The 56387-nt window shown below is 72.3% G+C and carries 51 protein-coding genes (2 of these 51 cut by a window edge); 26 read left to right on the top strand and 25 right to left on the bottom strand.

What is annotated here, in order from left to right:
• The 5 genes from J5Y05_RS20655 to J5Y05_RS20635 all read left to right on the top strand — a co-directional run.
• Positions 1-806 carry the 3' portion of a Zn-dependent alcohol dehydrogenase gene (locus tag J5Y05_RS20655; RefSeq protein ID WP_210874501.1) on the top strand. Its footprint begins 316 nt before the window's first position, so the window shows 806 of its 1122 coding nt (coding positions 317-1122); its start codon lies beyond the left edge, outside the window; it ends in the stop codon at positions 804-806.
• A 53-nt stretch (positions 807-859) separates the two neighbouring features.
• On the top strand, positions 860-2389 hold the full coding sequence (locus tag J5Y05_RS20650; RefSeq protein WP_210874500.1) for an aldehyde dehydrogenase: 1530 nt from the start codon (positions 860-862) through the stop codon (positions 2387-2389).
• A 107-nt stretch (positions 2390-2496) separates the two neighbouring features.
• Positions 2497-3495 (top strand): porphobilinogen synthase, encoded by a 999-nt coding sequence (gene hemB, locus J5Y05_RS20645; protein ID WP_210874499.1) that lies wholly within the window; start codon positions 2497-2499, stop codon positions 3493-3495.
• 158 nt (positions 3496-3653) lie between these two features.
• Positions 3654-4556 (top strand): SAM-dependent methyltransferase, encoded by a 903-nt coding sequence (locus tag J5Y05_RS20640; RefSeq protein ID WP_210874498.1) that lies wholly within the window; start codon positions 3654-3656, stop codon positions 4554-4556.
• 66 nt (positions 4557-4622) lie between these two features.
• On the top strand, positions 4623-5468 hold the full coding sequence (locus J5Y05_RS20635) for an arylamine N-acetyltransferase family protein (protein WP_210874497.1): 846 nt from the start codon (positions 4623-4625) through the stop codon (positions 5466-5468).
• A 54-nt stretch (positions 5469-5522) separates the two neighbouring features.
• Here J5Y05_RS20635 and argS read toward each other — a convergent pair whose 3' ends face one another.
• Positions 5523-7289 carry an arginine--tRNA ligase gene (gene argS, locus J5Y05_RS20630; protein WP_210874496.1) on the bottom strand — a complete coding sequence of 589 codons (1767 nt, stop codon included), beginning with the start codon at positions 7287-7289 and terminating at the stop codon, positions 5523-5525.
• Between the two features lie 168 nt (positions 7290-7457).
• On the opposite strand from argS, the gene lysS reads away from it, so the two are divergent.
• Positions 7458-9203 (top strand): lysine--tRNA ligase, encoded by a 1746-nt coding sequence (gene lysS, locus J5Y05_RS20625; RefSeq protein ID WP_210874495.1) that lies wholly within the window; start codon positions 7458-7460, stop codon positions 9201-9203.
• 72 nt (positions 9204-9275) lie between these two features.
• On the opposite strand, the gene J5Y05_RS20620 is transcribed toward lysS, so the two are convergent.
• From J5Y05_RS20620 to J5Y05_RS20610, 3 genes are all read right to left on the bottom strand, one after another.
• Positions 9276-10814 (bottom strand): DUF2637 domain-containing protein, encoded by a 1539-nt coding sequence (locus J5Y05_RS20620; RefSeq protein WP_210874564.1) that lies wholly within the window; start codon positions 10812-10814, stop codon positions 9276-9278.
• Between the two features lie 130 nt (positions 10815-10944).
• On the bottom strand, positions 10945-11862 hold the full coding sequence (locus tag J5Y05_RS20615; protein ID WP_372450507.1) for a DUF3558 family protein: 918 nt from the start codon (positions 11860-11862) through the stop codon (positions 10945-10947).
• A 186-nt stretch (positions 11863-12048) separates the two neighbouring features.
• Positions 12049-12912, bottom strand: a complete 864-nt coding sequence (locus J5Y05_RS20610; protein WP_210874493.1) for a DUF3558 domain-containing protein — start codon at positions 12910-12912, stop codon at positions 12049-12051.
• 216 nt (positions 12913-13128) lie between these two features.
• Here J5Y05_RS20610 and J5Y05_RS20605 point away from each other — a divergent pair, with 216 nt between their 5' ends.
• Entirely contained in the window at positions 13129-14322 is a 1194-nt protein-coding gene (locus J5Y05_RS20605; RefSeq protein ID WP_210874492.1) for an RtcB family protein, read from the top strand.
• A 134-nt stretch (positions 14323-14456) separates the two neighbouring features.
• On the opposite strand, the gene J5Y05_RS20600 is transcribed toward J5Y05_RS20605, so the two are convergent.
• On the bottom strand, positions 14457-14603 hold the full coding sequence (locus tag J5Y05_RS20600) for a hypothetical protein (RefSeq protein ID WP_199809390.1): 147 nt from the start codon (positions 14601-14603) through the stop codon (positions 14457-14459).
• Positions 14603-15379, bottom strand: coding sequence for an SDR family NAD(P)-dependent oxidoreductase (locus tag J5Y05_RS20595; protein ID WP_210874491.1), 777 nt, complete (start codon positions 15377-15379; stop codon positions 14603-14605). The genes J5Y05_RS20600 and J5Y05_RS20595 overlap by 1 nt, the downstream gene beginning before the upstream one ends.
• A gap of 174 nt (positions 15380-15553) precedes the next feature.
• Between J5Y05_RS20595 and J5Y05_RS20590 the strand changes: the two genes are divergently transcribed.
• Both J5Y05_RS20590 and J5Y05_RS20585 read left to right on the top strand, forming a co-directional pair.
• Positions 15554-16651 carry an LLM class flavin-dependent oxidoreductase gene (locus J5Y05_RS20590; protein ID WP_210874490.1) on the top strand — a complete coding sequence of 366 codons (1098 nt, stop codon included), beginning with the start codon at positions 15554-15556 and terminating at the stop codon, positions 16649-16651.
• On the top strand, positions 16648-17250 hold the full coding sequence (locus tag J5Y05_RS20585; protein WP_210874489.1) for a CE1759 family FMN reductase: 603 nt from the start codon (positions 16648-16650) through the stop codon (positions 17248-17250). The genes J5Y05_RS20590 and J5Y05_RS20585 overlap by 4 nt, the downstream gene beginning before the upstream one ends.
• A gap of 146 nt (positions 17251-17396) precedes the next feature.
• On the opposite strand, the gene J5Y05_RS20580 is transcribed toward J5Y05_RS20585, so the two are convergent.
• Positions 17397-18704, bottom strand: coding sequence for an AfsR/SARP family transcriptional regulator (locus tag J5Y05_RS20580; RefSeq protein WP_247614964.1), 1308 nt, complete (start codon positions 18702-18704; stop codon positions 17397-17399).
• 341 nt (positions 18705-19045) lie between these two features.
• Here J5Y05_RS20580 and J5Y05_RS20575 point away from each other — a divergent pair, with 341 nt between their 5' ends.
• Complete coding sequence (locus tag J5Y05_RS20575) at positions 19046-19873, top strand: macro domain-containing protein (RefSeq protein ID WP_210874487.1); 828 nt, start codon at positions 19046-19048, stop codon at positions 19871-19873.
• 207 nt (positions 19874-20080) lie between these two features.
• On the opposite strand, the gene J5Y05_RS20570 is transcribed toward J5Y05_RS20575, so the two are convergent.
• Positions 20081-21214 (bottom strand): glutathione-independent formaldehyde dehydrogenase, encoded by a 1134-nt coding sequence (locus J5Y05_RS20570; RefSeq protein ID WP_210874486.1) that lies wholly within the window; start codon positions 21212-21214, stop codon positions 20081-20083.
• 324 nt (positions 21215-21538) lie between these two features.
• Between J5Y05_RS20570 and J5Y05_RS20565 the strand changes: the two genes are divergently transcribed.
• Positions 21539-21730: a hypothetical protein gene (locus J5Y05_RS20565; protein ID WP_030420604.1), complete on the top strand. Its 192-nt coding sequence runs from the start codon at positions 21539-21541 to the stop codon at positions 21728-21730.
• A gap of 22 nt (positions 21731-21752) precedes the next feature.
• Here the strand turns inward: J5Y05_RS20565 and glpK are convergent, their stop codons facing one another.
• From glpK to J5Y05_RS20535, 6 genes are all read right to left on the bottom strand, one after another.
• Positions 21753-23270, bottom strand: a complete 1518-nt coding sequence (gene glpK / locus J5Y05_RS20560) for a glycerol kinase GlpK (protein WP_210874485.1) — start codon at positions 23268-23270, stop codon at positions 21753-21755.
• A gap of 81 nt (positions 23271-23351) precedes the next feature.
• Positions 23352-24188, bottom strand: coding sequence for an MIP/aquaporin family protein (locus J5Y05_RS20555; protein ID WP_210874484.1), 837 nt, complete (start codon positions 24186-24188; stop codon positions 23352-23354).
• A 318-nt stretch (positions 24189-24506) separates the two neighbouring features.
• Positions 24507-25247, bottom strand: a complete 741-nt coding sequence (locus tag J5Y05_RS20550) for a TIR domain-containing protein (protein WP_210874483.1) — start codon at positions 25245-25247, stop codon at positions 24507-24509.
• On the bottom strand, positions 25244-26800 hold the full coding sequence (locus tag J5Y05_RS20545) for an AbeC-like domain-containing protein (RefSeq protein WP_210874482.1): 1557 nt from the start codon (positions 26798-26800) through the stop codon (positions 25244-25246). The genes J5Y05_RS20550 and J5Y05_RS20545 overlap by 4 nt, the downstream gene beginning before the upstream one ends.
• 9 nt (positions 26801-26809) lie before the next feature.
• Positions 26810-27484 carry a nuclear transport factor 2-like protein gene (locus tag J5Y05_RS20540; RefSeq protein WP_210874481.1) on the bottom strand — a complete coding sequence of 225 codons (675 nt, stop codon included), beginning with the start codon at positions 27482-27484 and terminating at the stop codon, positions 26810-26812.
• Positions 27485-27815: 331 nt separating this feature from the next.
• On the bottom strand, positions 27816-28577 hold the full coding sequence (locus J5Y05_RS20535) for a DeoR/GlpR family DNA-binding transcription regulator (protein ID WP_210874480.1): 762 nt from the start codon (positions 28575-28577) through the stop codon (positions 27816-27818).
• Positions 28578-29090: 513 nt separating this feature from the next.
• Here J5Y05_RS20535 and J5Y05_RS20530 point away from each other — a divergent pair.
• The 4 genes from J5Y05_RS20530 to J5Y05_RS20515 are packed head-to-tail and all read left to right on the top strand — an operon-like array spanning position 29091 to position 34841.
• A complete protein-coding gene (locus tag J5Y05_RS20530; RefSeq protein WP_210874479.1) occupies positions 29091-30659 on the top strand; it encodes an APC family permease in 1569 nt (522 codons plus the stop codon).
• The gene (locus tag J5Y05_RS20525) at positions 30656-32089 is read left to right on the top strand and encodes an FGGY family carbohydrate kinase (RefSeq protein ID WP_210874478.1); all 1434 of its coding nucleotides are present in this window, start codon (positions 30656-30658) and stop codon (positions 32087-32089) included. The genes J5Y05_RS20530 and J5Y05_RS20525 overlap by 4 nt, the downstream gene beginning before the upstream one ends.
• Positions 32086-33594, top strand: a complete 1509-nt coding sequence (locus tag J5Y05_RS20520; protein ID WP_210874477.1) for an NAD(P)/FAD-dependent oxidoreductase — start codon at positions 32086-32088, stop codon at positions 33592-33594. Before J5Y05_RS20525 ends, J5Y05_RS20520 begins: the two co-directional genes overlap by 4 nt.
• Positions 33591-34841, top strand: coding sequence for an NAD(P)/FAD-dependent oxidoreductase (locus tag J5Y05_RS20515; RefSeq protein WP_210874476.1), 1251 nt, complete (start codon positions 33591-33593; stop codon positions 34839-34841). The genes J5Y05_RS20520 and J5Y05_RS20515 overlap by 4 nt, the downstream gene beginning before the upstream one ends.
• A gap of 107 nt (positions 34842-34948) precedes the next feature.
• On the opposite strand, the gene J5Y05_RS20510 is transcribed toward J5Y05_RS20515, so the two are convergent.
• From J5Y05_RS20510 to J5Y05_RS20500, 3 genes are all read right to left on the bottom strand, one after another.
• Complete coding sequence (locus J5Y05_RS20510) at positions 34949-36109, bottom strand: FAD-dependent oxidoreductase (protein WP_210874475.1); 1161 nt, start codon at positions 36107-36109, stop codon at positions 34949-34951.
• 126 nt (positions 36110-36235) lie between these two features.
• Positions 36236-36931: a TetR/AcrR family transcriptional regulator gene (locus tag J5Y05_RS20505; protein WP_210874474.1), complete on the bottom strand. Its 696-nt coding sequence runs from the start codon at positions 36929-36931 to the stop codon at positions 36236-36238.
• Positions 36932-37039: 108 nt separating this feature from the next.
• Complete coding sequence (locus J5Y05_RS20500) at positions 37040-37804, bottom strand: leucine-rich repeat domain-containing protein (protein ID WP_210874473.1); 765 nt, start codon at positions 37802-37804, stop codon at positions 37040-37042.
• Between the two features lie 738 nt (positions 37805-38542).
• Here J5Y05_RS20500 and J5Y05_RS20495 point away from each other — a divergent pair.
• Positions 38543-39535: an ATP-binding protein gene (locus J5Y05_RS20495; protein WP_247614962.1), complete on the top strand. Its 993-nt coding sequence runs from the start codon at positions 38543-38545 to the stop codon at positions 39533-39535.
• A 16-nt stretch (positions 39536-39551) separates the two neighbouring features.
• Here J5Y05_RS20495 and J5Y05_RS20490 read toward each other — a convergent pair whose 3' ends face one another.
• The 7 genes from J5Y05_RS20490 to J5Y05_RS20460 form a co-directional block, all read right to left on the bottom strand.
• Complete coding sequence (locus J5Y05_RS20490) at positions 39552-40595, bottom strand: serine hydrolase domain-containing protein (protein ID WP_210874472.1); 1044 nt, start codon at positions 40593-40595, stop codon at positions 39552-39554.
• 94 nt (positions 40596-40689) lie between these two features.
• Positions 40690-41805 (bottom strand): glycosyltransferase family 4 protein, encoded by a 1116-nt coding sequence (locus J5Y05_RS20485; RefSeq protein ID WP_210874471.1) that lies wholly within the window; start codon positions 41803-41805, stop codon positions 40690-40692.
• A complete protein-coding gene (locus tag J5Y05_RS20480; RefSeq protein ID WP_210874470.1) occupies positions 41802-42338 on the bottom strand; it encodes a dCTP deaminase in 537 nt (178 codons plus the stop codon). Before J5Y05_RS20480 ends, J5Y05_RS20485 begins: the two co-directional genes overlap by 4 nt.
• Positions 42335-42874 carry a dCTP deaminase gene (gene dcd / locus J5Y05_RS20475; protein ID WP_210874469.1) on the bottom strand — a complete coding sequence of 180 codons (540 nt, stop codon included), beginning with the start codon at positions 42872-42874 and terminating at the stop codon, positions 42335-42337. The genes J5Y05_RS20480 and dcd overlap by 4 nt, the downstream gene beginning before the upstream one ends.
• A complete protein-coding gene (locus tag J5Y05_RS20470) occupies positions 42871-44106 on the bottom strand; it encodes a bifunctional UDP-sugar hydrolase/5'-nucleotidase (RefSeq protein ID WP_210874468.1) in 1236 nt (411 codons plus the stop codon). The genes dcd and J5Y05_RS20470 overlap by 4 nt, the downstream gene beginning before the upstream one ends.
• A complete protein-coding gene (locus J5Y05_RS20465; RefSeq protein ID WP_210874467.1) occupies positions 44103-45419 on the bottom strand; it encodes a carboxyvinyltransferase in 1317 nt (438 codons plus the stop codon). Before J5Y05_RS20465 ends, J5Y05_RS20470 begins: the two co-directional genes overlap by 4 nt.
• Before the next feature lie 2 nt (positions 45420-45421).
• Positions 45422-45859, bottom strand: coding sequence for an ATP-binding protein (locus tag J5Y05_RS20460; protein WP_210874466.1), 438 nt, complete (start codon positions 45857-45859; stop codon positions 45422-45424).
• Between the two features lie 176 nt (positions 45860-46035).
• Between J5Y05_RS20460 and J5Y05_RS20455 the strand changes: the two genes are divergently transcribed.
• The 3 genes from J5Y05_RS20455 to J5Y05_RS20445 are packed head-to-tail and all read left to right on the top strand — an operon-like array spanning position 46036 to position 48247.
• On the top strand, positions 46036-47307 hold the full coding sequence (locus tag J5Y05_RS20455; RefSeq protein WP_210874465.1) for a helix-turn-helix domain-containing protein: 1272 nt from the start codon (positions 46036-46038) through the stop codon (positions 47305-47307).
• Positions 47304-47846, top strand: coding sequence for a flavoprotein (locus tag J5Y05_RS20450; RefSeq protein WP_210874464.1), 543 nt, complete (start codon positions 47304-47306; stop codon positions 47844-47846). Before J5Y05_RS20455 ends, J5Y05_RS20450 begins: the two co-directional genes overlap by 4 nt.
• On the top strand, positions 47843-48247 hold the full coding sequence (locus J5Y05_RS20445) for an NUDIX hydrolase (RefSeq protein ID WP_210874463.1): 405 nt from the start codon (positions 47843-47845) through the stop codon (positions 48245-48247). Before J5Y05_RS20450 ends, J5Y05_RS20445 begins: the two co-directional genes overlap by 4 nt.
• Before the next feature lie 71 nt (positions 48248-48318).
• Here J5Y05_RS20445 and J5Y05_RS20440 read toward each other — a convergent pair whose 3' ends face one another.
• Positions 48319-48945 carry a hypothetical protein gene (locus tag J5Y05_RS20440; protein WP_210874462.1) on the bottom strand — a complete coding sequence of 209 codons (627 nt, stop codon included), beginning with the start codon at positions 48943-48945 and terminating at the stop codon, positions 48319-48321.
• Between the two features lie 348 nt (positions 48946-49293).
• On the opposite strand from J5Y05_RS20440, the gene hemL reads away from it, so the two are divergent.
• From hemL to ccsB, 7 genes are all read left to right on the top strand, one after another.
• Entirely contained in the window at positions 49294-50610 is a 1317-nt protein-coding gene (gene hemL, locus J5Y05_RS20435) for a glutamate-1-semialdehyde 2,1-aminomutase (RefSeq protein ID WP_210874461.1), read from the top strand.
• The gene (locus J5Y05_RS20430; protein WP_210874460.1) at positions 50607-51296 is read left to right on the top strand and encodes a histidine phosphatase family protein; all 690 of its coding nucleotides are present in this window, start codon (positions 50607-50609) and stop codon (positions 51294-51296) included. Before hemL ends, J5Y05_RS20430 begins: the two co-directional genes overlap by 4 nt.
• Before the next feature lie 215 nt (positions 51297-51511).
• Positions 51512-52870: a polysaccharide deacetylase family protein gene (locus J5Y05_RS20425; RefSeq protein ID WP_210874459.1), complete on the top strand. Its 1359-nt coding sequence runs from the start codon at positions 51512-51514 to the stop codon at positions 52868-52870.
• Positions 52871-52997: 127 nt separating this feature from the next.
• A complete protein-coding gene (locus J5Y05_RS20420) occupies positions 52998-53624 on the top strand; it encodes a TlpA family protein disulfide reductase (protein ID WP_210874458.1) in 627 nt (208 codons plus the stop codon).
• Position 53625: 1 nt separating this feature from the next.
• The gene (locus J5Y05_RS20415) at positions 53626-54396 is read left to right on the top strand and encodes a cytochrome c biogenesis CcdA family protein (RefSeq protein ID WP_210874457.1); all 771 of its coding nucleotides are present in this window, start codon (positions 53626-53628) and stop codon (positions 54394-54396) included.
• Positions 54397-54400: 4 nt separating this feature from the next.
• Positions 54401-56137, top strand: a complete 1737-nt coding sequence (resB, locus tag J5Y05_RS20410; protein ID WP_210874456.1) for a cytochrome c biogenesis protein ResB — start codon at positions 54401-54403, stop codon at positions 56135-56137.
• A protein-coding gene (gene ccsB, locus J5Y05_RS20405) for a c-type cytochrome biogenesis protein CcsB (protein WP_210874455.1) crosses the window boundary here: on the top strand, positions 56134-56387 show its beginning. It continues 877 nt past the right edge of the window; only the first 254 of its 1131 coding nucleotides appear in the window; the start codon lies at positions 56134-56136; its stop codon lies beyond the right edge, outside the window. The genes resB and ccsB overlap by 4 nt, the downstream gene beginning before the upstream one ends.

The following is a 56387-nucleotide window of genomic DNA, read 5'->3' as shown; positions in this document are numbered from 1 at the left end:
CCGCCGCCTACGGTCCCGAGGGCAAACTCCCCGACGGCACCTACCGGTTCACCGGCCCGGACGGGCCCATCGGCGCCAACTGCGCCCTGGGCACCTTCGCCGAGCACTCCGTCGTCTCCCAGGACTCCCTGGTCCGCGTCGACCCCGACGTGCCGCTCTCCGTCGTCGCGCTGGTGAGCTGCGGCGTCCTCACCGGCTGGGGCGCCGCCGTCTACGCCGCCGAACCCCGGCCCGGCGACACGGTCATCGTCGTCGGCGCGGGCGGCGTCGGCATCAACGCCGTCCAGGGCGCCCGCCTCGCCGGCGCCGGAGACGTCGTCCTGGTCGAGCCCAACGAGGCCAAGCACGCCCTCGCCCGCGACCTCGGCGCCTCCCACGTCTGCCGCGACCTCGCGGAGGCCGGCGCCCTCGCCGCCCGGCTCAACCCCGGGGCCGGCGGCGCCGACACCACCCTCGTCTGCACCGGCGAGACCACCGCCCCCATCGTCCGCGCCGCCTTCGAGGCCACCGGCAAGGGCGGCACCATCGTCCTCGCCGGGATGTCCGAGGACGTCCACGACATCAACGTCCAGCTCCCCGGCACCCAGATGGTCTTCGCCGAGAAGCGCCTCCAGGGCACCATCTTCGGCTCGTGCAGCCCCATCCGGGACGTGCCCCGCGTGCTCTCCCTCTACCGCCAGGGCCTGATCAAGCTCGACGAACTGGTCAGCCGCACCTACACCCTCGACGAGATCAACCAGGGCTTCGCCGACCTGCGTTCCGGCCGCAACCTGCGCGGCGTCGTCGCCCACCGCGGCGCCCCGTGACCCCCGCACCGCGCCCACCGCACGCACCGCAGGAACCGAAGGAGCACCCCGCCATGTCCCACGGGACCGACCGCGACGCCCTCTACCTCGACGGCGACTGGCACGCCCCCGCCACCGACCGCACCTTCACCGCGGTCGGCGCCGGGACCGAGGAGCCGCTCGGCGTCTTCCCCGAAGCCTCCCGCGCCGACGTCGACGCCGCCGTCGCCGCCGCGCGCCGGGCGGCCGGCGGCACCCGCGGCTGGGGCACCGCGGCCTCCCGCGCCGCCGCGATGGAGCGCCTCGCCCTCGCCCTGGAGGCCCGCACCGACGCCCTCGGAACCCTCATCGCCCAGGAGGTCGGCACCCCCCGGGCCCGCGCCGTCGAGGCCAACGTCGGCGCCGCCGCCGGACTGCTGCGCTTCTACGCGCCGCTCGCCGGCGTGATGCACAGCGAGGACCTGCGGCCCGCCGGGTACGGCCACAGCCTGGTCCGCCGGGAACCGGTCGGCGTCATCGCCATGATCGTGCCCTGGAACTACCCGCTGAGCACCCTCTTCTTCAAGCTGGCCCCCGCCCTCGCCATGGGCTGCACCGCCGTGGTCAAACCGTCCCCCACCACCGGACTCGACTCCTTCCTGGTCGCCGACGCCGTCCACGAGGCCGGCTTCCCGCCCGGCGTGATCAACTTCCTGCCCGCCGAACGGGAGGTGGGGGAGTACCTGGTCACCCACCCCGGCGTCGACAAGGTCGCCTTCACCGGCTCCACCGCCGCCGGACGCCGCATCGGCGGCCTCTGCGGCGCCCTGCTGCGCCCGGTCACCCTGGAACTGGGCGGGAAGTCCGCCGCGATCCTCCTGGAGGACGCCCCGCTCCCGCTCTTCCTCGACCACCTGCTCGACCTGTCCTTCAACAACAACGGCCAGACCTGCACCAACAACACCCGGCTGCTGGTGCCCCGCTCCCGCTACGCCGAGATCGTGGACGCCGTCACCGACACCGTCGCCGCCTGGCCGGTCGGCGACCCGCTGGACCCCGCCACGGTGATCGGCCCGGTCGCCGGCGCCGCCGCCCGCGAACGCATCGAGGGCTACCTCGACCGGGGCCGCCGCGAGGGTGCCCGCGTCACCACCGGCGGCGGGCGCCCCGCCGGACTCGACCGGGGCTTCTACGTCGCCCCCACCGTCTTCGCCGACGTGGAGCCGTCGATGGTGGTCGCCCGGGAGGAGATCTTCGGCCCGGTCGTCACCCTCACCCCCTACGACGGCACCGTCGAGGGCGCCGTGGCGCTCGCCGAGGACTCCGCCTACGGACTGGCCGGCAGTGTCTGGACCGAGGACGAGGCGCTGGGGCGGCGGGTGGCCCGCACGGTGGACACCGGCACCTTCAGCGTCAACCACGCCAACTTCGACATCGGCGCCCCCTTCGGCGGGCGGCGGGACAGCGGGCTCGGCTCCGAGCTGGGCCGCGAGGGGATCGAGGCGTACCTCCAGTACAAGACGATCTTCGTGACCGAGCCGCCGGGACCGGACGAGGCCGAGGAGGCGGCCGACACGGCCGGGACCGCCGGCACCTCGGTCGCCGAGCCGGTCCCCGCTCGCTGACGTCCTCTGGCCGCCGCGCCCACGCCCCCGCCGCGCCCGCCCGCGCCCCCGCCCCACCCGACCCCGCGTCGGCAAAGGCACCAGCCGGGCGGGCGTAGCGTAGGGGTATGACGACGTACGGACACTTCCCCCGCACCCGGCCCCGGCGGCTCCGGAGCACCCCCGCCATGCGTCGGATGGTCGCGGAGACCCGGCTGCACCCGGCCGACCTGGTGCTGCCCGCCTTCGTGCGCGAGGGCGTGAGCGAGCCGGTGCCGATCACGGCGATGCCCGGCGTGGTGCAGCACACCCGGGACTCGCTGCGCAAGGCCGCCGTCGAGGCCGCCGAGGCCGGGGTCTCCGGGATCATGCTCTTCGGCGTGCCGGAGGAGGCGAAGAAGGACGCCACCGGCAGCGCCGGCACCGACCCGGACGGCATCCTCCAGGTCGCCCTGCGCGATGTGCGGGCCGAGGTCGGCGACGACCTGCTGGTCATGTCCGACCTGTGCCTGGACGAGTTCACCGACCACGGCCACTGCGGTGTGCTGGACGCCGCGGGCCGGGTCGACAACGACGCGACCCTCCATCGGTACGCCGAGATGGCGCGGACGCAGGCCGAGGCCGGGGCGCACGTGGTCGGCCCCAGCGGCATGATGGACGGGCAGATCGGCGTCGTCCGCGACGCCCTCGACGGGATCGGCCGGGAGGACGTCGCCGTCCTCGCCTACACCGCCAAGTACGCCTCCGCCTTCTACGGCCCCTTCCGCGAGGCCGTCGGCTCCTCGCTCACCGGCGACCGCAAGACCTACCAGCAGGACGCGGCCAACACCCGCGAGTCCCTGCGCGAGCTGGCGCTCGACCTCGCGGAGGGCGCCGACATCGTCATGGTCAAGCCCGCCGGGCCCTACCTCGACATCCTGGCCCGCGTCGCCGACGCGGTGGACGTGCCGGTGGCCGCGTACCAGATCTCCGGCGAGTACGCGATGATCGAGGCCGCCGCCGAGAAGGGCTGGATCGACCGGGACCAGGCGATCCTGGAGTCGCTCACCGGCATCAAGCGGGCCGGCGCGCGCGTCATCCTCACCTACTGGGCCACCGAGACGGCCCGCGCCCTCGGCCGGGACTGACCCGGGCGCGGCCCGCGCCCCCGGACGGGACTGACCGGGGGGCGCGGGCCTGCCCCCCCGGCCGGGACGCGGGCCCCGGGCGCGCACAACTCCCGTCAGGAGCTAGGTTGTTGACGACCCGACAGGTTCGTATGCGACCGACTGACCAGGGAGCCCCCATGCCCGGTGACGCGCTCAGCCAGGACCCCGCCGAACTGCGGAGGAGGATCGACAGCGGCAGGGCACACCCCGCCCGCGTCTACGACGTCTTCCTCGGCGGCAAGGACCACTACCCCGCCGACCTCGACGCGGCGGCGGCCGGGCTCGCGGCCAACCCGCGCGGCTACCTCGACGTCCGGCACAACCGGGACTTCCTGCGCCGCGCCGTGACCACCCTGGCCCGGGACGAGGGCATCCGCCAGTTCCTCGACATCGGCACCGGACTGCCGACGGCGGAGAACGTGCACCAGATCGCGCAGCGCCTCGTCCCGGACTCCCGGGTGGTCTACGTCGACAACGACCCCGTCGTCCTCGCCCACGCCCGCGCCCTGCTCACCAGCGGGCCCGAGGGGCGCACCGACTACATCGACGCCGACCTGCTGGACCCGGCCGCGATCCTCGAACAGGCCGCCCGCACCCTCGACTTCGACCGGCCGGTGGCCCTCTGCCTCGTCGCCATCCTGCACTTCGTCGAGGACGAGGCGGCCTACCCCATCGTCCGCGAACTGGTCGACGCGCTGCCCGCCGGCAGCCGGCTCGTCCTCAGCCACCTCACCGAGGACCTCAACGCGGAGAACGTGCGCGCGGTCCAGCGGACGTACACCGAGCGGGGCTTCACCTTCGTGCTGCGCAGCCGCGCCGAGGTCGAGCGGTTCTTCACCGACAGCGGGCTGGCCCTCGCCGAGCCCGGTGTGGTCCCCGTCCACCACTGGCGGCCCGACCACGCGGCGCCCGTCCCCGAGCAGCCCGAGGAGTCCTACCTCGCGCAGCTCGACGACATCGAGAAGGTCCGCTACAAGGACATCAACGACGTCACCGACGCCGACATCAACGTCTACGGCGGCCTCGGCACCAAGGGCTGAGCGCCCCGCGACCGTCCGGCCGGACCGGCGGCCGGACGGCCGAAGACGCTTCCGTACGGTGAGGCCATGCACGACAGCACACCGACGACGCCCTTCGACCCGGACGCCTACCTCGCGCGGATCGGCCGGGCGGGGCAGTGGCGGCCCGACGCGGCCACCCTCCGCGCCCTGCACCTGGCCCACCTGCGGGCCATCCCGTTCGAGAACCTCGACGCCCTGGCCGGGTCCGCGCCCTCGCTCGACCTCGGCGACCTGACGGCCAAGCTGGTCCACGGCCGCGACCGGGGCGGCTACTGCTACGAGCACAACACGCTGTTCGCCGCCGTCCTGGAGGCGCTCGGCTTCACGGTGACCCGGCTCGCGGCCCGGGTCGCCGTCGGCGCCGAGCGCGTCGAGGACCGGCCCCGCACCCATATGGCCCTCCTCGTCGAGGTGCCCGGCGAACCGGTGCCGCACCTGGCCGACGTCGGCTTCGGCGCGGCCGGTTCGCTGCTGGAGCCGGTGCCGCTCACCGCGGACACCACGTTCCGCCGCGCCGGGCGCGCGCACCGGCTGGTACGCGTCCCGCACACCGGGCCGCTGGAGCTGTGGATGCTCCGGACCCGGGCGCCGGGGACCGGGGAGGGCTTCGAGCCGCAGTACGCCTTCACCCTGGAGCCGTTCACCCGGGGCGACTTCGAGATCGTCAACTGGCACATGGCGACCAACCCGCGCTCCCCCTTCTCGCAGCGTCCCTACGTCCGCAGCGTCACCCCGGAGCGCGACCTCCTCTTCCGCGACGGCGTCCTGACCGAGACCGCCCCCGACGGCACCGCCACCACCCGCGGGCCCGCCGACGAGGCCCAGGCCCGCCGCCTGCTCGCGGAGGTGTTCGGCATCACGGCCCCGGACGGCGTACGCCTGCTGGCATGACGAGGGCCCCCGGGGCGGGCCGTCCGCCGTCCCCAGGGGCCCTCGGCCGGGTGCTCAGAGGCGCTCGGGCGTCCGGATGCCGAGGAGCGCCATGCCCTGGTGCAGGGTGCGGGCGGTCAGGTCCACCAGGAACAGGCGGTTCTCCGTGCGCTCGGCGGTGTCGGCCTTCAGCACCGGGCACTGGTCGTAGAACGTCGTCAGCAGCGAGGCGAGCTGGTACAGGTAGGCGGCGAGCTTGTGCGGCTCGTAGGCCGCCGCCACCTCCAGCACCGTCTCGCCGAACTGGTCCAGGTGCAGGCCGAGGGCGCGCTCCGCCGCCGCCAGCTCCAGCTCCGGGTGCGGGACCGGGCGGGCCTCGCCGGCCTTGCGCAGGATGGACTGGACGCGGGCGTAGGCGTACTGGAGGTACACGGAGGTGTCGCCGTTGAGCGAGACCATCTGGTCCAGGTCGAACTTGTAGTCGCGCACCGCGGAGGTCGACAGGTCGGCGTACTTGACCGCGCCGACGCCCACGTACCGGCCGTTCTCCTCGATCTCCGCCTCGGACAGGCCCACCTTCCCGGCCTTCTCCCGCACCACGGAGGTGGCCCGCTGGACCGCCTCGTCGAGCAGGTCCTCCAGCTTGACCGTCTCGCCCTCACGGGTCTTGAACGGCTTGCCGTCCATGCCGAGGACCGTGCCGAAGGCGAGCTGCGTGGCGGTGACGCCGTCGAGCCAGCCGGCCCGGCGGGCGGTCTCGAAGACCATCTTGAAGTGCAGCGACTGGCGGGCGTCGACCACGTAGAGCAGGGTGTCGGCCTTCAGGGCGAAGACCCGGTCGCGGATGGCGGACAGGTCGGTGGCCGCGTAGCCGTAGCCGCCGTCCGACTTCTGCACGATCAGCGGGACCGGCTTGCCGTCGGGGCCCTTGACGTCCTCGAAGAAGACGCAGAGCGCGCCCTCGGAGCGGACCGCGACCCCCGACTCCTCCAGCAGCCGGCAGGTCTCCGCGAGCATGTCGTTGTAGCCGGACTCGCCGACGATGTCCGGGTCGCGGACCTCCATGTCCAGCTTCTCGAAGACGGAGAAGAAGTAGATCTTCGACTCGTCGACGAACTTCTGCCAGACGGCCAGCGTGTGCGGGTCGCCCGCCTGGAGGTCGACCACCCGGCGCCGCGAGCGCGTCTTGAACTCCTCGTCGGCGTCGAAGAGCCTGCGCGCGGCCTTGTAGAGGCGGTCGAGGTTGGACATCGCCTCCTCGCCGCTGACCTGGCCGGCCTTGTGGTCCAGCTCGTGCGGGTGCTCCTCCAGGTACTGGATGAGCATGCCGAACTGGGTGCCCCAGTCGCCGATGTGGTGGCGCCGTACGACCGTCTCGCCGGTGAACTCCAGCAGCCGCACGACCGCGTCGCCGATCACCGCGGAGCGCAGGTGGCCGACGTGCATCTCCTTGGCCACGTTCGGCTGGGCGTAGTCGATCACCGTGGTGCCGGGGTTCCCGGCGTGGGGCACGCCGAGCCGGCCGGTGTCGTCCGCGTACCGCGCGGCCAGGTTCGCGGTGATCGCCCGGTCGGCGATGGTCAGGTTGAGGAAGCCGGGGCCGGAGACCTCGACGTCGGCGAGGAGTTCGCCGGTGGTGACGTGCGCGACGACCTCGGCGGCCAGCTCCCGCGGGTTCGCCTTGGCCTTCTTGGCGAGCGCGAGGATGCCGTTGGCCTGGTAGTCCGCCCGGTCGCTGCGTCGCAGCAGCGGGTCCGCGCCGGCCGCCTCCGGCCGGGTGGCCGTCAGCGCGGACGCGAGGTGCTGCTGGACGGAGTCGGTGAGGGACGTGACCGAGGCCATGGAGGGGTTCGCCGTTCTGCTCGGGTTCCGGGGCTGCCGGTAGCGCGATGGCTACGGAACCCGAGTATCCCACGCCGGGTAAAGCCATTTTCGCGGATACGGGGGCGGCTGGGAGAATGGTGCGGTCAGCCGTGCGACCGTACGGGCTGCCAGAGCAGAAAGAAGGACGTGCCGATCGTGGCTCAGAGCACAGAGACCACCGACTGGGTCTCCCGTTTCGCGGACGAGGTCATCGCCGAGTCGGAGCGACGTGCCCCGGGCAAACCGGTCGTCGTCGCGTCCGGGCTGTCCCCCTCGGGCCCCGTCCACCTGGGCAACCTGCGCGAGGTCATGACCCCGCACCTGGTCGCCGACGAGATCCGCCGCCGGGGCGTCCCGGTCCGGCACCTGATCTCCTGGGACGACTACGACCGCTACCGCAAGGTGCCCCAGGGCATCGCCGGCGTCGACCCCGAGGCGTGGGCCGAGCACATCGGCAAGCCGCTGACCTCGGTCCCCGCCCCCGAGGGCTCGGCGTACCCGAACTGGGCCGAGCACTTCAAGGCCGCCATGGTCGGGGCGCTGGCCGACCTCGGCGTGGAGTTCGACGGGATCAGCCAGACCGAGCAGTACACCTCCGGCGTCTACCGCGAGCAGATCCTGCACGCCATGCGCCACCGCGGCGACATCGACGCCGTCCTCGCCCAGTACCGGACCAAGCCGAAGACCGCCGGGAAGAAGCAGCAGAAGCCGGTCGACGAGGCCGAGCTGGAGGCCGCCGAGGGCTCCGGCGCCGCCGCCGAGGACGACGGCAGCTCCGGCTCCGCCGGGTACTTCCCGTACAAGCCGTACTGCGGGAACTGCGACAAGGACCTCACCACGGTCACCGCCTACGACGACGACTCGACCGAGCTGACCTACGCCTGCACCGCCTGCGGCTTCTCCGAGACCGTCCGGCTCTCCGAGTTCAACCGCGGCAAGCTGGTCTGGAAGGTCGACTGGCCGATGCGCTGGGCGTACGAGGGCGTGGTCTTCGAGCCGAGCGGCGTCGACCACTCCTCGCCCGGGTCGTCCTTCCAGGTCGGCGGGCAGATCGTCGGCATCTTCGGCGGCAAGCAGCCGATCGGCCCGATGTACGCCTTCGTCGGCATCAGCGGCATGGCGAAGATGTCCTCGTCCCGGGGCGGTGTGCCCACCCCGGCCGACGCGCTGAAGATCATGGAGCCGCAGCTCCTGCGCTGGCTCTACGCGCGCCGCAAGCCGAACCAGTCCTTCAAGATCGCCTTCGACCAGGAGATCCAGCGGCTCTACGACGAGTGGGACCGGCTCGACGCCAAGGTCGCCGCCGGCGAGGCGCTGCCCGCCGACCTCGCCGCCCACTCCCGGGCGGTGCGCACCGCCGCGGGCGAGCTGCCGCGCACCCCGCGCCCGCTGCCGTACCGCACGCTCGCCTCGGTGGCCGACATCACCGGCGGGCACGAGGACCAGGCGCTGCGCATCCTGAGCGAGCTGGACCCGGAGCACCCCCTCGCCTCCCTCGACGAGGCCCGGCCCCGGTACGCCAAGGCCGAGGCGTGGGTCACCACCCACGTCCCCGCCGACCAGCGCACCATCGTGCGCGGCGAGCCGGACGCCGAGCTGCTGAAGTCCCTGGACGAGGAGTCCCGGCAGTCGCTGCGGCTGCTGCTGGACGGGCTGGCCGGCCACTGGTCGCTGGACGGGCTCACCCACCTCGTCTACGGGGTGCCGAAGGTGCGGGCCGGCTTCTCCGCCGACGCCACGCCGAAGGAGCTGCCCGCCGAGATCAAGACCGCCCAGCGGTCCTTCTTCGCGCTCCTCTACCACCTGCTGGTCGGCCGGGACACCGGCCCCCGGCTGCCCACGCTGCTCCTCGCGGTGGGCCAGGAGCGGGTGCGCACCCTGCTCGGCGACTGACCCCGCCCGCACACACCGCAGGGGGCACCCGGCATCCACCGGGCGCCCCCTGCGCCGTGTCGTATCGCCGGGTCAGGCGATGTGGTCCTCCTCCAGCTCCTTGCTGAAGCGGGTGGAGAACTCGGTGACCAGCCGCTTGGCCTCGGTGTCGGGGAGCGGGGTGCCGAAGGTCGCCTGGATGTTCTCGCCGAACTCGCGCGGGGTCGGGAAGCTGTCGTCGATCGACTGCTTGAAGACCTGGTAGTAGGCGTCCTCGTCCGGCTCCGGGGTGCCGCCGCCCTCGCCGAGTTCACGGGTGCGGCCCGGCACGACGGGGATCGGGAAGCTGCCGGTCTCCTCGGGGGAGGGCTCGTGCAGGGGCGGCTCCTCCTCGTACTGGTCGCGGTACTCGTCGGCGTGGCGCTGCTGCTCGTACCACTGGGCGTACTGCTCGGCCGGGTTGTACGCGGGGTCGTAGCCGCCCTGGTAGTCGATCCGGCGGGTGTTGAACCAGGGGCTCTGCTCGGGGCCGCCGGGGGTGGCGGGGGTGGCGGGGCCGTTGGGGGCGCCGGGGTTCACAGAGTCGGCGGGGTTCACAGGGGCGTTGCGGTCGGCGGGGTTCACGGGGGTGCCCGGGGCGGGGGAGTTCACAGGGTCGGCGGGGTTCACAGTGCCGTCCGGGTGTGTGCCGTTCACAGGCTTCGTGCCGTTCGCGCTGTTCACAGCATTCGCGGGATTCACGCCGTTCACAGCGTTCGGGTGGTTCACACCGGCCGCGCCGTTTGCGCTGTTCACACCGTTCACGGCATCCGCCGTGTTCACAGCGCCGCCCTGCCCGGCGCCCTCCTGCCCGGCGCCGCCCTGTCCGGTGCCGGCCGCCGCCTGTCGTTGTCCCTCCAGCTCCAGCGGCTGCCCCGCGCCCAGTGCCCCCTGCGCGGTCAGCGCCACCGAGGCGGCCGTCTGCTCCGGCGCGGGCGGCAGCAGCGCCGGCTCGATGCCCGCCGCCGCCAGCCCCGCCGGGGCCGTTTCCGCCAGCGGCACCCCGTAGCGGGCCAGCCGCAGCGGCATCAGGGACTCCACCGGGGCCTTGCGGCGCCAGGCGCGGCCGAAGCGCGAGCGCAACCGGGCCTGGTAGACCAGCCGTTCCTGCTCCAGCTTGATCACCTGGTCGTAGGAGCGCAGCTCCCACAGCTTCATCCGCCGCCAGAGCAGGAAGGTCGGGACCGGCGAGAGCAGCCAGCGGGTGAGCCGGACGCCCTCCATGTGCTTGTCGGCGGTGATGTCGGCGATCCGGCCGATGGCGTGCCGGGCCGCCTCGACGGAGACCACGAACAGCACCGGGATCACCGCGTGCATGCCCACGCCGAGCGGGTCGGGCCAGGCCGCCGCGCCGTTGAAGGCGATCGTCGCCATCGTCAGCAGCCACGCCGTCTGGCGCAGCAGCGGGAAGGGGATGCGTATCCAGGTCAGCAGCAGGTCGAGGGCGAGCAGTACGCAGATGCCCGCGTCGATGCCGATCGGGAAGACGTAGCTGAAGTTCCCGAAGCCCTTCTGGAGGGCCAGCTCGCGCACGGCGGCGTACGAACCCGCGAAGCCGATGCCCGCGATGATGACGGCACCGAAGACGACCATGCCGATGAGAACGCGATGCGTCCGGGTCAGCTCTAGTGGCGCGGCCACCCGTACTCCCCTCCCAGTGCCTGTTGTTGCGCGCAACAGAGTGGCACATGTGTGCGGAGAACGGGTGGCCGGTAGGGGAGCGTCAGCTCTCGCGGGCCGTCGCCGAGGCCGAGGGGCTCGCGGCACCGGACTGCGAGGGGGAGGCCGAACCGCCGTCCGCGCCGTCCTTCCCGCCGTCGCCGCTGCCGCCCTTGGCGTCGCCGTCGCCGTCGGCCGCGGCGCCGTTGGCCTTCTGCACCGAGGCCACGGCCTCCTGGGCGGCCTTGAGGGCGGCCTTGGCGAGGTCGTCGGCGGACGGCGTCTTGTCGCCGGCCAGGCCCGCGCCGTTGTAGTCGACGGTGACGACGACGTTCTCGGTCCGCGTCACGACCGTCTGCTGTTTGAAGGTGCCTTCCTTCTTCTTCAGCTCGTAGCGCACCACCGTGGCCTCGTCGCCGGTGTCCTCGGCCTGTTCGGTCTTGAGGTCCTTGGCGCCGTCCGCCGCCTGGGCGTCGGTGACCTGCTTGCGGTAGTAGTCGCCGGCGAGCTTGTCGCCCTCGCCGCGGGTCACGTCCGAGTCGAAGCGCAGCATGGAGACGCTCAGCCAGCGGAACTGAGAGCCCTTCACCCCGTTGTCGGAGAGGCTGTCCCAGGAGCAGGTGGCGCGCGTCGCGGTCTCGCCCGACGCGCCCTCCTTGCCGGAGCCGGCCTTGGGCACCAGATCGCCCAGGGTCTTCTTCGACAGCACGGAGCAGGGCTCGGGCAGTTGCGCGTACTCCGCCTCGCGGACCGTCGGGGTCGGGCTCGGGGACTGCGTGGCGGACGCGGAGGCCGCGCCCTTGCCCTCCGCGTCACCGGAGCCGGAGCCCGAGCCGGAGGAACAGCCCGCCGCCGCCAGCGTCAGGGGCAGGACGGCCGCGCCGGCCAGCAGGCGGGCCAGGCGCCTCGCCCGCCGGTCACCTCCCCAGCGCCTCGACGGTGTGGGAGGCACCCCCGGATCTCGCTCTGCTCGTCGCTGCATGGTTCCTTCACTCATGGCACTCAGGGCACTCAGGCCACTTATGGCACTCACGGCACTCACGGCACTTATGGCACTTGGGTTTCTGTGTTTCGGAACGGGTCCGAGGGGCCACGGTACGCGGTGCTTGCGGCGGCGGGTTCCGGTTCGCGGCCTTCGTGAAGGGGCCGGGAGCGGTGGGAAGCCGGCTCAGCGGCTCAGGGAACGGGCCAGTTCGGCGGCGATCTTCCGGGCCCTGTCCTGCATTTCCTCGCTGTCCGGGACGATCTGGGCCATCGCCGACTGCTCCGCGTACTCGACGGTCACCATCACGTTCGACGTGCGGAACGCCACAGTCACGGTGCGTCGTTTGGCGGTCGACCCGGAGCTGCTGAGCTGGTCGTCGAGGAACGCCTCGTCGCCGAGTCCGTCGAGCAGGCGCGGCTGGAGGTCGGCGGGGGTGGCGCCGTCGGAGGGGCCCGTGGAGGCGCCGGCCGGCCCGGAGGGGGCGCCGCCCGCGGCGCCGGACGCGGAGGAGGAGGGCGCGGGGGCGGTGGCGGTGGCGGAAGGGGTGTCCGAGGCGCTGCCGGAGGGGGTGCCGGAGGGGGACTCGGACGTGGGCGGCGCGGGCAGGTCGGCGGCCTCCACCTGCCGGGCGAAGAGCAGCTCGGCCTGGCTGTCGTCGCTGACCCGGTTGTCGTAGGAGACGACGCGTTCGAAGTCGACGAAGAGGTGGTCCGTGGCGTCGGCGGACTCGACCTTCCAGCGGCAGCCGACCTTGCGGTCGGTGTCGTAGGCGAGGGTCGCCTCCCCGGCGTACGCCTTCGCGCGCTGCTCCTCGTCGGCGATCTCCTGGATGCCGGGCAGCAGCGCGTCGAGCGTCTTGTGGCCGACCGCGAGGCAGGGCTGGGGCAGGGTCCGGTACTTGCCGGGCTGGGCGGCCTCGGTCGCCTCGCCGGGCCGGCCGGGGTTGGAGTCGTCGGTCGTGGCGCCGTCGCCCGACCCTCCGGTGCAGCCGGCCAGCAGCGCCGCGAGGAGGGCGGCGATGCCGGGTGCGTAGACCTTCCGCTGCACGGGTGGGCTCCTCTCGACGACGGCCGTGGGGCCGTTCCGGCCGGGCCGCTGGAGCGTTCCCGCCGGATATTCGCTTGCCGGGCGGGGTCGCCCGCTGGAGACAATGTGTATCGCACGCGCCGCCGTGAACGCCGGTCCGCTGTCCTGTTGGTCGGACCTGGCTCCGGTTTTTGCGCTTTTCGGCTTCTGTGGGGTTCTGGGGGGAAGAGGGACGGTATGTCGTACGTGGAACTGCCGGGTGCCCGGGTGCCGATCCGTATGTGGACCGACCCGGCGACGGTCGAGGCCGGGGCGCTGCGGCAACTGCGCAACGTGGCGACCCTGCCGTGGATCGAGGGCCTCGCGGTCATGCCTGACGTGCACTACGGCAAGGGCGCGACGGTCGGCTCGGTGATCGCGATGCGGGGCGCGGTGTGCCCGGCGGCGGTCGGGGTCGACATCGGCTGCGGGATGTCCGCGGTGCGCACCTCCCTGACCGCGAACGACCTGCCGGGCGATCTGTCCCGGCTGCGCTCGCGGATCGAGCAGGCGATCCCGGTGGGGCGCGGGATGCACGACGAGCCGGTCGACCCGGGCAGGCTGCACGGTTTCGCCACCGCGGGCTGGGACGACTTCTGGTCCCGCTTCGACGGCGTCGCCGGGGCGGTCAGGTTCCGCCAGGAGCGGGCCGGGAAGCAGATGGGGACGCTCGGCAGCGGCAACCACTTCGTCGAGGTGTGCACGGACACCGAGGGCACCGTCTGGCTGATGCTGCACTCGGGCTCCCGCAACATCGGCAAGGAGCTGGCCGAGCACCACATCGGGGTGGCCCAGGGGCTCCCGCACAACCAGGGGCTGGTCGACCGCGACCTCGCCGTCTTCGTCGCGGACACCCCGCAGATGGCCGCCTACCGCAACGACCTGTTCTGGGCGCAGGAGTACGCCTCCCGCAACCGTTCGATCATGATGGCGCTGCTGAAGGACGTCGTCCGCAAGGAGTTCCGGAAGGCGAGGCCGTCCTTCGAGCCGGAGATCTCCTGCCACCACAACTACGTGGCGCAGGAGACGTACGGGGGAGTGGACCTGCTGGTGACCCGCAAGGGCGCGATCCGCGCGGGGCGTGGCGACCACGGGATCATCCCGGGCTCCATGGGCACGGGTTCGTACATCGTCGAGGGCCTGGGCAACGAGGCGTCCTTCAACTCCGCCTCCCACGGCGCCGGGCGGCGCATGAGCCGCGGCGCGGCCAAGCGCCGCTTCACGGCGAAGGACCTGGAGGAGCAGACGCGGGGCGTGGAGTGCCGCAAGGACTCCGGGGTGGTGGACGAGATCCCGGCGGCCTACAAGCCGATCGAGCGGGTCATCGACGAGCAGCGGGACCTGGTGCGGGTGGTGGCCAGGCTCCGGCAGGTCGTCTGCGTCAAGGGCTGAGCCTGCGGGCCGGGCCCCGGCGGGTGCCGCCGGGGCCTGCTCGGCGTGCTGCACCGGGGGCCTGCGCGGCGTGCTGCACCAGGGGCCTGCGTGGCGTGCCGCACCCGCGGCCCGCTCGGCGTGCCTCGCCCGGCCTACTTGGCGTGCTTCACCGCGTAGATCATCACGAAGGCGACGAAGTGGATGCCGAAGAGGAAGTACCCCAGCCACCACCACATCAGCCGCTGTTCCTTCTTCTCGCGGGTCCGGCGGCGCTCGTCGCGGCCGGTCTGGTCGGGCATCACGCCTCCCGGTGCAGTTTGGTGTTGGACGCCTGCGCCCGGGGGCGGACGACCAGCAGGTCGATGTTGACGTGCGGGGGCCGGGTGACCGCCCAGGCGACGGTGTCGGCGACGTCGTCCGCGGACAGCGGCTCGGCCACGCCCTCGTAGACCCGGGCGGCCTTCTCGGCGTCGCCGCGGAAGCGGGTGAGGGCGAACTCGTCGGTCTTCACCAGGCCGGGGGCGATCTCGATCACCCGGACCGGGCGGCCGACGATCTCCAGCCGGAGCGTCTCGGCGAGGACGTGCTCGGCGTGCTTGGCGGCGACGTACCCCGCGCCGCCCTCGTAGGTGGCGTGGCCGGCGGTCGAGGTGACCACGACCACCGTGCCGTCGCCGCTCGCCTCCAGCCTGGGAAGGAGCGCCTGGGTGAGGTGGAGGGTGCCGATGACGTTCGTCTCGAACATGCGGCGCCAGTCGTCCGGGTCGCCCACGGCCACCGGGTCGGCGCCCAGCGCGCCGCCCGCGTTGTTCACCAGGACGCCGACGGTCCTGAAGGCCGTGGCGAACTCGTCGACCGCGGCCCGGTCGGTGACGTCCAGCGGGTACGCCGTCGCCGAGTGGCCGGCCGCCGTGATCTCCTCGGCGAGCGCCTCGATCCGGTCCTTGCGGCGGGCGGTCAGCACGACGCGGTATCCGGCGGCGGCGAGCCGGCGGGCCGTCGCGGCGCCGATGCCGCTGCTCGCCCCGGTGACGACGGCGATGCGGGAGGCGGCGGGCGGTGCTGCGGGGGCCATGGGCTGCTCCAGGGTCGGACGTCCGGTCGCCGTCCAGCGTAAGTCAGCGACCCGGCCGCGCCCCGCGCTCCCCGGGCCACGCCCCGTGCGCTTCCCGCACCCCCGGAATAGATCGGGGAGGCGCGCGGTTGCGAGGGTATAGTTGAAGCGTCAACAACTTGGGAGTGAGCGACCATGCAGTTCGGGATCTTCAGCGTCGGCGACGTCACGCCGGACCCCACCACGGGCCGTACCCCGACCGAGCGCGAGCGGATCAAGGCCATGGTCGCCATCGCGCTGAAGGCCGAGGAGGTCGGGCTCGACGTCTTCGCCACCGGTGAGCACCACAACCCGCCGTTCGTGCCCTCGTCCCCGACGACCATGCTCGGCTACATCGCCGCCCGCACCGAGCGGCTGATCCTCTCCACCTCCACCACGCTGATCACCACGAACGACCCGGTCAAGATCGCCGAGGACTTCGCGATGCTCCAGCACCTGGCCGACGGCCGGATGGACCTCATGATGGGGCGCGGCAACACCGGCCCGGTATACCCCTGGTTCGGCCAGGACATCCGCCAGGGCATCAACCTCGCCATCGAGAACTACGCCCTGCTGCACCGGCTGTGGCGCGAGGACGTGGTGAACTGGGAGGGCAAGTTCCGCACCCCGCTCCAGGGCTTCACCTCGACCCCCCGTCCGCTGGACGGCGTCGCCCCCTTCGTCTGGCACGGCTCGATCCGCTCCCCGGAGATCGCCGAGCAGGCCGCGTACTACGGTGACGGCTTCTTCCACAACAACATCTTCTGGCCCGCCGACCACACCAAGCGCATGATCGAGCTGTACCGCTCGCGCTACGCCCACTACGGGCACGGCACCCCCGAGCAGGCGATCGTCGGCCTCGGCGGCCAGGTGTTCATGCGGAGGAACTCCCAGGACGCGGTGCGCGAGTTCCGCCCCTACTTCGACGTGGCGCCGGTCTACGGGCACGGCCCCTCGCTGGAGGAGTTCACCGCGCAGACCCCGCTCACCGTGGGCTCGCCCCAGCAGGTGATCGAGAAGACCCTCGCCTTCCGCGACTACGCCGGCGACTACCAGCGCCAGCTCTTCCTGATGGACCACGCCGGTCTCCCGCTGAAGACCGTCCTGGAACAGCTCGACCTGCTCGGCGAGGAGGTCGTCCCGGTTCTCCGCGAGGAGTTCGCCAAGAACCGCCCGGCCGAGGTGCCGGACGCCCCCACCCACGCGTCCCTGTCGGCCTCGGCCCGCCGGAACACGGAGGTCACCGCCCGATGAAGCTCGTCGTCGTCTCGGCGGGACTGAGCGTCCCGTCCTCCACCCGGCTGCTCGGCGACCGCCTGGCCGCCGCCACCGCCGAGGCCGCCCCGGCCGATGTCGAGGTCGTGGAGTTGCGCGACCTCGCCGTGGAGATCGCCCACCACTTCACCAGCGGTTTCCCCGGCACCGCGCTCTCCGCCGCCTTCGACGCCGTACGGGCCGCCGACGGGCTGATCGTGGTCACGCCGGTCTTCTCGGCCTCGTACAGCGGGCTGTTCAAGTCCTTCTTCGACGCCCTCGGCGGCAGCGACCCCGACGCGCTGGCCGGTACGCCGGTGCTCGTCGCCGCCACCGGCGGCACGGCGCGGCACTCGCTGGTCCTGGACCACGCCCTGCGCCCGCTCTTCGCCTACCTCAAGGCCGTCGTCGTCCCCACCGGCGTCTACGCGGCCTCGGAGGACTGGGGCGCCGAGGGGCTGGACGCGCGGATCGGACGGGCGGCGGGGGAGCTGGCGGCGCTGACGCGGGGACGGGCGGCCGGCCGGCCCGCCCCCGCCGACGACCTCGCGGTCGTGCCCTTCGCGGACCAGCTCGCCGCGCTGCGGCGCACCGGCTGACCCCGGGCGGTCCGCCGGCCGGGTGGGGGTTGGAGCCGCCCGGACGCCGCCCGCGGTCCCTCGGGACGGACCCGGCCGGAAGCGGATCGGAAGCGGTCCGCCGCTGGTGGCGGAAGCGGCCCGGCCGGTCTCCTGGGGGAATGACCTCACCAGCGACCGTCCGCCGCCCCGCCGACGTGCCGCGCGGTGCGCAGGAACGCGCCGACGGCCGACAGGTCCGTCCGTTCCAGGTCGGCCGGGCGTATCACCACGCGCAGCTCCGGCGCGGTCGCCGGCTCGTGGCGGCAGTGCGCGGCGAAGCTCTCCGCGATCATCAGCAGCAACTGGGTACGGTCCAGCTCCACGACCCGGGCCAGCCCGGAGCCGATCAGCGGGAGCGCGACCGGCTTGAACAGCCCGTACCGGGCGACGGCCGGCCACAGCGCGTCCAGGCTGGCGCGCAGCTCGTCCGGGGCCGAGCGGGCGACGAGGTCGTTGCCGAGCCGGGAGTAGGCGACGGCGAAGACCCGGCGGCCGTCCACCGGCAGCGGCACGGTGGTGCCGAGCGGATACCGCACGCGCCGGCCCCGGGGTTTGTCCTGCGGGCGTTCGGTGCGCAGCGGCCGTACCGACTTGAGCCCGGCCTGGAGCCGGTCGTCGAGCGAACGGCGGTCCCCGCCGAACAGCCTCTCCACCAACTGGCCCTGCACGCTCTCCCGGCTGATCACCAGGTCCCGTTCGGTCGCCGTGTCGAAGGTGTCGGTGAAGCCGACCACCAGATTGGCGTCGTGCTGGTCGAAGAGGTCGCCCCGCACCACCACCAGGTCCGGGCCGGGCACGCCGACCGGCTGCCGCAGCAGCTCCCGTCCGTGCCGCTCCCGCAGCCGCTCCCGCAGGGAGTCGAGCAGCGCCGCCGCCTCGGGGTCGTCCGGCCGCTCCCGCACCAGCCGCTCGGCCACCGGCAGCGCCAGGTCGTGCCTGCCCAACTCGACGCGGCTGCGGATGAGTTGGCGCCGGGCGGTCTCCTGGAGGGCGGTCAGCCGGCGGATCAGCGGCAGCGCGAAGGCGTCGTCGCTCGCCTCGGTCAGGGGGCGCCCGCGGACCAGGGCGAGCGCGGCGGCCAGCCGGTCGGCGGCGGAGGCGGGCGCCGCCAGCAGCGCCGAGTCGACCAGCGCGGTGAAGTCCGCGCAGTCCAGCTCGCCCGGTCCCAGCACCAGTCGGTACGCGGTCTCCGGCACCGGGGCCGCCATCAACTGCTCGGTGCGCAGCACCCGGGCGCCGGTGCCGCTCTGGCCGGGGTCGAGTGCGCGGCGCAGTTCGAGGACGCGCTTCTGCACCTCGTTGCGCCGCCGGTGGGCCTGGCTGTGGCGCTCGTCGTCGACCGCCCAGACGTCCCGGCGCAGCACCCGCACCGGCACCGGCTCGCCCTCGGCGGCCACCAGACGGACCAGCAGCCGTTTCGTCAGGGGGGTCAACCGGACAGGTACGCCGTCGACTTCCAGTGTGGCCGGTCCCAGAACGCTCACGCGGATACGGGCCATGCACATGGTCTCCACTCGTTCCGCCCTCCCCCGCCGAGTGGTCGAAGGCGGGGATTTCGCAGCGTACCAACTGTGGTTTAGGGGGAGTTGTGGTTTCGCTCGGTTCGCGCGGGACCGGTCCGGCGATCCTTCCGCGGTGGTGGACCCGACGCGGTGCGGCCGGCCCCGGCACGGCGCCCCGGCCCCCGGCGCGGCGCCGCGGGGGCGGCCCGGGGGCGAGGTGGCGGGGCCCGCTCGGCGGGGCGCGGGCCCGGCGGGTCTTCGTCGGCAGTGTGATGGCCGCCTTCGGCGGCATCTCCGCCGTGATCCAGTTCGTCGGACAGCTCTTCCCCGAGGCGCTGCCGGCCGCGGCCCCGCTGACGGCGGCGTCCGTCCTGCTCTGCCTGGCCTGGGGGCTGGTGCGCAGCCGGCCGGTGGTGGCGGTGCGGCAGGAGTTCCGGCGGCCCAACATGGCGGTGACGGTGGGGCCGGGCGACCTCTTCGACGAGCCCGCCCACCTGGTCGTCGGCTTCAGCGACACCTTCGACACCGATGTGCGCGGCGGCCTCGTCATCAGCGACGGCAGCGTGCAGGGCCAGATGCTGGCCCGCCGATACGACGGGGACGCGGCCCGCCTCGACGCGGAACTGGACGCCGCCCTGCGCGCCGCCCGGCCGGTCGCCCGGGAGAGCCGGGAGGACAAACCGCACGGGAAGCGGGACCGCTACCCCATCGGCACGGTGGCGGTGCTCGGCAGCCGGCCCCGGCTGGTGTTCGCGGTGGCCTACAGCCGGATCGGCAACGACCTCGTGGCCCGCTCCAGCACCGAGGAGCTGTGGCTGAGCCTCAACCGGGTCTGGGACGCCGTCTACCGGCACGGCCAGCTCGACTGCGTCGCCCTGCCGCTGATCGGCTCGGGGCTGTCCCGGCTGCACGGGCTGGACGAGGAGAGCCTGCTGCGGCTGATCCTGCTCTCCTTCATCACCCGGTCCCGGGAGCGGATGATCTGCCGGGAGCTGCGGGTGGTGCTGCGCCCGGCCGAGCTGGGCCGGATCGACCTGGCGGAGGTCTCCGCCTTCCTGCGCGTCCTCGCCGCCGACGTGGGCCGGGCGGGCACCGCCTGAGCCGGGCGCGGGGCGCGGGCCGCGGGGCGCGGAGCGCGGGCCGTACCCGCGACGGCGGACGGTGCCGGCCCCGGGGGTGGGACCCGGGACCGGCACCGTCCGTGCGCCGAAGAGCGCGGAAGAGCACGCGGGGGAGTGCGCGGCGGCGTGCGCGCCAGGAGTGCGCCAGGAGCGCGCCGGGGGCTCGCGCCTCGGAGGGCGGGCGCCTCAGGGGTGCAGGACCACCTTGGTGTAGCCCTCGATCCGCTTGTCGAACTTGTCGTACGCCGACGACGCCTGCGTCAGGGGCAGTTCGTGGGAGACGACGAAGCTGGGCTTCGCCCGGCCCTCGATGATCATGTCCCGGAGCTGGCGGTTGTAGCGCTTGACGTTGCACTGGCCGGTGCCGACCCGCAGGCCCTTCTCGAAGAGCTTGCCGATCGCCACGAGGAGCTTGCCCTGTTTGGCCTGCTCGTCGGGGCCGCCCGGGTCGGCCGGCACGTAGAGCCCCGGCACGCCGAGCGCGCCGGTGGGCCGGACCGTGCCGACGAGGGAGTTGAGGACGGTGGCCGGCTCCTCCTCGCCGCCGCTGCGGCCGGTCGCCTGGTAGCCGACGGCGTCCACGCCCTTGTCGGTGCCGATGCCGTCGGTCTGGTCCTTGATCTGCTCGATCGGGTCGCCCGCGGAGAAGTCGATGGGCACCGCGCCGATCTCCCGGGCCTTCTGCAACCGCTCGGGGACGCGGTCGACGACGAACACCTTCTTCGCGCCGCGCAGCAGCGCCGAGTAGGCGGCCATGAGGCCCACGGGCCCGGCCCCGTACACCGCGACGCTCTCCCCGGGGCGGACCTGGGCGAGTTCGCAGCCGTGGTACCCGGTGGGGAAGATGTCGGCGAGCAGGATGAAGTCCGTCTCGTGCTCGGTCCCCTCGGGGAGCTTCAGGCAGTTGAAGTCCGCGTAGGGGACGCGCAGGTACTCGGCCTGGCCGCCCTGCCAGGGCCCCATGGCGACGTAGCCGTAGGCCCCGCCCGCGAAGCCCGGGTTCACGGTCGTGCAGTATCCGGTGAACCCCTCGGAGCAGTTCCGGCAGAAGCCGCACGCCACGTTGAAGGGCATGACCACGCGGTCGCCCTGCTTCAGGGAGGTGACGCCGGCGCCGACCTCCTCGACGATGCCCATGTTCTCGTGGCCGAAGACGATGCCGGGCTCGGCGGCGGTGCGGCCCTCGTACATGTGCAGGTCGGAACCGCATATCGCGGTGGAGGTGACCTTCACGATCACATCGTTGGGGTGCTGGATTGCGGGTTTGTCCACGTCCTCGACCGCGACGGTGAACGGCCCCTTGTAGACGACGGCCTTCATGGGTGGCCCTTCCGTTCGACGACACACGTGAGTCGGTCACGCCTGCCCTGCCCGTCCCCCGCGTGACCCATCTCTCATGGTTCTCCGGCCCGCGGGATCGGGCAAGTCGGTAGTCTCCGGTGAATACCCTGGTACGGGGCGTGAAAATTCACGAACCTCATGAAAACGGGCGGCCTCCCCCGGGGAGACGCCCGAAGAAGGCCGCCCGGGGAATCCGCCCGGAGACATCGGTCCCGCGTGGAGGAATCCCGCCGGCGGTACACCGGAGAAACACCGGGAAATCAACGCCGGGGAACGCCAGGAAAAGGTGAGCGAGGGAAAGAGATGTCCGCACAACGACTGGGGACGCTGCTGGTCCCCGTGCCGGGTCTGTCCGGCACCACCTACCCGCCGGGGACGACCGTGACCGTCCGGGGCCGGGGCGCGACCGTCGACGCCTTCGTCGGCGGCGACTGGCTCCCGCTGTCCTGGTGGGAGTTCTCCGACGGACTCCGCGAGGACATCGCGGACCGCTGAGCGCGGCCCCGGCCCGTGGCCGTCAGTCGACCCGCACCCAGTCCAGGGTGCGCTCGACCGCCCGCTTCCAGCCCGCGTAGCCGCTCTGGCGCTGGTCCTCGCTCCACTGCGGGCTCCAGCGCTTCGACTCCTGCCAGTGGGAGCGCAGCTCGTCGGTGTCGCGCCAGAAGCCGGTGGCGAGCCCGGCCGCGTAGGCGGCGCCGAGCGCGGTGGTCTCGGCCACCACCGGCCGGCTGACCGGGACGCCCAGCACGTCCGCCTGGATCTGCATGCACAGGTCGTTCGCGGTGACCCCGCCGTCGACCTTGAGCACGTCCAGGTGCACCCCGGAGTCCTGCTCCATGGCGTCGACCACGTCCCGGCTCTGGTAGCAGATGGACTCCAGGGTGGCCCGCGCCACGTGCCCCTGCGTGTTGTAGCGGGCCAGGCCGACCATCGCGCCGCGGGCGTCGGAGCGCCAGTACGGGGCGAAGAGGCCGGAGAAGGCCGGGACGAAGTACATGCCGCCGTTGTCCTCCACCGAGCGGGCGAGCTGCTCGCTCTCGGCGGCGGTACGGATGATCTTGAGCTGGTCGCGCAGCCACTGCACGGCAGCCCCGGTGACCGCGATCGACCCCTCCAGCGCGTACACGGGGGGACTGCCCTCGAACTGGTACGCCAGCGTCGTGAGCAGTCCGTGCTGCGAACGCACCAGCTCCGTACCGGTGTTGAGGACCAGGAAGTTGCCGGTGCCGTAGGTGTTCTTGGCCTCGCCGGGGGAGAAGCAGACCTGGCCGACGGTGGCCGCGTGCTGGTCGCCGAGGACCCCGGTGATCGGCACGGCGGCGTTGAGCGGCCGGGAGGTGCGGGCCTGCCCGAAGGCGTCCGGGTGGGACGAGGGGTGGATCGAGGGCAGCATCGAGCGCGGGATGCGGAAGATCTCCAGCAGCTCGTCGTCCCAGTCCAGCGTCTCCAGGTTCATCAGCATGGTGCGGCTGGCGTTGGTGACGTCGGTGGCGTGGACGCCGCCGCCTGGGCCGCCGGTGAGGTTCCACAGCACCCAGGCGTCGGTGTTGCCGAACAGGGCGTGGCCCGCCTCGGCGGCCTCGCGCAGCCCGTCCACGTTCTCCAGCAACCACTTGATCTTGCCGCCGGAGAAGTACGTGGCCGGCGGCAGCCCCGCCTTGTGGCGGATGGTGTCGCCGTGGCCCTCGCGCTCCAGCGCGGCGGCGATGCTGTCGGTGCGGGTGTCCTGCCAGACGATGGCGTTGTAGTAGGGACGCCCGGTGCGCGGGTCCCAGACCACGGTCGTCTCGCGCTGGTTGGTGATGCCGATCGCCTTGAGGTCGGAGGCGGTGAGCCCGCCGCTGCGCAGGGCGTTCTGGATCACCGTGTTGGTGCGCTCCCAGATCTCCACCGGGTCGTGCTCGACCCAGCCGGACCGCGGCAGGATCTGGTCGTGTTCGAGCTGGTGCCGGGCCACCTCGCTGCCTGCGTGATCGAAGATCATGAAGCGCGTACTGGTGGTTCCCTGGTCCACCGCGCCGACGAACTCGGGCATGGTTGCCGCCTCTTCTCGGGTTCCTGGTGTCGTTGCGCTCTCGGGGGGACGGCCGGGACCCGAGGGCCCCGGCCGCCGGGCCTACGAGGGTTCTTCGGTGGCGGGACCCTCTTCCCGCTCCCCGTGCAGCAACCGGACCACCGGCGTGATGAGCAGGTCGTAGACGAGGGCGCCGATGACGCCGCCGATGAGCGGGCCGACGATGGGAATCCACCAGTAGCCGCTGAACCACTGGAAGGTGCCGGGTAGCGCGATGTCGCCCCAGCCCTCCATGAAGGTGAACAGGCGCGGGCCGAAGTCGCGGGCCGGGTTGATCGCGTACCCGGCGTTGGTCCCGAAGGCCAGGCCGATCGCGACGACCACCAGGCCGATGAGGAACGGGCCGAGGTTCGACATCGGCGCCGTGTTGCGGGTGTCGGTGAGCGCGCAGATCAGCAACAGCAGGATTCCGGTGCCGATGATCTGGTCGAGCAGCGGTCCCCACCAGGAATTGCCGAAATACTCGGCCGGGAACGTGGCGAAGATCGAGTACGTCGCCAGTGACTGGTCGCGTGGTGCGCCGGATTTGGCGATGGCCGCGTCGATGGCCCACCGGTAACTCGAATAGACCAGGGCGGCGGCGGTGAAGGCGCCCACGAGCTGGGCGAACCAGTAGGGCAGGATCTTCTTCAGCGGGAATTGCCGCCGTACGGCGAAGGCGAGGGTCACCGCGGGGTTGAGGTGGGCGCCGCTGACGCCGCCGGCGACGTACACGCCGAAGACCACGGCCAGGCCCCAGCCCCAGGCGATGATCAGCCAGTTGGCCGGTCCGAATTCCCCGACCTGGCGGCCCGAACCGGGCAGACCGGCGACGGCGACGGCCACCGATCCGACGCCGAAGAGAATCAGGACGAACGTTCCGAGGAACTCGGCGATCATTTCGCCGCCGAGATGATCTCGTCGAATACCTCGTCGACGAACAACGCGTGCCGCCACCGGGCCTCCTCGTATCGGTAATGACCGCAAATTTGGCGATCTTCACCGAAACGTAGTGCAAAGGAAGATCATCGGCGGGTGCGCGCAGGGGACTCCAGGGAATTTCGCCTCCATGGAGTAGATGAGGCGTCCGTCCGCGCGGCGCGGGTGGGCCATTCGGCGCCACGCGGACCCCGGGCCCCCGGTGCGGGTCCGGCGCCGGCCGGGCCCGCACCGGGGGGCGGGTGCGCCGTCCCCCGGTGCGGCGCGCGAGCCGCCGGCCTAGGGCCGGCGGTGGTAGGCGGACAGTCCCTGGAGGGCGTCGGTACGGCGCCAGTCGGAGCCGGTGTCGTTGACGGCGCAGCCCGCGAGCTTGAGCCGCTCGACGATCTTGCCGACGGCCGTCGCGGAGCCGTCGAAGCGGATGACGTTGCGGCCGGCGATGTCGGAGACCGGCCGCAGGTCGCCGCATTCGACGATGAGCGTCCGCTGCGGGTAGGCCATCAGCACCATCCCCAGTTCGATCAGGACGTTGGGCCGCGGCTGGCAGACCGGGCGGGTCTCGTACTCCGGCTCGTTCCAGCCCCGCAGGGCCGGGTGCAGGGTCACGATGTCGTCCGGCGTGAGCAGGACCAGCGCCGCCCGCGCCTGGGCCGGGGCGGCGGAGACGACGTCGCCGAGGAACGGCGAGGTGTGCCCGGTGGCCCGGACCAGGTCCTCCCACTCCTTGGGCCGCAGGTCGATCCGGCGCAGCAGCTCGAAGACGGCGCTGCGGGCCTGTTCGTCGCGCCCGTGGACGACGAAGACGCCGCGGGCCCGGTCGGGGTCGGTGCCGTCGAGCACCGGGTCGGCCACGGCGGGCCGGGTGGGCGGGGAGGCGGGGGGCGGCGGGGCGGCGGAGCCGTTCCCGAAGATCTGGGTGCCCTGGTTGCCGACGCTCTGGTTGCCGCCGAAGTTGTTGGTGCTGTGGGCGCCGAAGGAACTCTGGCCGAAGTCGTTGTCGTGGAAGTGGTGGCCGCTCATGCGGGTCGTGCCTCCCTGGTGCCCGGCGGGGTGTCGAAGGACTGGTGGCCGCGGTTGTTGACGCTCTGGTTGCCGCCGAAGTTGTTGGCGCTGTTGGCACCGAAGTTCTGCTGGAGGATGTGGGTCTGGTTGGCCTCGTGGTCCCGGGTGTCGACGTCGTGGTCGCGCAGGAAGTCGCCGACGATCTGGAGCAGGTGCCGCTCGACGATCTGCGTGTACTTGCTGGCGTCGGTCTCCTGGAAGAAGTGGTGGAACCGGTCGTTGGTGGCCATCTCGCGGACGCTGGTGTGCGCCCCGCGGTTGACGACGGTCAGCGCGTAGCGGCCGAGGCGGAACTCGCTGAGGTCGTCGGGCTGCGGGATGCGGGCCCGGACCGTGTCGCGGCGCAGCCGCCGGGGCAGCCGCTCCCGCAGCGGGTTGGTGATCAGCCGCAGGAACTCGCCGGGCCCGTTGCGCGTCACGTCCCACGCGATGCGCCACATCATCCGGGTGTCGATCCGCGCGGGCAGCCGGTCGACCAGGCGGAAGCTCTCGACCACGGGGGCGAGGACGTACGTGTAGAACTCGGTGTGCAGGGTGTTGCCCTTGATGTCGAAGCCGACGAACACCGTGACCACCAGCTCCTGTTCCCAGGAGCCGATCCGGATGCACAGGTACTCGCGGTCGGCGTCGTACCCCTCCCGCCAGTGCTCGTCCTCGGCGCGCGGGCGCGGCGGCGCCGTGGGCGGCGGTCCGTCGACCGTCTCGATGGCCGTGGTGAAGCGGCGCCGGTCGACGGAGAGCGCGCGGACGCGGTCGGCCGGGCGGGGGGTGCCGCGCAGTTCCGCGAGCATCCGCTCGGCGACCCGGGTGGTGATCTCGTCCGGGGTGAACGGGACGATCGGCCGGCGCTCGACCGGGGTGCCGGGCGGCGGCGCGTCCGGGCCGGCGCCGGGCGGCGGGACCTGTCCGTTGCGCAGCAGGCGCTCGGCCAGGCTGGGCGGGTGGAGCGGCGTGCCGATCAGCAGTTCCGCGTTGGACCAGCGGCGCACCAGCACGCCCGAGCCGACGAACGGCTTGTACCCGCCGTAGAACACGGTCTCGGCCGCCTGCTCGGCGCGGACCTTCCCGACCAGCTCCGGGGTGAGGTGGCTGGTCATCGGGTACCGGCCGTCGAAGCCGCCGGCGCCGTCGCCGCGCGGTCTCAGGCGGGTGATGAGGGTCTGGAGGATGGCCACACGGCGTACGAAGAGGGTGGCCCAGGTCAGCCAGGCGAAGAGCAGGAGGGCCGGCCAGCCGTCGATCACGTCCGTGAACAGCAGGAGGGCGAGGACGGCGGCCCCGGCGAGCAGCACGGCGACCTGGGCGCGGCGCAGGTTGAGCGCGGCGAGGGCGTGCGCCAGCACGGGCACCGCGTCGTAGCCGTAGGAGGGGGCGACCACCCGGTAGCGCTCGCCGAGCAGTTCGCGGATGACGGCCTTGCGGTAGACGGGGTCGAGGTAGGTGCCCGCGCAGAGCAGCCGGGTGGCGTCGCTGTGCGCGTCCGGGCGCGGGGGCGAGGAGTCGACGGTCATGGCGTGTCCTCAGTCCTTCTCCTGGATGTCGGCCGAGACGATCTCGCCGCCGCGCACCGTGTAGGTCCCGCCGTACGTCTGCCAGGAGCCGTCCGTGTGCCAGGCCACGAAGGTGACCGACACGGTCTCCCCCGCCGTGCCGTCGATGGTGACCTCGTCCCGGGCGGTCGTGCCGAAGCCGGCGGCGAAGTGGTCGTAGTCGGGGTCGAGGTTCCGGCCGCCCAGGTACCAGGCGGTGCTGTAGTCACCCCGGTTGATGGCGTCGAAGTACGCCGTGACGACGGACGAGGGCCCGGTCGGTGCGGGGTCGTCCACGATGCCGCCGGTGGTCTCCTCGGTGCCGTAGGTCGCGTCGTCGGTGGGGTCCGTCGCTTCGGCGGGGTCCTCGGTCCAGGCCGGTCCGGTGTCGCCGGGGGTGTCGTCCCCCTCGTTCGTCGTGCCCTCGGTGCCGAAGGGGTCGCCGCCCGGGAAGGCGCCCCCCGACGTGCTGCCGGGGAAGCCGCCGTAGTACGGGTCGTCGCCGCCGCTGCCGGACGTGGAGAGCAGGACGACCAGGACCACCGTGAGCAGGAACGGGACGCCGATGAAGAGCAGGGTCTGGTTGCGTATCCGTCCGGGCGCGAGCGTGAGCCCCAGCGCCGGGTAGGGCCCCGGGCCGTCGGCCGGGGTATGTGTGTCACTCATCTGTCACCTCACTGCCGCACCGCCGCCGGGCGCCTCGGTCCGGGGCCGGCCGGCCCGAGCGGGCCGTGTGCCATGTGCGTCGCCCGATACGACCAGGGAGAGCGCTTCCGAAACCAGATTTCTGGACTTCCGATGCGCTTCCGATCGGCTTCCGGCGATGGCCGAGAAGGTGGGGGCGAAGCGCCCCGGTGAGACGGCGGGGCGGTGGCGCGGCCGGGTGGCGTGAGCCGGCGTGCGCGCGGCGGGGGACGGGGCGCGGGGGAGGGCGGTCCCCGTCCGGGCCGGCGCGGGCCGGGCGGCGCCGGCCCGGATCGGCCCAGGTCGGCCCGGGTCAGCCCAGGACGACGTCCACGCCGGCCCGGCCGAGCGCCCCGGCCAGTTCCGCCGGGCAGGCGGTGTCGGTGACGAGGGTGTCGAAGCCGTCCAGCTCGCACACCCGGTGCGCGGCGGTGCGGCCGAACTTGCTGGAGTCGGCCAGGACGCAGCGGCGGGAGGCGTTGGCCAGCATGGCGCGTTTGGTGGCGACCTCGTCGACGTGGAAGTCGGTCAGCCCGTAGGGGGCGATGCCGCCCGAGCCCAGGAAGACGGCGTCCGCCCGCAGGTTCCGGAAGAACTCCACCGTCTGGGCGTTGGAGCAGGCCAGGTCGCCGGCCCGGAGCCGGCCGCCGCTGACCAGCACCTCCACGCGCGGGCGGGTGCTGACCTCCGCGGCCACCAGCAGCGAGGGCGTGGCGATGACGCCGGCGTGGTCGGCGGGGAGCGCGCGGGCCACCTCCAGCGCGGTGGTGCCGACGTCGATGACGATGGTCTGGTTCGGCTCGACGAGGGCCGCCGCCGCCCGGCCGATGGCCTGCTTCTCCGCCGCGAGGGTGCCGCTGCGCTCGCTGAAGGACGCCTCCTCGCCGACCGGCGCCTGCGTGCTGGTGGCGCCGCCGTGCACGCGGGTCAGCTCGCCGCTGCGTTCCAGCAGGGCGAGGTCGCGGCGTACCGTCTCGTGGGAGACGCCCAGCAGCGTGGTGAGGTCGTCGGTGGTGACGAACTTCGACCGGGCGATCTCGGCGACGATCCTGCGGTGACGCTCGGCGGCGAGCACGCGCCCACCCCCTTCGCTGTGACCGTTTCTGTGGATCGGTGACTGCATTCTACGGCCCCGGGCGCGGTGTCCGGTCGCGCCCGGACAGCCTGCGGGCCGGTCCCGTCCGGCCCGCCGACCCGTCCGCCGGTACCGGCGGACCGCCGCCGACCGGTCCTGATCCCGGCGTATGCCCTGCGCGTCCGGTTCGCCCCGCCGTGGCCGGAAGGAGACCTCCGCGGGAACTCTTGACGACATACGGGCAAGGGTCCACACTTCCAGGAAAGCTCGGTCAAGAATCCACAGCAACGGTCAGGCGGCGGGGTGCCCGGTCCCGGGAGACCGCGGACGGCGACCCCCGCCCCGCCCGCCGCCACCGGCGGACAGGCCCCCGGCAGACCCCGTACGGTGCGTGCCCGCCCGCCGGCCCGTCCTGTTCCACATGATGTCCACCTTTACCTCCCTATTCCCTCCCTATTCCCTCCCCATCCACCGGCCCCCGCTGACGGGGGGACACTCGAAGCAGGGAAAGTCATGGCACACGCAGACACAGGTCCCCGGGGCGCGAGAGCCGACGGCGACGGCGCCGAGCCCCGGCAGGGGATGGCCCGCGAGCTGGGCTGGTACGCCTCCTTCTCGGTGGCGTTCGGCTTCGTCTCCATCGCCACCGGCATCTTCACCGCGTACGGCTCGGTGCTCGCCACCTCGGGCCCTCGGGGCATCTGGGCCTGGCCGATCACCGTGATCGGACAGCTCTCCATCGCCCTCGTCTTCGGCGCCCTCGCGGCGCGCATCCCGATCAGCGGCTACTCGTACCAGTGGGTGTCGCGCATCCTCGGCCCCGTCTGGGGCTGGATCATGGGCTGGATCTCGTTCGCCTTCCTCGGCGTGGTCCTCGTCGCCGTGGACTACACGATCGCCTCCACGATCCTGCCCGAGCTGTTCCGCTACGTCGGCACCACGCAGAACGCCTGGGTGATCACGGCCGCCGTCGTCCTGCTCCAGGCCATCCTGGTCGCCGCCTCCACCCGCACCACCCACCGGGTCAACAAGGTCGCCGTGACCGTGCAGCTCATCGGCATGATCACCCTGACCGTGCTGCTGTTCGCGGTCGGCGCCTTCACCGGCAAGCTGGACTTCGCCCACCTCTTCGACACCGCCACCATCCCCGAGAGCGGCTACTACGCGCTGGGCGGCGCCACCGAGGCCGGTCCCTTCGCCATGGCCTTCCTGCTGGGCGCCTTCACCATCGTCGGCTTCGAGTCGGCGGCCAACCTGGCCGAGGAGACCAAGAACCCGGCCCGGGTCATCCCCAAGGCGATGGTCCAGGCCGTCATCTCCCTCGGCGTCCTCGGCTTCCTCTTCCTCGTCGCGGTCACCGCGGCGGCCGGCCGCGTCGACGGCCTCGCCTCCTCGGCGACCCCCGTGGCCACCGTGATCACCGCCGTGCTGGGCTCCGTCGTCGGCAAGATCCTGCTCGTCCTCGTCGTCGTCTCGATCTTCTCCTGCGGCCTCGTGATCACCCTGAGCGGCACCCGCCTGGTGTACGCGATGTCCCGCGACGAGCGCTTCCCCGGCTGGCGCCTGCTGCGCCGCGTCCACCGGCGCACCTCGACCCCGCTCAACGCCTCCGTCTTCATGATGCTGATCGCGCAGATCATCCTCATGGTCTTCTCCCGCTCCACCGACGCCCTCTTCGAGCTGTTCTCGGCCGGCACCCTGCTGCCCGCCCTGATCTACGCCGGCACGGTCGCCATGTACGCGGTCAAGCGGCGCTCGCTGCCCCCGTCCCAGGGCTTCTCGCTGGGCCGCTGGGAGGTCCCGGTCCTCGTCGTCGCCGGCGTCTGGCTCGTCTACGAGCTGCTGATCTTCCGCGACGCGTCCTTCCGCGCCCCCTGGATCTACGTCCTGGTGCTCTTCGCCATCGGCGCGGTCTACTTCACCGGACTGATCGTCCGCCGCGGACGCGCCGGGCTGACCATGCCGGACCTGGCCGACGTCGACCGGGCGCTGGACGACGCCGCCGACACCGAGACCGACGGCGCCGCGGTCACCGCCGACGCCGCCGTCGCCGACGCCGCACCGGGAGGACCGCAGCGATGACCACCATCCTCGCCATCGACCAGGGCACTTCGGGAACGAAGGCCATCGTCGTGGACGACGCCGGGGGCACCGTCGCCATCGCCGAGGAGTCCATCCGCCCCGCCTACCTCCCCGGGGGTGCCGTCGAGCAGGACCCGCGCGAACTCCTCGCCTCCGTCCTCGACGCCGGCCGCCGCGCCGTCGCCGAGGCCGGCCGGCCGGTCGACTGCGTCGCCCTGGCCAACCAGGGCGAGACGGTCCTCGCCTGGGACCCCGCCACCGGCACCCCCCTGACCCCGGCCATCGTCTGGCAGGACCGGCGCGCGGAGAGCGTCTGCGCCGGCCTGGCCGGCCACGCCGAGGACATCGCCCGGCGCACCGGCCTCGTCCTCGACCCGTACTTCTCCGCGCCCAAGATGGCCTGGCTGCGCCGCAACCTCACCCGCGAGGGCGTCGTCACCACCACCGACACCTGGCTCGTCCACCATCTGACCGGCGAGTTCGTCACCGACGCCGCCACCGCCAGCCGCTCGCTCCTGCTCGACCTGGACACCGCCGACTGGGACCCGGCCCTCGCCGGCCTCTTCGGCCTCGGCGACGAGAGGCTGCCGCGCATCGTCGCCGGCGACGAGATCGTGGGCACCACCCGGGCCTTCGGCGGCGAGGTCCCGGTGGCCGGCCTCATCGTCGACCAGCAGGCCGCCCTCATCGCCGAGGGCTGCCTCGACGCCGGCTCGGCCAAGTGCACCTACGGCACCGGCGCCTTCCTGCTCGCCAACACCGGCACCGACCCGGTCCGCTCCACCGCCGGCCTGACCACCTCGGTGGCCTGGCGGGCGGCGGGGCAGACCCCGTACTGCGTGGACGGGCAGGTCTACACCGTCGCCTCCGCGGTGCGCTGGCTCCAGGACCTCGGCCTGCTCACCGCCGCGACCGACCTCGACCGGCTCGCCGCCGCCGACGCCGAGGGCGTGCTGTGCGTGCCCGCGTTCGCCGGGCTCGCCGCGCCCTGGTGGGCGCCGGAGGCCACCGCCTCGTTCACCGGCATGACCCTGGCCACCCGGCGCGAACACCTCGTCCTCGCCGTGCTCCAGGGCATCGCCGCCCAGGTCGCCGAGTTGACCTCCCTGGTCGCCGCCGACCTCGGCCGGCCGCTGAGCCGGCTGCGCGCCGACGGCGGACTGACCAACTCCGCCGCGCTGATGCAGGCCCAGGCCGACATCGCCCAGATCCCCGTCGACATCTACCCCCACGCCCACGCCACCCCGCTCGGCGCCGCCGCCCTGGCCCGCTGCGCCCTCGACCCCGCACTCGGCCTGCGGGAAGCCGTCGGCGACTGGCGGCCGGCCACCGTCTACGAACCCCGCTGGTCCGCCGACCGGGCCGAGGAGTACCGCACCACCTGGGCACGGGCCGCAGCGGCCCGCGCCACCGAGGGAGAACACTCATGACCGCCACCCCCCACCGCCCCCACGACGGCGTCTTCGACGTCGCGGTGATCGGAGGAGGCATCGTCGGCGCGGCCATCGCGCGCGAACTGTCCGGCCACGACGTCTCGGTCGCCCTCCTGGAGGCCCGGGACGACGTCGGCGACGGCACCAGCAAGGCCAACACCGCGATCCTGCACACCGGTTTCGACGCCAAGCCCGGCACCCTCGAATCCCGCCTGGTCGCCCGCGGGTACCACCTGCTGAGCGCCTACGCCGAAGAGACCGGCATCCCCGTCGAGCACACCGGCGCCGTCCTGGTCGCCTGGAACGACGAGGAACTGGCCGCGCTGCCCGCCCTCAAGGAGAAGGCCGAGGCCAACGGCTACGCGCACTGCCGCATCGTCGGCGCCGACGAGGTCTACGGCGTCCTGCCCCACCTCGGCGAGGGCGCGCTCGGCGGGCTGACCGTGCCGGACGAGTCCATCATCTGCACCTGGACCACCAACCTCGCCCTCGCCACCGACGCCCAGCGGCGCGGCACCACGGTCCTGCTCCGGCACGCGGTCACGGGGGTCGACACGGGGGACGGGGTCGGGGCCGACACCGCGGACGGGTACGGGGGCGGCGGCGACGGCGTGACCACCCTGCACACCTCCGCCGGCGACGTCCGCGCCCGCTGGGTCGTCAACGCCGCCGGACTCGGCGCCGACCACCTCGACCGGCTCTTCGGCCACGACCGCTTCACCGTCACCCCGCGCCGCGGCGAGCTGTTCGTCTTCGACAAGCTCACCCGCCCCCTCGTCGACAAGATCGTGCTGCCGGTGCCCACCTCCCGCGGCAAGGGCGTCCTCATCTCGCCGACCATCTACGGCAACGTCATGCTCGGCCCCACCGCCGAGGACCTCACCGACCGCACCGACACCGGGACCTCCGAGGACGGCTTCGACTTCCTCCTCACCAAGGGCGAGCGCCTCATGCCGCGTCTGCTCGCCGAGGAGGTCACCGCGAGCTACGCCGGGCTGCGCGCCGCCATCGACCACCCCGACTACCTCATCGAGGCCGACCCCGCCCAGCGCTACCTCCTGGTCGGCGGCATCCGCTCCACCGGCCTGACCGCGGGCATCGCCATCGCCGAACACGTCCGCACCCTGCTGGAGGAGGCGGGGCTGAAGCTGCGCCCGCGGGGCGACGTGCCCGAGCCGCCGCGCATGCCCAACATCGGCGAGGCCGCCCCGCGCCCCTACGAGGACGCCGAGCTGATCGCCCGCGACCCCGCCTACGGCACCGTCGTCTGCTTCTGCGAGCGGGTCACCGAGGGCGAGATCCGCGACGCCTGCCACGCCCCGCTGCCCGCCCGCACCCCCGAGGGGCTGCGCCGCCGCACCCGCGCGATGAACGGCCGCTGCCAGGGCTTCTACTGCGGCGCCGCCGTCGCCGCCCTGAGCGCGCGGCACCACCCCGACGACGGCTGCGGCAGCCGACCCGCCCCCTGCGGCCGTCCCGCCCAGCACAAGGACAACCGATGACCCAGCCGCCCCTGATCACGCCCGACGTCCTCATCATCGGCGGCGGCCCGGCCGGCCTGACCGCCGCCGCCGAACTGGCCGGGCGCGGCGCCGGCCACGTCCTCGTCGCCGACCGGGAGCAGGACGCCGGCGGCATCCCCCGCCACAGCGACCACACCGGCTACGGCCTGCGCGACCTGCGCCGCGTCATGACCGGCCCCGCCTACGCCCGCCACCTCGTACGCCGGGCCACCGAGGCCGGGGCCGACATCCGCACCCGCACCATGGTCACCGGCTGGGCCGACGAGCACACCGCCGAGGTCACCAGCCCCGAGGGCCGCTACCACGTCCGCGCCCGCGCCACCGTGCTCGCCACCGGCGCCCGCGAACGCCCCCGCACCGCCCGCCGCGTCCCCGGCGACCGCCCCCACGGGGTGTACACCACCGGCCAGTTGCAGAACCTCGTCCACCTGCACCACCAGCCCGTCGGCAAACGGGCCGTCATCGTCGGCGGCGAACTGGTGAGCTGGTCGGCGGCGGTCACCCTGCGCGAGGCCGGCTGCACCCCCGCCCTCATGGTCAGCCAGTACCCGAAGGCCGAGTCCTACGGCGCCTTCACCCTGGCCGGGCGGACCGTCCTCGGGGTCCCCGTCGCCACCCGCACCCGGGTCACCCGGGTCATCGGCAAGGGCCGTTGCCAGGCCGTCGAGATCGAGCACCTCGACACCGGCCTGCGCCGCAGGGTCGCCTGCGACACCGTCGTCTTCACCGGCGACTGGATACCCGACCACGAACTCGCCCGCTCGGCCGGAATCACCCTGGACGAGGGCACGCTCGGCCCGCTGACCGACACCGCGCTGCGCACCAGCCGGCCCGGCGTCTTCGCCGCCGGCAACCTGCTGCACCCCGTCGACACCGCCGACGTCGCCGCCCTCGACGGCCGGCACGTCGCCGGGCGGGTCCTCGCCCACCTCGACGGCGCCGACCGGCCCGCCCCGGGCGTCCGCCTGATCGCCGACGCGCCCTTCCGGTGGGTCGCCCCGCAGATCCTGCGCCCCTCGGACCCGGCGCCCGCGCGCGGCCGGCTCCTGCTGTGGACCGACGAGTTCGCCCGCTTCCCGAAGGTGACGATCCGTCAGGACGGGCGGACGGTGGCCCGGCGCACCCTGTCCTGGCCCGCCGCTCCGGGCCGCGTCTTCCGCATCCCCTCCACCCTCCTCGCCGGTGTCTCCCCGACGGGCGGCCCGGTCCACATCGGGCTGGGCTGAGGGCCGGGCCGGGGTCTCGCACGGTCGGGCCGGGGTCTCGTACGGCGGGGCCGGGTGTCTCGTACGGCCGTGCCCTCCGTGGACCCGGTGGGCGCGGCCACCGGCCGTCAGGCGGAGGGACGGGCGGAGGGGGCGTCGCCGACGGCGGTGAAGAACGCGGTCATCCGTTCCAGGCCGTCCTCGCCGAACAGGGTCTCCAGGCTCGCGGCCGACTCCTTCGCCGCCGCCTCGGAGCGCGGGAAGAGTTCCGTCTCGTACGCCGTCAGCGCGGCCTCGGCGTCGCCGGGGTGCGCGGCGAGCGCCCGGCCCAGCTCGGCCCCGTCGAGCAGGGCCAGGTTGGCGCCCTCGCCCGCGAAGGGGGACATCAGGTGGGCGGCGTCCCCGAGCAGGGTCACGCCGGGGACCCGGTCCCAGCGGTGCCCGGCCGGCAGGGCGTGGATGCGGCGCGGTACCGGCGTGCCGTCGGCGTCGGCCACCAGGCTCCGCAGCCCCTCGTCCCAGCCCTCGAAGTGGGCCAGCACCGCGGCCTTGGCGGCGCCGGGGTCGGTGAAGTCGACGGTGTCGAGCCACTCCTCGTCGGTCCGGAGCGCGGTGTAGACGTGCAGGCCGCCGTCGGGCTCGCGGTGCGCGAGGAAGCCGCGCCGGTGGCCGAGGCAGAGGAAGAACCCGCCTCCGACCACGGCGGCGCCGCGCGGGTGGCGGGCGTCGGCGTCCCGCAGCGTGGTCTCGACGAAGGAGATGCCGGTGTAGGCGGGCCGGGCGTCCGACACCAGCGGCCGGACACGGGACCAGGCGCCGTCGGCGCCGATCAGGAGGCCGGTGGTGAGGGTGGTCCCGTCGGCGAACGCCACCTCGTGACGGCCCCCGCCCAGCGCGCGGGCGCCGGTGACCCGGGCTCCCCAGCGGACGGTGCCCTGGGGCAGGGAGTCCAGGAGCAGGTCGCGCAGCGCGCCCCGGTCCACCTCGGGCCGCCCGCCGGTGCCGTCGTCCCCGGTGTCGACGCGGATCGTGCCGTCGGGGCCGGTCAGGCGCATGGCCTCGCCGCCCTCGTGGACGATCCGGCGAAACGCCTCGTGGAGACCGGCGGTGCGCAGCGCCCGCTGGCCGCTCTCCTCGTGGATGTCGAGCATGCCGCCCTGCGTGCGGGCGGCGGCCGACGCGTCCCGTTCGAGGACGACCGCCTCGATGCCGTGCCGGTGCAGGACGCGGGCGGCGGTGAGCCCGCCGAGCCCGCCACCGACGATCACGACGGGGTGGTGGGTGGACATGAGGGGCCTCCAGGGGTGGTCGGGGGTGGTCGGGGGAACGCGCGGGCAGCGCGGCCACGCCCCAGATTAACGAACGCGTTCGTGACGAACAAGTTCGTCGGCCCCGGCCCCCGTCTCAGCGCGTCTTCAGCCCTCGGAACGCGGTACGGGCGTGTGCAGGATGCCGTTGATGAGTGCGTCGAAACCCCAGGTCAGCCGGGACTCGGCGGGGCCGGAGAGCAGGGCGGAGCGGTGTGCGGCGATCGACGGGTGGGTGGCGGCGTCCACGGTGTGGACGGCCCGGTCGAGCGCCTTCCAGTTCTCCTCGGACGCCGGGTCCTGCTCCTGGGTCGCGTGCTCGGCGGCGGTGGCGGTGGCGTACTGCAACAGGAGATCGAGCCCCCAGGCGGTCTGCTCCGCGCTCGCGCCGCCCTGGGCGAGCAGGCCGAGGAGGCGTTCGGCGAGGGCGAGGTAGTTCGGGCCGCTGGGGCGGGCCACCAGGGCGGAACGGGCCAGTTGGGGGTGGGCGAGGAGCACGCGGGTGTAGGAGCGCAGCACCGCGACGAGCCGGACGCGCCAGTCGCCGCCGCTCTCCTCGGCGGACGGGCCGACCTCGCCCAGCAGCGCGTCCAGGACGGCGGCGTGCAGTTCGGCGGTGTTGGCGACGTAGACGTAGAGCGAGGCCGGGCCGGTGTCCAGCTCCTTGGCCAGCCGGCGCATGGTCAGCTTCTCCAGCCCCTCGGAACGCATGATCCCCACGGCGGTGCCGACGATCCCGTCCCGGGTCAGGGCGGGCTTGGCGGGACGCTCACGACGGCTGACCGGTTCTCGCTGGAGGCTCATGCCCCGATCGTAACGAACACGTTCGTCCCGAAACCGCCGCGTACCCCCACGGCACGAGCACGACCCCTCCACCGTGGCGCACCGCCCTCGGCGGCGCCGACGGTGACCTCACCGGAGCACCACGCACCCGTGTTCCTCCAGCTCCCGCGCCAGCCGGCCGGGGACCACGCAGTCGGTCCACCGGAGGTCCAGCTTCTTCAGGGCGGGCAACTCCGCGACCCAGTCCGGAATCCGGGTGATCCGGTTGCCGCGGAGATCGAGCCGGCGCAGCCGGGGGAGACCGGCCAGCGGCTCGGGCACCTCGGTGAGGGCGTTCTCCCGCAGCTCCAGCTCCCGCAGTTCCCGCAGATCCGCCACGGTCGAGGGCAGCGTCCGGAGCCCGTTGCCCCGCAGCCGGATTTCGCGCAGTCGGGAGAGGGCGCCGACACTCGCCGGAAGTTCGGTCAACCGGCTGTGCTGCGCCCGCAGTTCGGTCAGCGCCGCCATCCGGCCGATGCTCTCGGGCAGGGCGGTGAGCGGGTTCTCGCCGACGTTGAGGTAGCGCAGCCGCGTCAGGTTCCCGAGGGTGTCCGGGAGCCGGGAGAGGCGGTTGTCGTGCAGGTAGAGGCAGTCGGTGAGCCCGGTCAGATCGCCCAGGGCGTCGGGAAGCGATGTGAGCCGGTTGTGCCCGAGGTCCAGCGTGGTCAGATGCCGCAGCCGGCCGACCTCCGGCGAGATCTCCGTCAGCCCGTTCTCCGCGAGCACGAGCACCCGCACCTCCCCCCGCCCCCACACCTCCTGGGGCACCTCCCCCAACCCCCGCCGCCAAAAATCGAGCGTGCCTCCCACGGTGCCGCCCTCCCTGTCACGCCTCGCGGTCCCACCGGCGGGCATGCGTCCGCGGCGAGAAGCTCCGGGGGTGGAAGCCTATGGGCGCCGCCCCCGGTAATGGGTCTCAGTCAGGGCCAGACCAGGAAGTACGGCTGGTGGCCCGCCTCGTGCAGCCGGCGGCTGAAGTCCTGCCACTCGTGCAGGAAATGGGAGGGGCGGGGCTCTGGCCAGGGGATTCGCAGAGAAACGTGCGTTGAAATGGGGAAACTCTTCTCCGTAGTTCTCACCGCTCAACATCGTTTCCAGGCGCATGTGCCCTGGATGTGCCCTCGGGCCCTCACCAGAGGGAACTCTGCTCGGCTGACGGGCTGGTGGTGGGAGGTGTCGCCGCCAGGGTCACTCGTGTCTTGGCGTTGATGGCACGAGGATCCGTCATCGCGCGGGCACCGCTCCTGGTCCACTGTCTCAGCTTCGCGATCCGTTCCAGCCAGCCCATGGCGGCTGGTCGTAGACGGGTCCGTCTGCACACGTGTGGGCACTGCTCGACCTTGCCGCCTGCCAGGCGCGGGCGTGGGGGTGATGAAGGTCCCAGCAGGCGTGACGTTGAGCGCGGTACAGGCAGGTTTCGGTTGGTGCCGGTCTGAATCGGGCAGATGTGTTCACGGCGCCAACAGGCCATCTCCACAAGGCATTAAGATGATGAGCCTGGGTTGGCTGTTGCCCAAGTCAATGTCTGTGGCAAAGCGCTTCTGATGGTTTGCGTCTACCTCGAGATGTTAGGGAACGGAGCGGCTGAGAACGGTGCACCTGCGCAGCTTCACCGTGTGCGGATTCCGATCCCTCAAGGATGTCCGTGACATCCCGGTCAGCACACCGACCATCCTCGCCGGCCAGAATGACGGTGGTAAGAGCGCGGTGCTTGCCGCGCTGGCGTTCCTTGTGGGCAGCGAGCAGTTGGCCGACGACGACCGTACGTACGAGTTCGGCTCCTACCGTGACGTCGACGTCGATGACTCGGCGCCCCTCCCGCGGTGTTCGACCACGTGGGTGGAGGGGCGGTTCACTCTCGACTCCTGGGAGTCGGAGACGTTCGGCTTCCCGGCAGAGGAGTTGCGGGTACGGCGGCGTGCGGTTAACGGCGAAGCGCTCATCCTTGAGTGCTGGGCGCCGCTCGCGGACGACGAACGGCTGCGCGACCCTTCCAAGCTATCTCTCAGCGAGGTAAGAGCACTCGCCAAGCAGTTGCTCCCGGAACTGTCGTCCATCAAGCGCGGCGATCTCGAGCCAGCCCTGGTCAGGTACGGCATGGCCCATGCCTCGACGTCGGGCTGGGTCCCTGCTCCGAAGGAGATGGAGCGCCGCATGCCCCGCCTGATGCCGTTCGACGGGAAGTCGGCCGATCCCAACGTTGCGGTGAAGACCGCGCTGATGGGTCGCTACCAGGCACATATGGCAGATCCCACGCTTGAAGGCCAACTGCAGTCGATCGAGGCCGGGATCAGGGACCGCCTTCAGGACGACGCCCGGTCTCTGTGCGAGCATATCCAGAGCCGATGCGACGATCTCACTGAGGTAGATGTCGATCCTTTGGTCTCATTCACTCACGGTTTCCGGGGTGCGCCGCTGCGAATCGCCCGTACGAAGGGCGAAACCGTGGGCCTCGATCGTTCCGGCTTGGGCAGTGCACGCCGCATCTCACTGGCGATCTGGGAGTGGAACAGCCGACTCCTCACGCGCGAGGAGTTCTCCGACGTCGACTCTTCACCGGACGCTGGTCAACGGGATGCTGCCTGAGGCATGCCACGACACGTCAATTGAAGGCAAGTTCCCGGAAGATGTTGCGAACCTCGGTCAATGGCCCACGATCTCTTGTGTAGTAGAGCTTGTTGGTCAGGAGCACCGCCCACCGGCCTTTGCTGGGGGAGATCCACATGCCTGTGCCGGTGAAGCCGTAGTGGACCCAGGCGTCCTCGTCGGCGGTGGTACCGGGAGCGGGGTGCCAGAACAGGCCGCGAGCGGGTTGGAGCTGCTTCGTTTGAATGGCCAGGGACCGGGTGATCCACTCGCTGCCGAAACCAGCGCGAAGCTGGTCCGCGGCAGGGGCGAGCATGTACTTGAGGAAGGCGACCAGGTCGTCGAGGACGGTGAAGGCGCCGGCGATTCCGCAGACGCCGTTCAGGAGGCGGGCGGAGAAGTCGTGGGCGGCTCCCTTGAGACGGATGCCGGTGTCCTGGTCGAGTTCGGTCGGGGCACACCGGGCCGCGATCTCATCGGGTAACGGGCCGAAGCGGGTGGTGTGCATGCCCAACGGGTCCCACGCGCGCTCGGTGGCCAGCACGTCCAACGTTTGGCCGGAGAGGTGTTCGGCGAGGTACCCGAGGATGAGGGCGGCCCGGTCGGTGTATTCGACGGCTTCGCCGGGTGGCCGGTGGAGTTGCTCGTGCAGCACACCTCGGCGGATGCGGGACCGGCTGGTGCCGTAAAGGTTCTTCAGTTGGGCCCTCAGGGGGAGGCCGGCCGTGTGCGTCAGAAGCTGCCGGGCGGTCACGGTGGCGAGGGGGTGGCCGGTGGCCTCGGGCCAGAGGCCACCGAGCGGTTGGTCGAGATCGAAGGCCCCGTCCTCCCAGAGAGCGCCGATGGAGGACCACACGGCGAGGATCTTGGTCAGGCTGGCGGCGTCGAAGACGGTGTCCAGGCGCATCGGTACGTCCGGCTCGTCGGGATCGAGAACGCCAGTGGCGCCTTGGACGCGGATGCCGGCGGTGTCGCCGACGGCCCAGACGGCACCGGGGTACACCTTGTCGCGGACGCCCCCGTCCAGCAGGGCTTCGATGCGGTCACTGTCGTACGTCATGGTCTCCCTCTTCGCCGGGGCATCCCGCCAGTAGCGTAGTGACGTTCGAGGAGTGGGCACGGCAGCGACGTGTCGTGCCACCCCGGAAGGCTGTTCAGGTGAGTTGGCGGCTGAGGTTGTCGAGGGACCGTGCGGTCGCCGAGAGCGGATACCGCGCCGCGTTTGCGCGGCCCGCCTGGCGCAGGGAGGACAACAAGCCCGGGGACGTGCGCAGCCGATCGAGATCACGGGCCAAGACGGCCGCGTGGTTGAAGTCGGTGGCCACGCCGGATGCGGCGAGGGTCTCTCTCAGGCCGGGTACAGGCTGGTAGAGGACCGGTACTCCGCAGGCTTGGGCCTCCAGCGCGACCAGACCCATGGCCTCCAGCGTGGTGGACGGCACGACCAGTACGTCGTGCTCGGCGAATGCCTTCCACAACTGTGGGCGGTGCAGCCAGCCGAGGTAGCGGGCCCCTACGCTGGCTTGTCGCAGGAGGGGGGCCACGGTGCGGAACTGGGCTCTGGGCGCGGCAACGCTCAACTCGACGCCTGGTACGGAGGCCAGAGCTTTGCTCAAGGACCCGACGCCCTTCTCCGCAGTCAGGCGTCCTGCGTACAGCAGACGTAGGTGGTGGCGGGAGACGCGCGTGCACCGGGCCGGCGGGGCACTGAGCAGGTGGTCGGGGATTCCCCAGGGGATGTGAGTGATCTTGCGTCGGTCGATCTGAGGGGCGAGCTTGAGGAGGTGGTCGGCCATCGCTCCTGTGGGCACGACGATCGCATCGGCCGCCCTCGCGGTCTCGCGTAGGACCTGGAGCTGGTCGCGGTGAGCCTCGGCGAAGATCAGGTCTGTGCCGTGGACCAGGGCGATGCGGGGATGCAGGGGCAGGGCCCGGATCAGGGCGGGGGTGGCGCCGAAAGCGAGGTGCTGGAGATGCAGGACGCCGATCTGGGCTGGGTCAATCGCTGCGGCGAGAGCCCTTCGCAACGCTGCGACGTAGCGGCCGAAAGCCGGGCCCTCCAGACATTTTCCGGCAACGGGCAGCAGGTCGAGTCCGGCGGGGACGCGGTGGGTGGGATTGGGCCGGCCCAGCATGAACGCGCGAGCAGGGATGAGCGGGCGGTCGCCGGTGTAGAGGTCGAGGAAGAGTTCGACGCTGCCGCCGGGGCTTCCAACGGGCAGGTCAAGGAAGGTGGCGGTCAGCGGCCCGCCGGCCGAGCGGGGGCTCACAGGACTCCTCCATGGATCTCTTCGTAGAGGCGGGAGATGTCGATGCCGTCCGTGGCCGCGTACTTGGCGGGCTGCTGCTGATAGCTGGCCGGGGCGCCGATGGCGGTGAGGAAGACGAGCTTGCCGAAGGTCATCCCCGGGTAGACGCGCACGGGCCGGGCGGCGCGGATTTCCAGGGTCCAGCGGATGGCGTGGCCCTGGTGACCGAGCGGGGCCGAGACGTGGACCCAGATGCCGAGGGCGCCGATGGTGCGGTCGCCGTTGAGCATCTGGGCGTACGTCTCTGAGCCGGTCCTCTCCAATGTGACGCCGAGGTAGAGCATCCCAGGCTGCAACAGCAGGCCGTTGGCGGGAATGGGCTGCTCAGTGAAGACGGTGGGGGTGGCGGCGTCGAGGTCGCCGTCGCAGATGCGGATTGTGTTGCCGAGGCGCCAGTCGTAGGCGTTCGGGGAGAGGCGGGCGGGATCGTACGGGTCGATGGTGATCTCGCCGTCCTGGACGGCGGCGGCGATGCCGGGTCCCGTGAGGATCACGAAGCCACCGCCCGAAGTTTTGTGACGTCGCGCCAGTAGGCCGATGGCTGAGGGCCCGTGGCGGCCTGGTATTTGCCGCGGTAGAGGTCGACGGGGCCGGTGGAGACGAAGAACATGATCTGCCCGATCTTCATGCCCGCGTACACCCGCAGCGGGCGGGTCGGGGTGAGCATCAGCGTCCACTGGCCGTGGAAGCCGATGTCGCCGATGGGGGCGGTGATCTCGACGAACAGGCCGAGTCGCCCGACAGAGGAGCGGCCGAAGAGCAGCGGGACGAAGGTGTCGGAGCCGACCTCTTCGAGGGTGTGGCCGAGGTAGAGCTCATCCGGCTGGAGGACGTGCCCGCCCGGGCCGATGATGGTCTCGCGGGTGGGGTTGGGGCGGTGGGAGTCCAGGACCTCGCCGGTGTAGGTGATCAGGGTGGGGCCGAGGCGGACGTTGTAGCTGTTGGGGTTGACCTGGTCGGCGGTGAAGGGGGCGATGCGGAGGCGGCCGTCGTGGGCGGCTGCCTCGATCTCGGGGCCGGTGAGGATCACTGCTTGTCTCCATCCGCGGTGTCGGGAGCGGTGAGGACGTGCTGGAGGGCCTGGTCCAGGCGCAGGCCGGCTTCGTAGGTGCGTCCGCCGAAGTGGTTGTCGGCGAGGTAGCCGGTGGTCAGAACGGTGGTGACGGCGTCCGGCAGGGGATCGGGGGAAGTGACGAGGGGGCCGTCCTGGGCGGTCAGACGGGCGAGCAGACCACGAAGGTCGCGGCGATCCGGTTCCGGAAGGTGGGCGTGGACCAACTGGTTGGCGAACGGCTCGATGGAGAGCAGGTTGCCCAGGGTGAGGGTGTCGCCGAGTGGGACGGTGCGCAGTGCGGTCTCGTTGAGGATGACCGCGTTTGCGCCGAGTGCTGTGCGCAGGCGTCCGGTGAGGATGAGCAGCGCACCGCGCCGGTCGAGGGCCTGGCGGCGGAAGGCCGTCTGGACCTGTCCGAGGACCTTGTTCAGCTGTTCCCCGACTTCGTCGATATGTGCTGTCACGTCTGAGAGTTTCGCGGGTACGGCGCCTGGCGGGTGGTCCGGAAAGCGAATGGTGCCAGCACCCCAGCCCGCGCCTACGGGCGTGGCGATCGCGTAGCCGTCGGCGAGTTCGCGGCCCTTGACGACGAGGGTGTCTCCCACGCGGAGGGGGCCGTATTGGTTGCTGTGGCAGTGCCCGGCGAAGATCACGTCGAGGAACGGGCAGGCCGCCGCCAGTTCGAGGTCCTCCTCGAATCCGGAATGGCTGAGCAGCACCCAGCCGTCCACCTCGTGGTGGTGGGCGAGCATCAGCTCGCGCAGGGATTGAACGGGGTCGGTGACGCGGTGGCCGGCTCGCTGCATCGCGGGGATCGAGTGGAAAGCCTGCTGTCCGATCACGGCGGTCACCCCGACGCGTCGGCCACCGATTTCGGCGATGTGCAGGTGGCGGAAGAGCGCGTCGCCGCTCTCGGCGTCGACGGCGTTGGCGCAGACGGTGACCCGGTGGAGCTCGGGTTCGAAGTGGTGGGGCCAGCCGTGGTTGCCGGGGGCCAGCACGTCGTACAGCTTGAGCAGGATCTCGCGTTCGATCGCGCCGTGGGCGAGGCGGTAGTAGCCGGAGCCTTCGAAGAAGTCGCCGCAGTCCACGACGAGCGAGGTGGGGCGGAGGTTGTGGAGGTGGGTCAGGAAGGGCGCGGCGTTGTCCAGGGTGGAGTGGACGTCGGTGGTGGACACGATCTGGCGCAGGGCGCGGATGCCGGTCATGGGGTGACCTCGCAGACGTCGGCGCCCAGGGCATGGAGCTTGCCGGGCAGGTCTGCGTGTCCGCGACGGAGCTGGTCGAGGCCGCCAAGGGTGGTCACGCCCTGGGCGGTGAGGCCGGCGACCATGAGAGCGGATCCGGTGCGGATGTCGGTGGCCTCTACACCCGTCCCGGTCAGTTGCTGGGGGCCCGTCAGGCGGCACTCGGTAGGGGAGATCTCCTCGATGACCGCGCCGAGGCGGGCCAGCTGGGGCAGCAGATTGCTGTGGCGGCCGGGGTTGATGGCGTCGGCGAACAGGTGGGCGCCGGGCAGGCCGAGGGCCAGCGCCATGAGCGGTGGTTCGAAGTCGGCGTCCAGGCCGCCGGGGCTGAGCGAGGCGATGGCCCGTAAGGGGCGGCTGGCCACGCGGCCGTCCTGGGCGTTCACGGTGAGAGTGTTCGCCTTGCTGCCGACGGAGATCCCCAGTTGGCGCAGGGCGGCCACGAGGGGGCCGAGGTCGTCGGCACGTGCGCCTTCGATGCGCGCACTTCCGCCACTGACGGCGACTGCGCAGGCCAGCGTCCCTGCCTCTACCTTGTCTCCCGGCACCGCCCATGCGGCGTCGCTCGGTGCCGAGGATGGCGGCGAGAGGGTGAGCAGGCGTTCGCCGACCCGGGTCTCCCAGCCCGCCGTATGGAGGGCGTCCAGCACGCACAGCACTTCCGGCGAGAGATTGGGCTCGCCCAGCCGCAGAGACCGCCCGGTGGTGACGGCCCGGAGCATGGCGGCCAGAGTCGCCCCGCGCGAGCGGAACGGCAGGACCAGGGAGGCAGTGCCGGTGCGGGGCGCGGTGGTCTTGACGCGGTATCCGGTGTCGTCCACGACGCTCTGGTCGCCGAATGCCTCGTACACCTTGAAGTGCAGATCCATGCCGCGTGCGCCGATCCGGCAGCCTCCCGGCCACGGCAGCCGGGCTTCGCCGTGCCTGGCGAGCAGGGCGGGCACCAGGTAGTACGAGGCGCGGATACGGGCGGCCTGCGGCAGGTCGGGGTTGGTGTGTCGGCTCTCGGTCGGCAGGATCATCGCAGTGGCCGGATTTCCGACGGGCTGTGCGACGTGCCAGCCCGACTGCTGCAGCAGCGCGAGCATGATCTGGACGTCCGTGTTGGCCGGGATGTTACTCAGCCTCACGGAACGGCCAAGGGCTGCCGCGGCAGCCAGCAACGGGAGGGCGGCGTTCTTGGAGCCGTCGACGGTCACGCTGCCGGTGAGCGGTGCGCCGGGGCGTACAGCGATCACTTCGGCAGCCATGCCAGGGGCGCGAGTGGTCGTCATCATCAACTCCTCTGCAGGGGAAGGGAGAAGGCGATCTCCTGGTCCGGGCTGGTGGGCAGGTCGATCTCGGCCCAGCAGCGCTTGCCGATCGCCGTCGGTTCGGCGCCGTACCGGTCTGTGAGGACGGCGACGAGGAACAGGCCCCGGCCGCTCTCGCTGTACGGATCCGGGAGACCTGGCTGGGGTAGGTCCGGGCAGGCGTCGCAGACCTCGATCCGCAATGCGTCCTCGTCGAGGCGGACACACAGGGAGACCGGGTCGGCGGCGGCGTGCTGGACCGCATTGGTGACGAACTCGCTGATCACGAGCTCGGCGGTGTGCACCACACCGGTGCTGAGTCCCGCGTTCCAGCCCTCTATCGCGTCCACGGCCTGGTGCCGGGCGGCGGTGACCGCGGTCGGCGTGGCGGGTACGGAGAGAGTGAACTGGTGCGCTGTCACGAGCTGCCTCCTGGATCGGTGTGGCTGCTCTACGCAACCGCTCCGGAGGCAGTCGGGACTACGCCGTGTGCCGGGGCTGCATCACTTATGCAGGAGCTGCATCACGGTCAATCGCCGCTCGGCTACGCTCGGTTGGGCAGGCAGGATCGGCGACGGCAGAAGGGGCCGTGGCTCAGATGGCCGAGGTACAGAGTGAAGCGAGACGGATCGGCGAAGTGATCCGTCAGGCCCGCGTGTTACAGCGGCGCTCGCAGAAGGACGTTGCCGCCGCACTGGGTTACCACCAGTCGAAGGTGAGCCGTCTGGAGAGCGGCAGAGGCACGGAGGACGTGCGCGTGCTGCGCGAGATCGCGCAGGTACTGGAGATTCCGCCGCAACGTCTTGGCCTCGCCGCCGCCCCCGATGCCAGCCCCGCCGACCCCGGAACAGAAGACATGCACCGCCGTACCTTCCTTGCCGCGAGCGTCGCCGCGCTCGCGGCTCCGCCGTTGCCGACCGCAGCGCAGCAGGACCTGATCCAGGTCCTGCTGCCGGGCACGAGCACCGCCGTCACCGGCCAAGCCTTGGGCATCGACGAGCTGCGGGAGCGGACACGGTCCGTACGCCGGATGTTCTGCACGTGCGACTACGCGGAACTGGAGCAGACCCTGCCGGGGCTGATCACCGACCTGCGCCAGGCCGCCGGCGGCTCATCCGGCTCGCCGGAGGCGTCCGGGTTGCTCGCGACCGCCTACCAGACGTCGGTGAGCCTGTTACTGAAGCGAGCCGACCAGGGCAACGCCTGGCTCGCGGCCGGTCGGGCCATGGCCGAGGCGGAACGGTCCGGGGACCCTGTCGTCCTCGCCGCCAGTGTCCGCGTTCACGCCCACGTGCTCGTGCGGGAGAAGCACACAGCCCAGGCCGTGAACATGGTCCGCCACACTGCCGATCAGCTCACCGGCTCCTACGACCAGCGCTCACCCCGGTACCTGGCAGCGGTCGGTCTGCTGTTGCTCCGGGGGGCGACCGCCGCCAGCAGGAACGGCGACCGCGACACCACCCGGGACTTCCTCACCGAGGCCAAGGAGGTGGCTCGCTACGTCGCCTTCGACAGGCCGGACGCCTGGGCGAACTTCAGCCCCACCAATGTCGCCCTGCACGAGGTCAGCGCGGCCGTCTCCTTCGGTGACGCCGGCATCGCCCTGCACACCGCGCGCCCGCTCATGCGGCGGCACATTCCCGTCCCCGAGCGCCGGGCCGCGCTCTGGGTGGAGGCCGCGCGCGCCTACAGTCAGCAGGGCAGACTCGCCGACGGCTACCAGGCCCTGCGCATCGCCGAGAGCTGCGCGGCACAGGACGTCCGCCGCCCGGCCGTACGCGAACTGGTCGCCGACATGGCAGCCCGCGACCGTCGTCGGGCACTGCCCGAGCTGCACCACTTCAGCCGCCAACTGGGAGTGCCCACGTGAGTGACCAGCACGGCAAGCCGTTCCTCCAGATCGTGGTCTGCGCGGCCGGGGTCGCCGCCGATGTCGGCCGGCTGATCACTGCGGCACAGGAGCGGCAGTGGGACGTCGGCGTGATCGCCACTCCACAAGGACTCGGCTTCCTGGACGGGGAGGCGGTCGCGGCCCAGACCGGCCGCCCCATCCGCTCGGCCTGGCGATCACCGGGTGAACCACGCCCGACTCGGCCCGCGGATGCGATCGCGGTCGCCCCAGCCACCTTCAACACGGTCAACAAGTGGGCCGCGGGCATCTCCGACAACCTCGCGCTGGGCATCCTGTGCGAGGCGCCCGCCCTGGGCGTTCCGGTGGCCGTGTTGCCGTACGTGAACTCTGCCCAGGCCGCACACCCTGCCTACTGCCAGAGCTTGGAGCGGCTGCGGGAGATGGGCGTCCTGATCGGCTCCTACGAACCTCACCGGCCGAAGGCGGGCGGCGGGGCCGACCGCTACCGCTGGGAGGAAGTGCTGGAGTTGCTGGCCCCCGGGGTGTCGGCGAGGTGAAAACGGACGAGCGACCGGGTATCGCCGCCGCCGTCGTCGTGAGCGAGGGGCGCGTGCTGATGGTGCGCCGTCGGGTCAGCGAGGGGCAGCTCTCCTGGCAGTTCCCGGCCGGAGAGGCCGAGCCCGGCGAGGCCCGCGAGGACGCCGCTGTGCGGGAGACCCAGGAGGAGACCGGGCTGAGGGTGGCTGCGGTGAAGCTGCTCGGCGAGCGCGTTCACCCGAAGACGGGCCGGCTGATGTCGTACACCGCCTGCGAGGTGCTGGACGGTACTGCCCACGTCGCGGACACCGAGGAGCTGGCCGAACTCGCCTGGGTCGCCCATGGCGAGATCCCGCGGTACGTGCCGTACGGACTGTTCGGCCCGGTGCAGGACTACCTCGACGCGACCCTGCCCTCCTGACAGCGCCACCGATCCCGGCACACGCCCGGGGGCGGAGCCCGTAGGCTCCGCCCCCGGGTGTGTGGTTCGGATCAGGGCCACACCAGGCAGTACGGCTGGTGGCCGGCCTCGTGGAGGCGGTGGGAGAAGTCCTGCCATTCGTGGAGGAGCTGGTAGACGTTGAAGGCGTCGCGGGGGCCGCCGCGGTCGGGGACCGTGGACCAGATGAAGGCCGCCGCGCCGACGGCCTCCTCGCCGATGCCGCGCAGCGGGTCGACGACGGTGGTCGGGAGCTTCACGACCGCGTAGTCCGGGTGCAGGACGACCAGTTCGAGGGGCGGCACCTTGTGCAGGGGCACGCCCTCGATCCCGGTGAGGACCATCGCGGCCATCGTCTCCGGCTTGATCTTGGTGAACATGCCGTTCATGCCCAGCTCGTCGCCGCCGAGTTCCTCGGGCCGCATCGAGATCGGTACGCGGGCCGCGGTCGCGCCGTCCGGCGCTCCGAAATACTTGTAGGTCACCCCCACCCGACCACCCTTCCCGCTCCCCGCCCCCAGCCGCTCGACCCGTCGGTCCGGGCGGTCCTGCTCGTCCGGGGCACCGTGCGCCCTGTGTGCGTCCGCCGCTTCCTCCGCGTCGCGCCGGTGCCTTCCCCGCCGGGCACGTCGAGGACCCAGGCCGTCGGTCCCCTCGCCCAGTCCGCCACCGCGATGCATATCTCCACCCGACTGCTTTTCTAGGACGCGTGGCGCCCGCCGCGCAACCCGATCATCGTGTCAGTGACCTCCCCCACGGCCGCCCGCCGAAACGTGCGGTGGGACAGATGTCCGCGGGATGCCGGTGGTCCGTCTCCACTCTCGCCCGTGTGAGCTGCGTGGATGGCCCCCAGTCTGGCAGACGGCACGGCGTTCGGGAGGGTTGTCTACCCTGATGAGGTCACTTGGGGCCGGTCGTGTGGATCACGCTGGGCTCGCGGGGTCCGGCCCGGTCCACACCGCAGACCCCGGGGCAACCATCGTCCGGGAAGTCGGAGAAGGTCGAGAAGGTCGGAGACGTCGCAAGTCATGAGCGAACTGGCATACCCATACGAAGCACCGGCCTCGCAGGCCCTGTTCGATCGTGCGGCGGCCGTCACGCCCGGAGGCGTGAACTCCCCGGTGCGGGCCTTCCGCGCCGTGGGCGGCACGCCCCGGTTCATGGTGTCGGGCCGCGGGCCCTACCTCACGGACGCCGACGGTCGTGAATACGTCGACCTCGTCTGTTCCTGGGGTCCGATGATCCTCGGGCACGCGCACCCCGAGGTGATCGCCGCCGTGCAGGAGGCCGTGGCCCGCGGCACCTCCTTCGGCACCCCCGCCGAGGGCGAGGTCGCGCTCGCCGAGGAGATGACCGCCCGGGTCGCGCCCCTGGAGCGGGTGCGGCTGGTCTCCAGCGGCACCGAGGCCACCATGTCGGCGATCCGGCTCGCCCGCGGCTTCACGCGGCGGACGAAGGTGATCAAGTTCGCCGGCTGCTACCACGGCCACGTCGACTCGCTGCTCGCCGCGGCCGGCTCCGGCGTCGCCACCTTCGCGCTGCCCGACACCCCCGGCGTCACCGGCGCCCAGGCGAGCGACACGATCGTGCTGCCGTACAACGACCTGGACGCCGTGCGTGCCGCCTTCGCCGCGCACCCCGGCGAGATCGCCTGCGTGATCACCGAGGCGTCCCCCGGCAACATGGGCGTCGTACCGCCGCTGCCCGGCTTCAACCAGGGGCTGAAGGACGCCTGCGCCGCCGACGGCGCCCTCTTCGTCTCCGACGAGGTGATGACCGGCTTCCGCACCAGCCGCGCCGGGTGGTACGGGGTCGAGGGCGTCGTCCCCGACCTGATGACCTTCGGCAAGGTCATGGGCGGCGGCTTCCCCGCCGCGGCCTTCGGCGGCCGGGCCGACGTCATGGCGCACCTCGCGCCGGCCGGCCCCGTCTACCAGGCCGGCACCCTCTCCGGGAACCCGGTCGCCACCGCCGCCGGCCTCGCCCAGCTCCGGCTGCTCGACGACGCGGCGTACGCCAGGGTCGACGCGGTGTCGCAGCAGGTCCAGGGCCTCGTCACCGAGGCGCTGGCCAAGGAGGGCGTCGCCCACCGGCTCCAGACCGCCTCCAACATGTTCTCCGTGTTCTTCACCGACCGTCCGGTGCGGGACTACGAGGACGCGAAGGCGCAGGAGTCCTTCCGCTACACCGCGTTCTTCCACTCGCTGCTGGCGAACGGCGTCTACCTGCCGCCGTCCTCCTTCGAGTCCTGGTTCGTCTCGGCCGCCCACGACGACGAGGCCGTCCAGCGCGTCGCGGACGCCCTCCCGGCGGCGGCCCGCGCGGCGGCGGAGGCGACGGCATGAGCGAGACGCGCGACGAGGAACTGACCGTCGTCCACGTGATGCGGCACGGCGAGGTGGAGAACCCGACCGGCGTCCTCTACGGCCGCCTGCCCGGCTACCACCTCTCCGAGCTGGGCCGGCGGATGGCCGACCGGGTCGCCGAGCACCTCGCCCCCCGCGACGTGACGTACGTCGTGGCCTCCCCGCTGGAGCGGGCGCAGGAGACGGCGACGCCGGTCGCCAAGGCGCACGGGCTGGACCTGGACACCGACGCGCGGCTGATCGAGGCCGAGAACGTCTTCCAGGGCAAGACCTTCGGCATCGGGGACGGTGCCCTGCGCCGGCCCGCCAACTGGAAGCACGTGGTCAACCCGTTCAAGCCGTCCTGGGGCGAGCCGTACGTCGACCAGGTGGTGCGGATGATGGGCGCGCTGACCACGGCCCGGGACCGGGCCCGCGGGCACGAGGCGGTCCTCGTCAGCCACCAGTTGCCGATCTGGATACTGCGGTCCTACGTCGAGCGGCGGCGGCTGTGGCACGACCCGCGCAAGCGGCAGTGCACCCTGGCGTCCCTGACGACGTTCACCTTCCGGGGCGACCGGATCGTGTCCGTCGGCTACACCGAGCCCGCCCGGGACCTGGTCCCGCCTCACCTGCTCGCCGGGGCGAAGCCGGTCAAGGGGCAGGGCAAGGCGTTCGGCGCCTGAGCCGAGCCGGGCCAGGGGGCCGCCCCCGGCACCGGGGCACCTGAGCCCCGCCGGGGCACCCCCCGCCCCTGGGGCGCCCCGCCCCCGCCCCCGGCCCGCCCTGGCCCCGCCGGGGGCACAGCACCGTTACCGAACCCGTACACGCTTTCGGAACCCGATCGTTCGTCGCATCCTCTGACGGAGTGACCCCACAGGACGCGACGAACGAGGTTCCGATGCGCACCACCCCACGCCAGGTCACCCGCAGGCGGATGCTCGGGCTCGGCGCGGGCGCCGCCGGCGCGGTGGCCGCCACCGGGCTCACCGGCTGCGCCGGCCGCCCAGGACCCGACGACAAGCCCGGCCCCGACGGCTCCGCCGGGACCGGCGCGCGGCCCTCGCCGTCGAAGAGCGCGAAGGCCCCCGAGCGCCCGATCGGCGACGGCTCCACCGCGTACACCGGCAAACAGCCCCACCAGCCGAAGGCGCCCGTGCCGCTGGAGCCCGGGGAGGAGCCGCCGCAGTTCGTGATCTTCTCCTGGGACGGCGCGGGGGAGGTCGGCAACGGTCTCTTCCCCCGCTTCCTGGACCTCGCCCGCGACCACGGCGCGGCCATGACCTTCTTCCTCTCCGGGCTGTACCTGCTGCCGGAGTCGCAGAAGCGGCTCTACGACCCGCCGGGCAACCCGCGCGGCGCCTCCGACATCGGGTACCTCACCGACGACCACATCAAGGACACCCTCGCCGGTGTGCGCCGGGCCTGGCTGGAGGGCCACGAGATCGGCACGCACTTCAACGGCCACTTCTGCGGCGGCTCGGGCAGCGTCGGCAACTGGACCTCCCGGCAGTGGCGCAGCGAGATCGACCAGGCGAAGTCCTTCGTCCAGCGCTGGCGGACGAACAGCGGCTGGACGGACCTGCCGTCGCTCCCCTTCGACTACGACAAGGAACTCGTCGGCGGGCGCACCCCCTGCCTGCTCGGCCAGGAGAACCTGCTGCCCACCGCCCGAGAGCTGGGCTGGCGCTACGACGCCTCCTCGCCCGGCGGCCGGCAGACCTGGCCGGCGAGGAAGCAGGGCCTGTGGGACCTGCCGCTCCAGCAGATACCGTTCCCGGGCCGGTCCTTCGAGGTGCTGTCGATGGACTACAACATGCTGGCCAACCAGTCGCTCAACACCACCCGGGCGCCCGCCCACAACCACCCGGGCTGGCGGAAGCAGTCGACCGAGGCGTACATAGCCGGCTTCCGGCGGGCCTACGAGACGAACCGGGCGCCCTTCTTCGTCGGCAACCACTTCGAGGAGTGGAACGGCGGCATCTACATGGACGCCGTCGAGGAGGCGCTGAAGCACATCGCGCGGGAGCGGGACAAGGGCGGGGACGTGCGGCTGGTCTCCTTCCGGCAGTTCACCGACTGGCTGGACGCGCAGCGGCCCGAGGTGCTCGCCCGCTACCGCACGCTCGACGTGGGGCAGCGTCCGGCGGGCGGCTGGAAGGCCCTCTTCGAGGACACCGGGAGCGGCGCGGGGAGCGGGGCCGGGAGCGGTGCCGGAAGCGATGCCGGGAGCGGTGCCGGAAGCGGCAAAGCCAGCTAAGCGGGCATAGCGTACAAAAGCCTCAATCGGCCCCCGGGGCAGCCCCCCAGACGCCGTTTGAGATGCGGGTCCGTGCCGGTGAGGGGGGTGCGCAAGATCCCCGGAACGGACATGCGAAACTTTTCACATGAGTGCTGCCAGTCGCGCCCCCCTGCGCTCGAACCGCACCACCGCCCGCCGCCGTGCCGCCCTGGCCGCGGGCGTCGCCCTGACGGCGCTGCTCGCCACCGCGTGCGGCTCCTCAGGCACCTCCGGCGGCGGTGGGCAAGCGGGCTTCGTCACCGGCCCGGACGGCATCGCCACCGTCGCCAAGGGGGAGCGGGCCGCCGCGCCCGACCTCTCCGGCGAGACCGTCGACGGGGGGAAGGCCGCCCTCGCCGACCACAAGGGCAAGGTCGTCGTCGTCAACGTGTGGGGCTCCTGGTGCCCGCCCTGCCGGGCCGAGGCCAAGAACTTCCAGAAGGTCTACGAGGACGTCAAGGACGACGGCGTCGCGTTCCTCGGCATCAACACCCGCGACACCTCCGTCGGCCCGGCCCGCGCCTTCGAGAAGGAGTTCGGCGTCGGCTACCCGAGCCTGTACGACCCGGCCGGCCGGCTGATGCTCCGCTTCGAGAAGGGCACCCTCAACCCGCAGGCCATCCCCTCCACGCTCGTCATCGACCGCGAGGGCAAGGTCGCCGCGCGCACCCTCCAGGCGCTCAGCGAGGAGAAGCTGCGCGAGATGCTCGACCCCGTGATGGCGGAGAAGTGACGTGAGCGCACTGTCCACGCTCGCCGTGGGGGGCCCCAACGGCACGGTGCTCGACGGCGCCCTCCTGCTGGCCCTGCCCGTCGCGCTCCTCGGCGGCCTCGTCTCCTTCTTCTCGCCCTGCGTCCTGCCGCTCGTCCCCGGCTACCTCTCCTACGTGACCGGGGTGACCGGCACCGACCTCGCCGAGGCCCGGCGCGGCCGGATGGTCGCGGGCTCCTCCCTCTTCGTCCTCGGCTTCACCGCCGTCTTCGTCTCCAGCGGCGCGCTCTTCGGCTTCTTCGGCGAGACGCTCCAGGACAACCGGGGCGTCCTGACGAAGATCCTCGGCGGATTCATGATCGCCATGGGTGTCTTCTTCATGGGCCTGATGCCCTGGCTCACCCAGCGCGAGTTCCGCTTCCACCGGCGCCCGGTCAGCGGCCTGGCCGGCGCCCCCGTACTGGGCGCGCTGTTCGGCATCGGCTGGACGCCCTGCATCGGGCCGACGCTCTCCTCCGTGCTGATCCTCTCCTCCGAGCAGGGCACCGCCGGCCGGGGCGCGCTCCTCACCGTCGCCTACTGCCTCGGCCTCGGGGTGCCCTTCGTGCTCGCCGCGGTCGCCTTCCGCCGGGCGCTCGGCGCCTTCGGGTGGATCAAGCGCCACTACGTCTGGGTGCTCCGCATCGGCGGCACCATGATGATCGTGACCGGGCTGCTGCTGCTGACCGGCGTGTGGGACAGCATCGTCCAGGACATGCAGACCTGGTCCAACGGCTTCACTGTGGGGATCTGATCCGATGAGCACTTCGAGAACGGCACCGGACGAGACCCCGAAGGCCGACGACCGGGACCTGGACGCGGCCGGCTCCCGGCTCTCCACCGCCCCCGGCGAGGACGCCCCCGCCAACGCCCCCACCCTGCCCGCCCTCGGCGTGGTCGGCTGGACCCGCTGGTTCTGGCGCCAGCTCACCTCGATGCGGGTGGCGCTGCTGCTGCTCCTGCTGCTGTCGCTGGCCGCGATCCCCGGCTCGCTGATCCCGCAGACCGGCATCGACGCCGTGCAGGTCGACGACTTCCGCGAACGGCACGAGACGCTCTCGCCGCTCTACGACACGCTCGGCCTCTTCAACGTCTACAGCTCGGTGTGGTTCTCCGCGATCTACATCCTGCTCTTCGTCTCCCTGATCGGCTGCATCGTCCCGCGCACCTGGCAGTTCGTCGGCCAGCTCCGAGGCCGGCCGCCCGGCGCCCCCCGGCGGCTGACCCGGCTGCCCGCGTACACCACCTGGCGTACCGAGACCGCCCCCGAGCTGGTCCACCAGCACGCCCTCGCCGTGCTGCGCAAGCGCCGCTTCCGGGTGCACGCCACCGGCGGCTCCGTCGCCGCCGAGAAGGGCTACCTGCGCGAGGCGGGCAACCTCGCCTTCCACATCGCGCTGATCGTGATGCTGATCGCCTTCGCCTGGGGCCAGCTCTTCCGGTACGAGGGCAACAAGCTGATCCTGGAGGGCGACGGCTTCGCCAACACCATCACCCAGTACGACGACTTCAAGTCCGGGAACCTCTTCGACCAGGACGAGCTGGACGCGTTCAGCTTCCACCTGAAGGACTTCCGCGGCACCTACGAGCCGACCGGCCCCAACCGCGGCACCCCCCGCACCTACGAGGCCCACGTCACCTACAGCGTGGGCGCGTACGGCGAGGAGAAGCCGGCCACCATCAAGGTCAACAAGCCGCTGGAGATCGACGGCACCAAGGTCTACCTCGTCAGCCACGGCTACGCCCCCGTCGTCACCGTCCGGGACGGCAAGGGCGACGTCGTCAAGGACCGCGAGGCCGTCGCCCTGCTCCCGCTGGACGGCAACGTCACCTCCTCCGGCGCCATCAAGGTCATGGACGGCTACCGCAACGCGAAGGGCGAGCGGGAACAGCTCGGCTTCCAGGCGTTCTTCCTGCCGACCTACGGCGGCAAGGGGAGCACGATGCTCTCCACCTTCCCGGCGCTGATCAACCCGATGCTGGCGCTCAACGCCTACCACGGGGACCTCGGCGTCGACGCGGGCCTCCTGCAGAACATCTACCAGCTCGACAAGACCAAGCTGAAGGAGTTCAAGGACTCCGACGGCGAGCTGTTCAAGCGCCAGCTCATGCCCGGCGAGACCATGACGCTCCCCGACGGCGCCGGTTCCGTCACCTTCGAGGGCGTCAAGGAGTGGGCCGGTTTCCAGATGGCCCAGCAGCCCGGCAGCGGCTGGGCGCTGGCCGGCTCGGTCGCCGCCATCCTGGGCCTCGCCGGGTCCCTGTTCGTCCAGCGCCGCCGCGTGTGGGTGCGCGCGGTCCGGGGCGAGGACGGGATCACCGTCGTGGAGATGGCGGGCCTCGGCCGCAGCGAGTCCGCGAAGGTCCCCGAGGAACTGGGAGACCTCGCCGCGGTCCTCCACGAGCGGGCGCCGGGCGCCCCCGACGACGACACCCCCGCATCCCCCGACCCCGACTCCCACGCCGTCTCTGCCGAAGGGGCTGAGCAGCAGTGACCCTCGCCGCCGCATCACTGGCCGCCGCGACCAACGAGAACCTCGCGAACATCAGCAACACGCTGATCTACTCCGCGATGGCGGTCTACACCCTGGCCTTCTTCGCCTACATCGCCGAGTGGCTCTTCGGCAGCCGCAGCAAGGTCGGCCGCACCGCCGCCGCGCTCACCGCCGAGGGCGGGGCCGCGGCGAAGGACGCCCCGGCCGTCACCGTGCGCAAGAGCGGCGGCACCGCCGTACTGGAGCGGCC

This window comes from Streptomyces tagetis (assembly GCF_018069565.1).
GTDB classification, from domain to species: Bacteria; Actinomycetota; Actinomycetes; order Streptomycetales; family Streptomycetaceae; genus Streptomyces; species Streptomyces tagetis.
This window is presented reverse-complemented; position numbering and strand designations above follow the sequence as displayed.

Coding starts and splice junctions, on each gene's coding strand:
- J5Y05_RS20650 (WP_210874500.1), top strand. CDS start 860: ATGTCCCACGGGACCGACCGCGACGCCCTCTACCTCGACGGCGACTGG.
- hemB (WP_210874499.1), top strand. CDS start 2,497: ATGACGACGTACGGACACTTCCCCCGCACCCGGCCCCGGCGGCTCCGG.
- J5Y05_RS20640 (WP_210874498.1), top strand. CDS start 3,654: ATGCCCGGTGACGCGCTCAGCCAGGACCCCGCCGAACTGCGGAGGAGG.
- J5Y05_RS20635 (WP_210874497.1), top strand. CDS start 4,623: ATGCACGACAGCACACCGACGACGCCCTTCGACCCGGACGCCTACCTC.
- argS (WP_210874496.1), bottom strand. CDS start 7,289: ATGGCCTCGGTCACGTCCCTCACCGACTCCGTCCAGCAGCACCTCGCG.
- J5Y05_RS20620 (WP_210874564.1), bottom strand. CDS start 10,814: ATGGTCGTCTTCGGTGCCGTCATCATCGCGGGCATCGGCTTCGCGGGT.
- J5Y05_RS20615 (WP_372450507.1), bottom strand. CDS start 11,862: ATGCAGCGACGAGCAGAGCGAGATCCGGGGGTGCCTCCCACACCGTCG.
- J5Y05_RS20605 (WP_210874492.1), top strand. CDS start 13,129: ATGTCGTACGTGGAACTGCCGGGTGCCCGGGTGCCGATCCGTATGTGG.
- J5Y05_RS20600 (WP_199809390.1), bottom strand. CDS start 14,603: ATGCCCGACCAGACCGGCCGCGACGAGCGCCGCCGGACCCGCGAGAAG.
- J5Y05_RS20595 (WP_210874491.1), bottom strand. CDS start 15,379: ATGGCCCCCGCAGCACCGCCCGCCGCCTCCCGCATCGCCGTCGTCACC.
- J5Y05_RS20590 (WP_210874490.1), top strand. CDS start 15,554: ATGCAGTTCGGGATCTTCAGCGTCGGCGACGTCACGCCGGACCCCACC.
- J5Y05_RS20585 (WP_210874489.1), top strand. CDS start 16,648: ATGAAGCTCGTCGTCGTCTCGGCGGGACTGAGCGTCCCGTCCTCCACC.
- J5Y05_RS20575 (WP_210874487.1), top strand. CDS start 19,046: ATGGCCGCCTTCGGCGGCATCTCCGCCGTGATCCAGTTCGTCGGACAG.
- J5Y05_RS20570 (WP_210874486.1), bottom strand. CDS start 21,214: ATGAAGGCCGTCGTCTACAAGGGGCCGTTCACCGTCGCGGTCGAGGAC.
- J5Y05_RS20565 (WP_030420604.1), top strand. CDS start 21,539: ATGTCCGCACAACGACTGGGGACGCTGCTGGTCCCCGTGCCGGGTCTG.
- glpK (WP_210874485.1), bottom strand. CDS start 23,270: ATGCCCGAGTTCGTCGGCGCGGTGGACCAGGGAACCACCAGTACGCGC.
- J5Y05_RS20555 (WP_210874484.1), bottom strand. CDS start 24,188: ATGATCGCCGAGTTCCTCGGAACGTTCGTCCTGATTCTCTTCGGCGTC.
- J5Y05_RS20550 (WP_210874483.1), bottom strand. CDS start 25,247: ATGAGCGGCCACCACTTCCACGACAACGACTTCGGCCAGAGTTCCTTC.
- J5Y05_RS20545 (WP_210874482.1), bottom strand. CDS start 26,800: ATGACCGTCGACTCCTCGCCCCCGCGCCCGGACGCGCACAGCGACGCC.
- J5Y05_RS20540 (WP_210874481.1), bottom strand. CDS start 27,484: ATGAGTGACACACATACCCCGGCCGACGGCCCGGGGCCCTACCCGGCG.
- J5Y05_RS20530 (WP_210874479.1), top strand. CDS start 29,091: ATGGCACACGCAGACACAGGTCCCCGGGGCGCGAGAGCCGACGGCGAC.
- J5Y05_RS20525 (WP_210874478.1), top strand. CDS start 30,656: ATGACCACCATCCTCGCCATCGACCAGGGCACTTCGGGAACGAAGGCC.
- J5Y05_RS20520 (WP_210874477.1), top strand. CDS start 32,086: ATGACCGCCACCCCCCACCGCCCCCACGACGGCGTCTTCGACGTCGCG.
- J5Y05_RS20515 (WP_210874476.1), top strand. CDS start 33,591: ATGACCCAGCCGCCCCTGATCACGCCCGACGTCCTCATCATCGGCGGC.
- J5Y05_RS20510 (WP_210874475.1), bottom strand. CDS start 36,109: ATGTCCACCCACCACCCCGTCGTGATCGTCGGTGGCGGGCTCGGCGGG.
- J5Y05_RS20505 (WP_210874474.1), bottom strand. CDS start 36,931: ATGAGCCTCCAGCGAGAACCGGTCAGCCGTCGTGAGCGTCCCGCCAAG.
- J5Y05_RS20500 (WP_210874473.1), bottom strand. CDS start 37,804: ATGCCCGCCGGTGGGACCGCGAGGCGTGACAGGGAGGGCGGCACCGTG.
- J5Y05_RS20490 (WP_210874472.1), bottom strand. CDS start 40,595: ATGACGTACGACAGTGACCGCATCGAAGCCCTGCTGGACGGGGGCGTC.
- J5Y05_RS20470 (WP_210874468.1), bottom strand. CDS start 44,106: ATGACCGGCATCCGCGCCCTGCGCCAGATCGTGTCCACCACCGACGTC.
- J5Y05_RS20465 (WP_210874467.1), bottom strand. CDS start 45,419: ATGACGACCACTCGCGCCCCTGGCATGGCTGCCGAAGTGATCGCTGTA.
- J5Y05_RS20455 (WP_210874465.1), top strand. CDS start 46,036: ATGGCCGAGGTACAGAGTGAAGCGAGACGGATCGGCGAAGTGATCCGT.
- J5Y05_RS20440 (WP_210874462.1), bottom strand. CDS start 48,945: ATGCATCGCGGTGGCGGACTGGGCGAGGGGACCGACGGCCTGGGTCCT.
- hemL (WP_210874461.1), top strand. CDS start 49,294: ATGAGCGAACTGGCATACCCATACGAAGCACCGGCCTCGCAGGCCCTG.
- J5Y05_RS20430 (WP_210874460.1), top strand. CDS start 50,607: ATGAGCGAGACGCGCGACGAGGAACTGACCGTCGTCCACGTGATGCGG.
- J5Y05_RS20425 (WP_210874459.1), top strand. CDS start 51,512: ATGCGCACCACCCCACGCCAGGTCACCCGCAGGCGGATGCTCGGGCTC.
- J5Y05_RS20420 (WP_210874458.1), top strand. CDS start 52,998: ATGAGTGCTGCCAGTCGCGCCCCCCTGCGCTCGAACCGCACCACCGCC.
- resB (WP_210874456.1), top strand. CDS start 54,401: ATGAGCACTTCGAGAACGGCACCGGACGAGACCCCGAAGGCCGACGAC.